This window comes from Actinomadura montaniterrae, from assembly GCF_008923365.1.
GTDB classification, from domain to species: domain Bacteria; phylum Actinomycetota; class Actinomycetes; order Streptosporangiales; family Streptosporangiaceae; genus Spirillospora; species Spirillospora montaniterrae.
Map to the genome: position 1 here is coordinate 1 of NZ_WBMR01000052.1, position 50,018 is coordinate 50,018.

The 50,018-nt window shown below is 73.3% G+C and carries 42 protein-coding genes; 26 read left to right on the top strand and 16 right to left on the bottom strand.

What is annotated here, in order from left to right:
- The first annotated feature begins 114 nt into the window (after nt 1–114).
- Nucleotides 115–810 carry a hypothetical protein gene (locus F9B16_RS19395; RefSeq protein ID WP_151541506.1) on the top strand — a complete coding sequence of 232 codons (696 nt, stop codon included), beginning with the start codon at nt 115–117 and terminating at the stop codon, nt 808–810.
- A gap of 12 nt (nt 811–822) precedes the next feature.
- On the opposite strand, the gene F9B16_RS19400 is transcribed toward F9B16_RS19395, so the two are convergent.
- A complete protein-coding gene (locus tag F9B16_RS19400) occupies nt 823–2,727 on the bottom strand; it encodes a TNT domain-containing protein (RefSeq protein WP_225991768.1) in 1,905 nt (634 codons plus the stop codon).
- Nucleotides 2,728–2,880: 153 nt separating this feature from the next.
- Between F9B16_RS19400 and F9B16_RS19405 the strand changes: the two genes are divergently transcribed.
- Nucleotides 2,881–4,059, top strand: coding sequence for an alpha/beta hydrolase family protein (locus tag F9B16_RS19405; protein ID WP_151541507.1), 1,179 nt, complete (start codon nt 2,881–2,883; stop codon nt 4,057–4,059).
- Here the strand turns inward: F9B16_RS19405 and F9B16_RS19410 are convergent.
- A complete protein-coding gene (locus tag F9B16_RS19410) occupies nt 4,046–4,999 on the bottom strand; it encodes a zinc-binding dehydrogenase (RefSeq protein WP_151541508.1) in 954 nt (317 codons plus the stop codon). The genes F9B16_RS19405 and F9B16_RS19410 overlap by 14 nt on opposite strands.
- A gap of 454 nt (nt 5,000–5,453) precedes the next feature.
- Between F9B16_RS19410 and F9B16_RS19415 the strand changes: the two genes are divergently transcribed.
- The 5 genes from F9B16_RS19415 (at nt 5,454) to F9B16_RS19435 (ending at nt 11,837) form a co-directional block, all read left to right on the top strand.
- Nucleotides 5,454–5,744 (top strand): hypothetical protein, encoded by a 291-nt coding sequence (locus F9B16_RS19415; RefSeq protein WP_151541509.1) that lies wholly within the window; start codon nt 5,454–5,456, stop codon nt 5,742–5,744.
- A gap of 23 nt (nt 5,745–5,767) precedes the next feature.
- Nucleotides 5,768–6,535, top strand: coding sequence for a hypothetical protein (locus F9B16_RS19420; RefSeq protein WP_151541510.1), 768 nt, complete (start codon nt 5,768–5,770; stop codon nt 6,533–6,535).
- Nucleotides 6,532–8,301 (top strand): serine/threonine-protein kinase, encoded by a 1,770-nt coding sequence (locus F9B16_RS52750; protein ID WP_225991769.1) that lies wholly within the window; start codon nt 6,532–6,534, stop codon nt 8,299–8,301. Before F9B16_RS19420 ends, F9B16_RS52750 begins: the two co-directional genes overlap by 4 nt.
- Nucleotides 8,302–8,464: 163 nt before the next feature.
- The gene (locus F9B16_RS53635; RefSeq protein WP_151541511.1) at nt 8,465–9,892 is read left to right on the top strand and encodes a hypothetical protein; all 1,428 of its coding nucleotides are present in this window, start codon (nt 8,465–8,467) and stop codon (nt 9,890–9,892) included.
- 85 nt (nt 9,893–9,977) lie between these two features.
- Complete coding sequence (locus F9B16_RS19435; protein ID WP_151541512.1) at nt 9,978–11,837, top strand: endonuclease/exonuclease/phosphatase family protein; 1,860 nt, start codon at nt 9,978–9,980, stop codon at nt 11,835–11,837.
- A 14-nt stretch (nt 11,838–11,851) separates the two neighbouring features.
- Here F9B16_RS19435 and F9B16_RS19440 read toward each other — a convergent pair whose 3' ends face one another.
- Complete coding sequence (locus tag F9B16_RS19440) at nt 11,852–12,397, bottom strand: PadR family transcriptional regulator (RefSeq protein ID WP_192808870.1); 546 nt, start codon at nt 12,395–12,397, stop codon at nt 11,852–11,854.
- Nucleotides 12,398–12,482: 85 nt separating this feature from the next.
- Here F9B16_RS19440 and F9B16_RS19445 point away from each other — a divergent pair, with 85 nt between their 5' ends.
- On the top strand, nt 12,483–13,442 hold the full coding sequence (locus F9B16_RS19445; RefSeq protein ID WP_151541514.1) for an alpha/beta hydrolase: 960 nt from the start codon (nt 12,483–12,485) through the stop codon (nt 13,440–13,442).
- Here the strand turns inward: F9B16_RS19445 and F9B16_RS19450 are convergent.
- On the bottom strand, nt 13,437–13,778 hold the full coding sequence (locus tag F9B16_RS19450; RefSeq protein WP_151541515.1) for an MmcQ/YjbR family DNA-binding protein: 342 nt from the start codon (nt 13,776–13,778) through the stop codon (nt 13,437–13,439). The genes F9B16_RS19445 and F9B16_RS19450 overlap by 6 nt on opposite strands.
- A 113-nt stretch (nt 13,779–13,891) precedes the next feature.
- On the opposite strand from F9B16_RS19450, the gene F9B16_RS19455 reads away from it, so the two are divergent.
- The 6 genes from F9B16_RS19455 (at nt 13,892) to F9B16_RS19480 (ending at nt 22,691) form a co-directional block, all read left to right on the top strand.
- On the top strand, nt 13,892–14,227 hold the full coding sequence (locus F9B16_RS19455; RefSeq protein ID WP_225991770.1) for a CU044_2847 family protein: 336 nt from the start codon (nt 13,892–13,894) through the stop codon (nt 14,225–14,227).
- Nucleotides 14,228–15,922 carry a VMAP-C domain-containing protein gene (locus F9B16_RS19460; RefSeq protein WP_151541516.1) on the top strand — a complete coding sequence of 565 codons (1,695 nt, stop codon included), beginning with the start codon at nt 14,228–14,230 and terminating at the stop codon, nt 15,920–15,922.
- Nucleotides 15,922–16,899 (top strand): AAA family ATPase, encoded by a 978-nt coding sequence (locus tag F9B16_RS19465; protein WP_151541517.1) that lies wholly within the window; start codon nt 15,922–15,924, stop codon nt 16,897–16,899. Before F9B16_RS19460 ends, F9B16_RS19465 begins: the two co-directional genes overlap by 1 nt.
- Entirely contained in the window at nt 16,892–20,818 is a 3,927-nt protein-coding gene (locus tag F9B16_RS19470; RefSeq protein WP_151541518.1) for an SAV_2336 N-terminal domain-related protein, read from the top strand. The genes F9B16_RS19465 and F9B16_RS19470 overlap by 8 nt, the downstream gene beginning before the upstream one ends.
- A 43-nt stretch (nt 20,819–20,861) precedes the next feature.
- On the top strand, nt 20,862–21,437 hold the full coding sequence (locus tag F9B16_RS19475) for a TetR/AcrR family transcriptional regulator (RefSeq protein WP_151541519.1): 576 nt from the start codon (nt 20,862–20,864) through the stop codon (nt 21,435–21,437).
- A 72-nt stretch (nt 21,438–21,509) separates the two neighbouring features.
- Nucleotides 21,510–22,691, top strand: a complete 1,182-nt coding sequence (locus F9B16_RS19480; RefSeq protein WP_151541520.1) for a Cmx/CmrA family chloramphenicol efflux MFS transporter — start codon at nt 21,510–21,512, stop codon at nt 22,689–22,691.
- A 51-nt stretch (nt 22,692–22,742) separates the two neighbouring features.
- Here the strand turns inward: F9B16_RS19480 and F9B16_RS19485 are convergent, their stop codons facing one another.
- From F9B16_RS19485 to F9B16_RS19500, 4 genes are all read right to left on the bottom strand, one after another.
- Nucleotides 22,743–23,990, bottom strand: coding sequence for a hypothetical protein (locus F9B16_RS19485; RefSeq protein WP_192808871.1), 1,248 nt, complete (start codon nt 23,988–23,990; stop codon nt 22,743–22,745).
- Between the two features lie 130 nt (nt 23,991–24,120).
- Nucleotides 24,121–26,187: a M6 family metalloprotease domain-containing protein gene (locus F9B16_RS19490; RefSeq protein WP_151541522.1), complete on the bottom strand. Its 2,067-nt coding sequence runs from the start codon at nt 26,185–26,187 to the stop codon at nt 24,121–24,123.
- Nucleotides 26,188–26,341: 154 nt separating this feature from the next.
- Nucleotides 26,342–26,821 (bottom strand): ribonuclease E activity regulator RraA, encoded by a 480-nt coding sequence (rraA, locus tag F9B16_RS19495; RefSeq protein ID WP_151541523.1) that lies wholly within the window; start codon nt 26,819–26,821, stop codon nt 26,342–26,344.
- A gap of 10 nt (nt 26,822–26,831) precedes the next feature.
- A complete protein-coding gene (locus F9B16_RS19500; protein WP_151541524.1) occupies nt 26,832–27,311 on the bottom strand; it encodes an Lrp/AsnC family transcriptional regulator in 480 nt (159 codons plus the stop codon).
- Nucleotides 27,312–27,520: 209 nt separating this feature from the next.
- On the opposite strand from F9B16_RS19500, the gene rocD reads away from it, so the two are divergent.
- The 4 genes from rocD to F9B16_RS19520 all read left to right on the top strand — a co-directional run bounded on the left by rocD (nt 27,521) and on the right by F9B16_RS19520 (nt 32,149).
- Nucleotides 27,521–28,687, top strand: a complete 1,167-nt coding sequence (gene rocD / locus F9B16_RS19505) for an ornithine--oxo-acid transaminase (protein WP_404800506.1) — start codon at nt 27,521–27,523, stop codon at nt 28,685–28,687.
- Nucleotides 28,688–28,763: 76 nt separating this feature from the next.
- Complete coding sequence (locus F9B16_RS19510; RefSeq protein ID WP_151541526.1) at nt 28,764–29,774, top strand: LCP family protein; 1,011 nt, start codon at nt 28,764–28,766, stop codon at nt 29,772–29,774.
- Nucleotides 29,775–29,885: 111 nt separating this feature from the next.
- The gene (locus tag F9B16_RS19515; protein ID WP_151541527.1) at nt 29,886–30,536 is read left to right on the top strand and encodes a PadR family transcriptional regulator; all 651 of its coding nucleotides are present in this window, start codon (nt 29,886–29,888) and stop codon (nt 30,534–30,536) included.
- On the top strand, nt 30,533–32,149 hold the full coding sequence (locus F9B16_RS19520) for a DHA2 family efflux MFS transporter permease subunit (protein ID WP_151541528.1): 1,617 nt from the start codon (nt 30,533–30,535) through the stop codon (nt 32,147–32,149). The genes F9B16_RS19515 and F9B16_RS19520 overlap by 4 nt, the downstream gene beginning before the upstream one ends.
- Before the next feature lie 68 nt (nt 32,150–32,217).
- On the opposite strand, the gene F9B16_RS19525 is transcribed toward F9B16_RS19520, so the two are convergent.
- The 4 genes from F9B16_RS19525 to F9B16_RS19540 all read right to left on the bottom strand — a co-directional run bounded on the left by F9B16_RS19525 (nt 32,218) and on the right by F9B16_RS19540 (nt 35,709).
- Nucleotides 32,218–32,730, bottom strand: coding sequence for a flavin reductase family protein (locus F9B16_RS19525; RefSeq protein ID WP_225991771.1), 513 nt, complete (start codon nt 32,728–32,730; stop codon nt 32,218–32,220).
- 24 nt (nt 32,731–32,754) lie between these two features.
- On the bottom strand, nt 32,755–33,261 hold the full coding sequence (locus tag F9B16_RS19530) for a DUF6113 family protein (RefSeq protein ID WP_151541529.1): 507 nt from the start codon (nt 33,259–33,261) through the stop codon (nt 32,755–32,757).
- A gap of 21 nt (nt 33,262–33,282) precedes the next feature.
- A complete protein-coding gene (gene mshB, locus F9B16_RS19535; RefSeq protein ID WP_151541530.1) occupies nt 33,283–34,182 on the bottom strand; it encodes an N-acetyl-1-D-myo-inositol-2-amino-2-deoxy-alpha-D-glucopyranoside deacetylase in 900 nt (299 codons plus the stop codon).
- Between the two features lie 81 nt (nt 34,183–34,263).
- Nucleotides 34,264–35,709, bottom strand: a complete 1,446-nt coding sequence (locus tag F9B16_RS19540; protein WP_151541531.1) for a serine/threonine-protein kinase — start codon at nt 35,707–35,709, stop codon at nt 34,264–34,266.
- A 175-nt stretch (nt 35,710–35,884) separates the two neighbouring features.
- On the opposite strand from F9B16_RS19540, the gene F9B16_RS19545 reads away from it, so the two are divergent.
- Complete coding sequence (locus F9B16_RS19545) at nt 35,885–37,966, top strand: S9 family peptidase (RefSeq protein WP_151541532.1); 2,082 nt, start codon at nt 35,885–35,887, stop codon at nt 37,964–37,966.
- 271 nt (nt 37,967–38,237) lie between these two features.
- Here F9B16_RS19545 and F9B16_RS19550 read toward each other — a convergent pair whose 3' ends face one another.
- Both F9B16_RS19550 and F9B16_RS19555 read right to left on the bottom strand, forming a co-directional pair.
- Nucleotides 38,238–39,962, bottom strand: coding sequence for an ABC transporter ATP-binding protein (locus tag F9B16_RS19550; protein ID WP_151541533.1), 1,725 nt, complete (start codon nt 39,960–39,962; stop codon nt 38,238–38,240).
- A 57-nt stretch (nt 39,963–40,019) separates the two neighbouring features.
- Entirely contained in the window at nt 40,020–41,711 is a 1,692-nt protein-coding gene (locus F9B16_RS19555) for an ABC transporter transmembrane domain-containing protein (protein WP_151541534.1), read from the bottom strand.
- Nucleotides 41,712–42,050: 339 nt separating this feature from the next.
- Between F9B16_RS19555 and F9B16_RS19560 the strand changes: the two genes are divergently transcribed.
- From F9B16_RS19560 to F9B16_RS19585, 6 genes are all read left to right on the top strand, one after another.
- Nucleotides 42,051–43,271, top strand: a complete 1,221-nt coding sequence (locus tag F9B16_RS19560) for a PP2C family protein-serine/threonine phosphatase (protein ID WP_151541535.1) — start codon at nt 42,051–42,053, stop codon at nt 43,269–43,271.
- 224 nt (nt 43,272–43,495) lie between these two features.
- Nucleotides 43,496–44,185 carry a succinate dehydrogenase cytochrome b subunit gene (locus F9B16_RS19565; RefSeq protein WP_151541536.1) on the top strand — a complete coding sequence of 230 codons (690 nt, stop codon included), beginning with the start codon at nt 43,496–43,498 and terminating at the stop codon, nt 44,183–44,185.
- 1 nt (nt 44,186) lies between these two features.
- Nucleotides 44,187–46,124, top strand: a complete 1,938-nt coding sequence (locus F9B16_RS19570; RefSeq protein ID WP_151541537.1) for a fumarate reductase/succinate dehydrogenase flavoprotein subunit — start codon at nt 44,187–44,189, stop codon at nt 46,122–46,124.
- 2 nt (nt 46,125–46,126) lie between these two features.
- Nucleotides 46,127–46,879 carry a succinate dehydrogenase/fumarate reductase iron-sulfur subunit gene (locus F9B16_RS19575; protein WP_151541538.1) on the top strand — a complete coding sequence of 251 codons (753 nt, stop codon included), beginning with the start codon at nt 46,127–46,129 and terminating at the stop codon, nt 46,877–46,879.
- A gap of 64 nt (nt 46,880–46,943) precedes the next feature.
- Nucleotides 46,944–47,690: an arginase family protein gene (locus F9B16_RS19580; RefSeq protein ID WP_151541539.1), complete on the top strand. Its 747-nt coding sequence runs from the start codon at nt 46,944–46,946 to the stop codon at nt 47,688–47,690.
- A gap of 143 nt (nt 47,691–47,833) precedes the next feature.
- On the top strand, nt 47,834–48,364 hold the full coding sequence (locus F9B16_RS19585; RefSeq protein ID WP_151541540.1) for a nuclear transport factor 2 family protein: 531 nt from the start codon (nt 47,834–47,836) through the stop codon (nt 48,362–48,364).
- A gap of 5 nt (nt 48,365–48,369) precedes the next feature.
- On the opposite strand, the gene F9B16_RS19590 is transcribed toward F9B16_RS19585, so the two are convergent.
- Entirely contained in the window at nt 48,370–48,849 is a 480-nt protein-coding gene (locus tag F9B16_RS19590; protein WP_192808872.1) for an STAS domain-containing protein, read from the bottom strand.
- Nucleotides 48,850–48,913: 64 nt separating this feature from the next.
- On the opposite strand from F9B16_RS19590, the gene F9B16_RS19595 reads away from it, so the two are divergent.
- Complete coding sequence (locus F9B16_RS19595; RefSeq protein ID WP_151541542.1) at nt 48,914–49,159, top strand: DUF2630 family protein; 246 nt, start codon at nt 48,914–48,916, stop codon at nt 49,157–49,159.
- 6 nt (nt 49,160–49,165) lie between these two features.
- Here F9B16_RS19595 and F9B16_RS19600 read toward each other — a convergent pair.
- Nucleotides 49,166–50,018: L-lactate permease (locus F9B16_RS19600; RefSeq protein WP_192808873.1), on the bottom strand; the 853-nt coding region annotated here is incomplete at its 5' end.

A 50,018-nucleotide genomic window follows, 5' to 3' on the forward strand; every position in this document is an offset into this window, starting at 1 on the left:
CGGGCCCCGCACCCGCTCAGGCGGGGGCGCCCGACGGGTCGGTCCGCTGACGCGACGCGGCCGAGCGGGGGCCGGAAGGCGGGCGGTTCGCGCGGGTTGCTTAGGGTTGGGGGCATGCGGCTCTACGACCATCGCACCGGGCAGGCCGAAGAGGTCCCGCCGGGGCGGGTCCTGCGCGTCCAGGTCCTCGAGGGGGCCGGGCACCGCGCGCTCGTGGTCGCCGACCTGCTGCGGCGGGTCGGCGAGCGCGCCGGGCGCGAGGTCCCGGTGGCCTGCTCGCCGGACCTGTCGGTCCACGACCGCGACTGGACGGACTACAACATCGCGCCGTTCGAGCTCCTCGACTGGGACGCGCCGCCGCCGGACGCCGACCTCTACATCGCCTCGTCGACGAACGTCGACGCCGACGCGCCCTGGATGCTCGTCCCGCACGAGAGCGGCGACTGGTACTCCGTCATGGCGAACGCGAGCATGGACGCGCTCGCGGCGCGGCTGGCGATGCTGGAGGTGCCGTACCGGGACCCGCTCGAGCTGACGGCGTCCCGGTTCATGACCGCCGCCGCGCGGCTGGAGGCGTGGCGGAGCCTGGTCGCCGGATGGGCCCGCAGCCCGGGCCGTCCGATGGACCGCGACTACGCCCGCAAGGCGGAGGCGGCGCTCGGCGACGACCTGGACAGCCCGGCCGCGCTGGCCGTCCTGGACGAGATCGCCGCGGACCCGGACGTCCCGCCGGGCGCGAAGCTGGAGACGTTCATCCACCTCGACCTGACCCTGGCCCTGGGTCTCGTCGCCGCCATCGGCGCCGCCTAGATCCCTCTGAGGTCAGTCGTGGACCTCTAGGAGGGTGCCGTCGGCCAGGAGGTAGGCGATCGAGCGTTCGAACACGTACGCCGTGCCGCCGCCGGGCTGCTCGAACCACGGGACCGCGGTACCGGTAAGGGCCTGCAAGGGGCGCAGTAGCCGGTACACGTGGTATTCGCGTTCCTGCCAGTCGTCGGGCAGCGAACGTTGGGGGAACGGTGTGCGCGCGGCGTAGGCGGTGTTCCCGCCGTGTCCTCCGTAGCGGTCCACCTCGGTTCCTGCGGGAAGCTCGGTGATCTGACGGTCGCGCAGGAGAGAGAGCGGGGGCTCCCCCTTAAGCGGCTGGATCTTCGGTATCTCGACGGTCTGCTGCTGCGGCACCACCATGAGCAGGCTGCCGAGAAGGTACGCGGCGGCCTGTTCCCCGTCCTCGAAGGCGGCCTGCCGGGTCCGTTCACCGCCGTCGAGGTGGAAGACCGTCCAGCCCGCCTTCTCCTGAACGAGGCACCACGCCCCCTCCTCCTCGCCGCGAAGCCGGTAGCGGGCACGGTCGACCTGGAGGGCGTCCAGGTGGTTCTGCAGGAGCGCGAGCCACTGCTCCGGCTCCGGTTCCGTGCGGACGCCGCGCGGCGCGGTGCGTCCCATCGCGGCGGCGCTCGCGGCGTCCATCGCGTCATCGCCGACGGCCGGGACCGCGAACCGGTGCGCGCGGATGTGCGCGACGAGGTCGGGCTCCGGCGGGACGCCGTGCTCGCGCAGGTAGTAGCCGACCGCGCCCGACCACACCCACGCGCCGTCGGTGTGGAACGTCAGCGGGACGCGCTCGCCGCGCGACGGGTCGAGCAGGTCGGGGGCGCTGGAGCGGGCCGCCATGACGGCCGGCGCGTCCTCCAGATACCGGACGACCCGCTCGGTCTCGTCCGGCGGGACGGGCGGGCGCGACACCTCGGGCGGACCGCCGTCCGTCCCGGCCCGGTCGAACACGCGGGCCTTGCGGACAGGGCTCTCGAAGCGCGTCGGCGGGGGCGGCGCGACGGGCGCCGGGCCGAGGCGCCGCGCCATCCACTCCGGGACGTCGCGGCGCGGGAGCCGCTCCAGCTCGCGCCGGACGTCGTCCGCGGACGGCTCGGACTCCCAGGGAGGCTCCTCGTCATGGGTGAAGCTCGCGCGGCACCGGACGGCGCCGTCCCCGTACACGACCTCGACGTCGATCCGGGACCAGGTGGAGCCCTGGAACGCGTGCGTCCCGGCGCGCAGCCGGTCGAGCAGCCCGGCCGCGGCGGCGGGCGGCGTCCAGGACGCGGTGGACCCGTCCGCCTTCCGCAGCGTCATCGGCGGGAACTCCACATGCCCGCCGACCGCCTGGTAATGGCCGGTGATCCGCTCCCAGAACGGCGGCGCGTGGTCGGCGACCAGCACCGTGAACGGCCCGGTCAGCAGCTCCATCTGCTCGACCGGGTCCAGCGGGGACGGCACGGGCCGCTCCGCGGGTTCGGACGGCTCCCGGCCGTCCATCCGGTCGCGCAGCCAGCCCGGCACGTTCGCGCCGTCCCGCGGCATCACGATCTGGTCGCGGCGCCACGCCTCCACCGGCGCGGGCGGATCCCACTCCGGATCGAACTCGTCGTTGTACAGGAACAGCGCCGCGGCGGGCTCGACGATCGCCAGCATCGAGAACCAGGTCCCCTGCTCCGACAGGTAGTGCGCGCGCCGCAGCTCCATCAGCAGCGCGGACAGCTCGTCCGGGACGACCTCGGCGGGGACCACCGCGTTCTCGCCGGTCAGCATCGTCAGCGTCACGTCGCTCGCCACCACGGTCGCCGCGCACCGCAGGTCGATGCGGCGCCAGCGCGGCGGCGCGGTCTGCCGCGAAAACCGGACGATCCGCTCCTCGATCTCCGCGATCCGCTCGCTCTGCCCCGTCACCCGCGCGTCCCCTCATGTGATCCCGATGGAACCTGAGCGGCAGGTTAACCGCACGGATCGGTCCATTGCGGCGGGACCCGGCGTCACGGACGCTCGGGGGCATGGCCGTCGAGGCGCCCGGAGCCCACCCGGACGTGGGCTAACGTCCATGTCGTGTCCACCGATGCCCCCGAATCAGCGGTCCCCGCGCCGCCCGGCCGGCCGGCCGGCGCGCGGCGCCGCCGCCGTGCCCGCACCTTGATGGCGACGATCGCCGCGGTCGCCGTGCTGCTCTGCGCGGCGGTCGGAGGCATCGGCTGGTACTTCGCCGGCGTCGCCACCGAGGTCGACCACACCGCCGAGTACCCGTTCACCATCGAGGACGCGTCGGACGGCACCGTCACCCTCCCCCGCGAACCCGAGACGGAGCGCCCCGGCACCTGGGCACTGGTCTGGAAGCACGGCGGACGCGCCCTGCTCGGCCCCGTCGTCGGCGGCGGCGAGGACCACGTCGTCCGGAAGGTCGTGTCGGTCTCCCACGGGACGCTCGTCAAGGGCGCCGCGGCCGGCATCGACCACTGGGTGTACTCCGGCGACCCGCACTCGGCGCTCGGGCTCGACTTCAAGGACGTCACCTATCCGTCCAAGCTCGGCGCCATGCCCGCGTGGCTGCTGCCCGGCTCGTCGCCCAAGAACACCTGGGTCATCGCCGTGCACGGACGCAACGCCGACAAGGCCGAGACGTTCCGCGCCATGCGGACCGTCCACGGCCTCGGCCTGCCCATGCTGTCGATCGCGTACCGCAACGACGTCGGCGCGCCCAAGTCCCGCGACCACAAGAACCACCTCGGCGACACCGAATGGAACGACGTCGCGTCCGCCGTCTCGTACGCGCGCGCGAACGGCGCCACCGGCGTCGTCCTGTACGGATGGTCGATGGGCGGCGCGATGGTGATGACGACACTGCGGCACGACCCGTCGTTCGTCCGCGGCGTCGTCCTCGACTCCCCCGTCATGGACTGGAACGCCACCCTCGACAAGCAGGGCGACGCCCGCCACCTGCCGCCGTTCGTCACCAGCCTCGCCAAGACCGTCCTCGAACGGCGCATCGGCATCGACCTGAAGGACTACGACCAGCGCCGCTACGCCCCCAAGCTGCGGACCCCGACCCTGCTGTTCACCACCGCCGACGACGCCACCGTCGCCAACGGCCCCGCCTTCACCTTCGCCCGGACCGCCCCGCCCGGCATGGTCACCCACATCACCGCGCAGGGCGACCACACCGAGGCGTGGAACGTCGACCCGTCCGCCTACGAGACCGCCCTGCGCGCCTTCCTCGCTAAAGTCCGCTGACCTCCAGCAGCGTCTTCCCCGTCGTCGCCCGCGACTGGATCGCGGCATGCGCGTCCGCGGCGTTCCGCAACGGGAACCGCTGCCCGATCACCGGACGCAGCCGTCCGTCCGCCGCCTCCCGCAGCGCGCTCCGCGTCGCGTCCCGCATCTCCTCCTTGGACGGCTTCGGCCGGATCAACGCGACCCCGCGCGCCTCCGCCGCCTCCTCCGGCACGTCGGCCCACTCGCCGCTCGCCAGCCCGAAACTGACCATCCGGCCACCTGGCCTGAGCAGCGTGAACGCCTCCCGCGCCACGTCCCCGCCGACGCCGTCGAACACCACGTCCACCGGGCCGGTCCGCTCGCTCCACCCCGGCTCCCGGTAGTCGACCGCCTCGTCCGCGCCCAGCCGCAGCGCCGTCTCCGCCTTGTGCGGCCCGCCCGCCGCCGCGACCACCACCGCGCCCGCCGCCTTCGCGAGCTGGACGAGCAGCGTCCCGACCCCGCCCGCCGCCGCCTCCACCAGCACCCGCTCCCCCTTCACCGGACGCGCCGCCCGCACCATCAGCGTCGCCGTCCGCCCGTCGGCCAGCAGCGCGACCGCATCGTCCAACTTCAACCCGTCCGGCACCTCGAACAGGCCCCCCGCGTCCACCACCGCCAGCTCCGCGTACCCGCCGCTGCCGTTCATCGAGCTCACGACCCGGCGCCCGGCCAGCCCCGGATCGGCCCCCGGCCCCACCGCCGCCACCGTCCCGCCGACCCCGTTCCCCGGGATCATCGGAAGCCGCGGCGCGAACGGCTGCGGCCCGTTCCCGGCCCGCATCTGCGTCTCCACGAAGGTGACATTCGCGTACTCCACCGCGATCAGCACCTGCCCGTCCCCCGGCACCGGATCCGGCGCCTCCCCCGGAACCAGCACCTCCGGACCACCGAACTCCCTCAGCCACACCGCACGCACAGCACCCTCCGTTCACGGTTCGTCCCACCAGCCTGCAACCTCAACCAAGATCGAGGTCAACCGTCCGCAACGAATCCCTTTTCTCGTCACACCCATCTCTGTAAGCTTTCGCGCGTATTCCGCCCCGTTGTCGGCTGCCGCTCAGGGATGGCGATGCGCGCCCGGTTGGTTCGTTCCTCCCCGCCACGGCTCCGCCGCGCCGCGATCCCCCTCGCCGCCGTCCCCCTCGCCCTCCTCACGGGCTGCGGCTCGTCCCACCCGTCGTCCGGCGCCCTCAAACCCGAAGGCACCTTCGACACCACCGGCGCCGCCCCCGCCGCCACCGCGCCCGCCCCGTCCGCCGTGCCGACCGCGCAGCTCTACAAGACGGTCCTCGACCGCTACCGCGCCTACCAGGCCGCCTACAAACAGGCCTACGCCACCAACGACCCCACCCCCCCTCCCCGCCGTCGCGATGGACCCCCTCCTCGCCCAACTGACCAAGGACATCGAGTCCACCAAGGCCAAAGGCGAGATCTGGCGGTTCACGAACACCCTCAACCCGCGTGTCTACGCCCAGTCGAAAGACGGCACCAAGGTCTACGTCATCGACTGCGTGAACACCCTCGCCGGCTACCGCTACTCGGCCAAGACGGGCAAACGGACGGGCGGAGGGCCAGGCGGCGCCTACATCTACCGGACGACCGTCCAGTACGACTCGGGTACCTGGAAGGTCGCCGCCACCACCCGGGACCGCACATGCTGACCTCCCGCAGCAAAGGACACACGATGTCCGTCCAGAAACCCGCCGGACGCAAAGTCGCCTCTGGCGCCATCGTCGCGATGTCACTGCTGGCACCGCTCCTCACCGCCGTTCCAGCTGATGCCGCCCCTTGCGGAGGGAAACCGGGTTCTTTCGGCTGCAATCCGAAGAACGTCAAGACCATTCCGTCCGACGGCGGAGGTGGAAGCGGCGGCGGATCGGGCGGAGGCTCGGGCCCGGTGGCACCACCACCGCCGGACGGACTGAACCCCAACCAGGGTGTGGGGGTAGCGCCGGTTCCCGGCGGCAACGCCCCGCTCGCGCCGGCGCCCGCCAACACGCTGCAACTCGTGGAAGAGGCTCTGACCACGAGGCTGCTTCCGGTACCGACCGCCCACACCGCCCCCAAGGGAACGACGTACGTGCGAGTGAAAACGGCACTGTGGGTGGACGGCTTCCATGTCGTGAAGACGGATCCCGTCAAGGCGGGAGATCAGATCGTCCAGGCGACGGCGACTCCCGTCGCAGTGCTGTGGAATCTCGGCGAGGCCACGAAAACCTGCAACAACGCCGGAAGCGAGGACGGCAAGGCCTGCAATTACACCTATCAGCGGTCCTCGGCGCGAGAAACCGGCGGCGCCTACCAGATCACAGCGACCATCAAGTGGGACATCACGTGGACCTGTGAAGGCGGTGACTGCCAGGGCAACAACGGCACGTTGCCGCAGCAGCCCACGACGTCGCCGCTCACGCCCCTCACCGTCGGCGAGATCCAGACCACCACGAACCAGTGACGGACCGACCGCACGGCTGGGAGGTACCCGGCTACACCCGGGTCGAGGAGCTGGGTTCCGGGGCGCAGGGGGCGGTCGTCCTCGCCCGCCACCAGACGGGCGGCCCCGCGGTGGCGATCAAGTACCTGGCCCCGGACCTGCTCGGCAACACCGCCGCCCGGGACACGTTCCGCAGGGAGGCCGAACTTCTTCGACGGGTCACCGATCCGCATGTGGCACGGCTGTTCTACTACGTGGAGTCGCCGCAGGGAGCCGCGATCATCCTCGAAGCGGTTCCCGGACGGTCCCTGCGGCGCGTGCTGGACGACCATGGTGAGCCGCTCGCGCCGGAAGCCGCGCTGACGATGCTGAAGGGTTCGCTCCTGGGGCTGGCGGCGGCGCACGCGGTCGGCGTCGTCCATCGCGACTACAAACCGGCGAACGTGCTCGTCCAGGACGACGGGCAGAGCAAGCTGATCGACTTCGGCATCGCCGTCCTGACCGGGCAGGGAGGCCACGCCGGAACGCCCGCCTACATGGCGCCTGAGCAGTGGGAGGGGCGGCCCGCCACTCCGGCGACGGACCTCTACGCGGCGACCTGCGTGTTCGTAGAATGCGTCACCGGCGAGAAGCCCTTCCAGGGGACGACCATGGAAGCGCTCCGAGCGCAGCACACCACTGCGCCCGTGCCTCTGGACCAGGTACCTGAGGCGTTGCGCCCGCTCGTCGAGCACGGTCTGGCGAAGAGTCCCGCAGAGCGCGCTTGGAACGCGCATGAGTTCGTCAGCGAACTCGAGGCGCTCGCCGTCCGCGAATACGGGCCCGACTGGGAGCGGCGAGGGATCATCGCGCTCGGCGCGGTGGCAGCGGCGGTGGGGGCCGCCGTCCCGCTCGCCGTGCTCGGCAGCGCACTCTTCGCCCACGGCGCTTCGTCCGCGGGCGTGGGCACGGCGGCCTCGGGGGCGGTCGGACACGCCGCTGCAGGCTATGTACAAGGCGCCGCATCGGCGGACATCGCCACGAAGGCCGGCGCCTCGACGTCCAAGGGCGTGCTCACCAAGGTCGGCGGCACGAAGGGCGCCGCGGGCATCGCCGCCGTCGGAGCCGGCGCCGTGGCGGCCGCCTGGTACTTCTGGCCTGGACCCGGCGTCGGCGGAGAGAGCCACGGCGCCGTCCACGCCGCCTTCACCCGGCCCGGCGTCCTCCTCGGGGTGGAGAACATGCCCGCCGCCGACACGCCCTACATCGACCTGAAGATCTCCGTCCGGCCCGCGAAGGCCAAGCCGGGAACCAAAATTCACGTTCACGTCAGTTTCCAGGGTCGCACGGTAGGAGCCGTTTCCTACCCTCCGGGGCGGCCGAGGCAGTGCTCCGGACCCGAAGGAGAACTGCCCAAGAACCATGCCTACAACTTCGCCATAGGCGAGGACACCGACCAACTCGGGGTCAAGGCTCGTTACTACATCGGCTTCTACCAGATGCCTCCCACAAAGCGAAAAGAGCTTCCCCAGCGAGCGAACGGCATCTTCTTGGACGCCGATCTCAAGAAGACCGGAGAGGCCCAGCCGTTCGTCCAGTCGGAATGCGCCTACATGAGCCGGTGGCAGGAGGACCGAACGCTCGTCATCCCCGAGAGGAACATGCTGGAGCCCGGGAAGTACCTGGTGGCGCCGTACGCACCGGTGAAGCTCACCGACCTGAGTCAGGACGGGAAGCCGCTCTCTCCTGAGGAGACCGGGGCCTTCACCCAAGGGCGACTACCCATGATCGAGGTACTGGACGGCTGACCAGAGACCCAGGCGAGCTCTAACGAAGACGTCTGCGCTGGTCTGGGGGCGGTGGTGATCGTTGTGGGTGGGGGGTGGGGTAGGCGCTATCGTGGCGCCGTTGTCGACAGTTAGGGGCCCGGTGTTGCTCTCCGCTTTTTTCGGCCGCCTGAGGTTCGGGCCGGTGCGTGCCGCGGTGGCGGGCAACCGGCTGTTCTCGGCGCTGCTGGCGGCGGGGATCGCGCTGCGGGTCCTGGTGGTGCTGGGGTTTCCGCCGGCGCTGTACTTCAACGACAGCTTCGACTTTCTGCGGATCGCGGACGATCCGTTCCCGCACCCGCTGCGGCCGTCCGGTTACGGGCTGTTCCTTTGGGTGTTGAAACCGTTCCACAGCCTGGGGCTGGTGACGGCGATCCAGCATGCGGCGATCGTGGGGATCGCGGTCGTGGGGTACGTGGCGCTGGTCCGGAACTTCGGGGTGCGGCGGTGGGTGGCGGCGCTGGCCGTCGCGCCGCTGCTGCTGGACGCCTACCAGGCGGAGCTGGAGCATCTGGTCCTGTCGGACACGGTGTTCACGGTGCTGATCCTGGAGGCGTTGCTGCTGCTGGCGCGGCCGGGGGCGAGCGGGTGGCGGCGGGCCGGGCTGGTGGGGGCGCTGCTGGGCGTCGCGTCGGTCACCCGGACGGTGGGGGTGCCGCTGTTCGTGATCGCGCTGCTGTACCTGCTGCTGCGGCGGGCGCGGTGGACGTCGTTCGCGGCGCTGGCGGCGGCGTTCGTGCTGCCGCTGGGCGGGTACGCGGTGTGGTTCCACTCCGACTACGGACGGTTCGGGATGTCCGGGGTGGACGGGATCTTCCTGTGGGGGCGGACGTCGACGTTCGCGGACTGCGACAGGCACACGCCGCCGGCGGAGCTGGCGCATCTGTGCCCGTACGGGTCGCCGGACGGCCGTCCCGCGGCGTCGCACCAGATCTGGGTGGAGAACTCGCCGACGGGGTGGACGAACGGGAAGCCGTTCGACGAGAAGACCAACGAGCAGGCGCAGGAATTCGCGCTGTGGGCGATCCGGACGCAGCCGCTCGATTACGTGAGGACCGTTTCCTACGATTTCTTCGTCCGGACGTTCTCGTGGAAGCGGCACCGTTATCCGACCGTCGGGACGGAGGCGCGGTATCACTTCCCGACGCGGCCGTGGGCGCAGGGGGAGAAACCGCTTCCGCTGGTCGGGGGCGGGAACCGGGTCTCGGTGGTCCGGGATTACGAGCACGGGTCGGGGAGGACGCATATCGTCGATCCGTTCGCGGGCTGGCTGCGGGCGTATCAGAAGCACGTTTTCGTGCGGGGGACGATGCTCGCCGCGGTCCTGCTGGCGGGGCTCGCGGGATTGTTCCGGCGGCGCGGGCGCAAGGAGATCGCGCTGCTGTGGGCGGCGGCGGTGACGCTGCTGGCGGTGCCGCCGGTCACGGTGGACTTCGACTACCGGTACATGCTGCCCGCGGTGCCGTTCGCGTGCTTCGCGGCGGCGCTGGCCTGGGGGCGCGGAAGGATCGAAGAGGCGGAGGCGGCGCCCGCGGAGCCGGAGGACGCGGAGGTCCAGCCGGCCGGGGCGTGACCGGCCGGACGAAGATCGTCGCGGGTATTGCGCCCGGACCGGGCTATACGTGAGACTCCTTCACATTCTGGCTGAGGGAGGCCCCGTGCCGCGCATCCGGCTCGACGTGCTGTTCGGCGTCCTGGTCCTGACCGACGTGCTGCGCGTCTTCCTGCCGTCGCTGATCACGCTGGTCGGCAGCGCGGGCGAGACGCCGGCGGAGGTGATGGGCGCGTACGCGCTGTCGTGGTTCGTCGCCGCGTTCCTCACGGTGCCGCTGGCGCGGCTGGTCCCGGCGCGGCGGCTGGCGCTCGGCGGCGGCGCGGCGCTGATCGTCGCGCGGATCGTGCTGCAGGCCACCGACGGCGGCGACCCGCAGCTCTACACCGCGAGCGTCGGGCTGCTCGCCGGGCTGGTCTGGCTGGTCGCGACCGCGATGACCGCGCGGGACACGGCGCCCGCGATGACCGGTTTCGCGGCGGGGCTGGCCGTGGCGACGGCGTTGCAGGCGGCGGTCGAGGGCATCGACCTGGTGTGGCGGGCGGGCGTCGTGCCGTGGATCCCGCTGCTGGTCTATCTCGCGCTGTTCGCCGTCACGCTGGCGCGGCACAGGGACGCGGACGGGGAGCCGGCGGCGCCCCGGGCTTGGCTGGCTGCCGGGCTGTCGGTGCTGCTCTGGGGTGTCTACACCGGCAACCCCGGGCACGCGCAGGCGAGCGCGGGCTGGTCCGGCGGGGTCGCGGCGGCGCTGATCGCGGCGGTGGCGGTGCTGTCGGTGGCGGTGGCGGCGCGTCCCCGGTTCTGGACGCGGCATCCGCTGGTCCCGGCAGCCGGGCTCGTGCTGTCGGCGCTCGGGTTCGCGGCGGGACGCGCGACGGTCGACGGCGTGCACGGCGTCGCGCCGGGCTGGACGGTCGGCGCGCAGGTCCTCGGGCAGCTCGCGCTGGCGGGCTGCCTCGGCTGGGCGGCCCGCACCCCGGGGCCGGACCGTCCGGGCAGGCGCGGGACGGCGATGGCGGGCGGCTGGCTGCTGTTCGTCGTGCTGATGTTCGCCTACTACTCCGCCTATGACCTGGGCACGCCGAACCGCTGGGTCCCGGTCGTGACCGCGCTCGGCACGGCGGCGCTGGCCGTCCGGGCGGCGCGTACGGCGGAACCGCGCGGGGCCGGCGTGTGGGCGGCGGGCGCGGCGGTCGTCGCCGTCGTCGCAGTCGCGGTCGTGCCGCTGTGGCGGGACACCGGCCCGAAGTGGCGGCCGGTGGACGACGGCGGCCTGCGGCTCGCCGCGTACAACCTGCGGATGGGCTACGGCCTGGACGGGACGATGACCGTCACCGACCAGGCGGACGCGCTCCGGCGGCTGCGCCCGCACGTCGTGGTGCTCAGCGAGGTGGACCGGGGGTGGATGCTGAACGGCGGCCGCGACTCGCTGCGGCTGATCTCCGAGCGGCTCGGCCTGCGCGCGATCTGGGCGCCCGCCGGGGACGAGGTGTGGGGCGACGCGGTGCTCACCGACCTGCCGGTCACGTCCGTCCGGAGCACGCCGCTGGTGAAGGGCGGCCCGACCGGCGCGGAGGCGCTGCGGGTGGGGCTGCGGTGGAAGGGCCGCGACCTCACGGTGATCGCGACGCACACGCAGCCGCCGGACGGCTGGAAGGACCTCGGGCAGGCCGAGCAGCTCGCCCGGCTGGCCCGGGAGGCCGGGCGCGACGGCCGGCAGGTCGTGATGGCGGGCGACATGAACCTGGAACCGGGCAGCGCGCCGTGGAAGGTCCTGCTGGGCGCCGGGCTGACCGACGCGCTCGCCGCCGCGCGGCCCTTCGCGACGTTCCCCGCCGCGCCGCGTCCTGACCAGGAGATCGACCAGGTGCTCGTCACGCCGGGCCTGGCCGGGCGCGACCAGGAGAACGAGCCGGTGGCCTACTCCGACCACCGCCCGATCGCGGTCACCCTCGACGCGAGATGAGGCGCGGCGGCGCGCTAGAGGTCGAGGTCGTCGGGGTGCTCGGCGAGGTGCTCCCAGAACTCGGCGTACGCCTGCTCGTGCATGATGCCGAGCTTGAGGATGCGGGCCCGTGAGGTCAGCCTGACCTCGTCGGACGGGTCGAGGGCGGCGCGGCGCGCGCGGTAGTCCGCGAGCCAGCGGCGGTGCAGCGCGGCCTGCTCGCGGGCGAGCGCGACGACGTCGCCGGGGTCGCCGAGGTCGGCGAAGAACAGCTTCAGCTGGGCGGGGTCGCGGGTCTCGATCTGAGGGCCGCCGGGGTCGGCGAGCCAGCGGCGCAGCGCGGCGCGGCCGGCGGCGGTGAGGTGGAAGACGCGGCGGCGGCGCCCGCCCTCCTCGGTCTCCTCGCGGAGCAGGCCGTCCTCGGCGAGGCGGGCGGGGATCCGGTAGAGCTGCGCGTGCGGGATCGGCCAGAACGGCTCGACGCTCTCCTCCACGCGGGCCTTCAGCTCGTACGGCGTCATCGGCCCGTGCCGGGCGATCAGCCCGAGCACCGCGCAGGCCTGCACGCCGGGTTCCTCCATGTGCCCTCCCCCGGGTCCGACGGCGGTTGACACCGTCTCACTGAGACCATATCGTTCATACCGTTGAGACGGTATCAATGAGACCATGGGAGCGCGCATGAACGTCCACCCCGAACTCGCCGGGATCCTCGCCGGGATGGCCCCGAGGCCGGACGACCCGCTCGCCGACATCGAGGCGACGCGCGCCGGATTCAGGGCGCTGATGGCGCCGCTGATGCGCGCCGACGACGGCACCGTCCTCATCGAGGAGACGACCGTCCCCGGCCCGGACGGCAACGACGTGCCCGTGCAGATCCTGCGCCCCGCGGGCGCGGCGCCCGGCCCGCTGCCCGCCGTCCTCTACATCCACGGCGGCGGGTTCAGCTACGGCGAGCTGGACGGTCCCAGCCCGATGGCCCGCAGCGTCTGCACCGAGACGGGGGCGCTCGTCGTGAACGTCCACTACCGGCTCGTGCCGGAGCACCCGTTCCCCGCCGGCTTCGAGGACTGCTACGCCGTGCTGTGCTGGCTCGCCGCGAACGCCGCCGCCCTCGGCGCCGACCCTGCGCGGATCGCGGTGGCGGGAGCGTCGGCGGGCGGCTGCCTGTCCGCCGCGCTGTGCCTCGCCGCGCGCGACCGGGGCGGCCCGGCCCTCGCGTTCCAGACGCTGCTGATCCCGTGCCTGGACGACCGGCTCGACACCCCGTCCTCGCACCGCGTCACCGACCCGCGCCTCACCAACCGCGCCAAGATGCGCGCCATGTGGGACGGCTACCTCCCGCGCGGCGGCGACGTCTCCCCCTACGCGGCCCCGGCACGGGCGGACGACCTGTCCGGCCTGCCGCCCGCCTACGTCCTGACCTGCGGGCTCGACCCGCTGCGCGACGAGGGCCTGGACTACGCGCGGCGGCTGATGGAGGCCGGCGTCCCGGTGGAGGTGAAGGACGTGCCGGGCGCGTGGCACCTGTTCGAGGCGTCCGCGCCCGGCACCGAGCTGGCCCGGCGGACGACGCGGCACTGGCTCGCCGCGCTCCGCACCGCGCTCAGCCCGGCGCCCACCTCATGAGCCGAGGCGGGCGGCGGCGACCTTCTTCGGGACGACCATCCGCCACGCGTCCATGACCAGCTCGCGCATCTCGGGCTCGTCGAGCGCCGCCGTCCACGCCTCGACCCAGTTGAACCGCAGGTCCGACTCCCCCGGCAGCCGGAACCTGCCCGGCTCCGACGCGACCAGCGCCGCCCGCTCCTCCTTCGGGAACGCGAACCCCATCACCGTCTCGTCCCGCGAGAACGCCACGTAGACGATCGAGCCGACGCGGAACTTCACGCGGTCCCTGATGAGGTGCTCCGACGTGCGGGGCAGCGTCAGCGCCAGCGCCCGCACCTGATCGACCGTGATCACGTTGTCCTCCCGTGGCCATCGCCGGGAAAGTATCACCGTCGCCCGGCCCGCGCTTGATGATCTTGTTACATTGGCGGGGCGGCGCGACGCCGGACGTCGAGGGGCGGGGACACGTGAACGAACTGGTGCGCTGGCAGACCGAGCACGGCAGCATCGTCGTCGAGACCGACGACGACGAGCCCGGCATGGCGGAGGTCTCCCGCGGCGGTGACCTGATCGGCAAGGCCGCCGCCAAGTTCGAGGACTCGTTCCAGCAGGTCCGGGACGCGGCGGAGGCGGCGCTCGCCGCGCTGCGCGGCGGCGACCTCAAGCCCGACGCGGTCGAGCTGGAGTTCGGGGTGAAGCTGAACGCCGCCGCCGGCGCCGTCATCGCGAGGACCGCCCTGGAGGGCCACCTGAAGGTCAAGATGACCTGGGGCGAGCCGAAGGCCGCCGCCCGGGAGGAGTAGGTGGGCGACTGGCAGTGGCGCGCCTGGGTCGGCACCCCCGCCGGCGGGAAGCTCGGCACGGCCGCCGGCGGTAAGCTCGGCGCCGCCTTCCTCGTCACCCCGACCCGGCTGCTGACCTGCGCGCACACCGTCGCCGGCCAGGACGATCCGCGCGTCGGCTTCCCCGGCCTCGCCGAGGACCTGCCCGCCCGGGTCGTCGCGTCCGGCGGCTGGCGCGGCGCGGGCGGCCTCGGCGACGTGGCGGTGCTGGAGCTCGCCGAACCCGTCCCCTACGAGCCGGCGGCCCTGGCCGACCCCGCCGACGTGGACGCGCTCGCCGCCGGCGGCCGGGAGTTCGGCGTGTACGGGTTCCCCTCCCGCAAGGACGGCAACGAGCGGCACGCCACCGTCACGACCGGCCCGCACCTGCTGACCCGCAACGAATGGTGGGAGATACGGACCGTCCAGGGCGTCCCGCTGGAGAAGGGGTTCAGCGGGTCGGCCGTGTACGACATCGCGACCGGCGGGGTCATCGGCATGGTGACCAACGCCGAGCTGCGCGACGGCCGGGCCGGCCTCGGCTGGATGCTCCCGCTGTCCCGGATCCGCGCCTACTGGGAGGACCTCGACGACGTCCTGCCGCTGCGCTGGCTGACCGCCGACGCCCGGCGCGAGCTGCGGCGGCTGCTCGACGGCGTCCCGTTCGGCGACCCGCTCGCCGCCGACCTCGAACGGGTCGTCGGCCGCCGGCCCCGCGAACGGTTCGGCTCCGCGTGGGCGTCCGTCCGCCACGTCGCCGAGGGCTTCCCGGAGGACCGGCTCGCCCGCTACCTCGGCGCGCTCGGCGGGCGCCTGCCCGAGCCGCGGCGGCAGGGCTTCGCCGCCTGGCTGCGGCGGCACCTCCCCGCCGCCGAGCCCGCGCCGGACGCGCCCGCGCCGGCGTCGGTCATCGTCCGGCTGGAGCACGCCACCTTCCCCAAGGAGTACGACCTCACCGTCCACACCTGGTTCAGCGAGACCGACCAGACGTCGCAGGCCACCGTCCGCGTCCCCGAGGGCAGGGTGCGCGGCGCCGTCCAGGACGCGGTGGCCCGCGCGAGCCGCGCCCTCGTCGGCGGCCGGTGGATGATCGAGTTCGCGGTGCCGGAGGGCTGGCTCGGCAAGCCGTTCGAGCGCTGGTACATCGACGTCGAGGACCGGACGCCGATGCGGCGGTACCCGCTGGTCGTGCGGGACGTGAAGCGGCTGCGGCCCGGCTCGATCCGGCGCGACCAGGCCCACCGGCGGTGGCGGCTGCTCGCGGAGCGCGGCCGCACCGACCCGCGGCTGATCGAGTGCGACGACGGCCGCACCGCCGCCGCCTTCCAGGACTGGCTGGAGGCCAACCCCGACCACTGCGCCCTCGTCTACAAGACCGCGCCGTCCAAGGCGCGGCTCGCCGCGGCGCTCGGCAACGGCGTCCCCGTGATGCTGTGGTCGCGGACCACCTGCAACGAACCCGCCCACGGCGACTGCCACGGGCACCGCCTCGGCGAGGCGCTGGCCGCCGCCGTCCGCGACGCCCGCCCCGAGGAGCTCCCGCACATCGCGCTCGGCCTGCGCCGGGACGCCCTGCTCGCCCCGAAGGACACCCCGCACTGCGGCCGCGACCTCACCCTGCTGTGGGACGACCCGTCCCGGCTGCCCGCCGACCCCCGGCTCGCCATGGAGGAATGATGCCCGACTGGCTGCTCTACACCGGTAGCCGAAGCCGGCACGACGGCATCGACCGGCTGCCGCCGCCCCCGCCGTGGCGCGCGTTCGACGGCGGGCCGGTGCTGCCGCCGCCGTCCGGCGGGTCCGGCAACGCGCACCAGGCCACCACGTACCGGCCGTCGGACGACGCCGTCCAGCAGGTCAACGCCGCCCTGTACCTGCGGCGGCCGCTGCTGGTGACCGGGCCGCCCGGCACCGGCAAGTCGACGCTCGCCTACGCGGTCGCGCACGAGCTCGGCCTCGGGCCCGTCCTGCACTGGCCCATCACCAGCCGCACCACGCTCCGCGACGGCCTGTACCAGTACGACCCGCTGACCCGCCTCTACGCGGCACGCGACGGCGGCGCGCCCGCGTCCGACGAGGACATCGGCCGCTACATCCGGCTCGGCCCGCTCGGCACCGCGCTGCTCCCCTACGCGCGGCCCCGCGTCCTGCTCGTCGACGAGATCGACAAGAGCGACATCGACCTGCCCAACGACCTGCTCACCATCTTCGAGAAGGGCGAGTACGAGATCCCGGAGCTGGCGCGGCGCGCCGACCCGGCCGCCGACGTCATGACCGCCGACGGCCCGGGCGGCGGCCGGGTGACCGTCACCGCCGGGACCGTCCGCTGCAACGCGTTCCCGCTCGTGGTGATGACCAGCAACGGCGAGCGCGAGTTCCCGCCCGCGTTCCTGCGCCGCTGCGTCACCGTCGAGCTCCGCCGGCCCGCCGACGAGGCCGAGCTGTCCGCGATCGTCCGCGAGCACCTCGGCGACCTCGCCGACCGGAGCGACGACCTCGTCCGCCGGTTCTTCGAGCGGTCCGCGTCCGGCACCCTCGCCACCGACCAGCTCCTCAACGCCGTCTACCTGTGCCGGCACGCCGGCGCCGAGGACCGCCACGCCCTCGCCGACCGCCTCATGAGGCGGCTCGCGGGCCCGATCGACGATGAGTGACGGGCGCCGGGATCCCGGCGCCGGCGGCCGGCGGCCCTCGGGCGAGCCGCCGCGGCGAGCGCGCGACATTCCCCGGAGGGCCGGGCAGGCGCCCCCTCGGCCGGGGCTCGACCGGCTGAGGGACGTTCTCGCCGCCGTCTCGCCGCACGACGCGCCGGACGCGCGCGAGCTGAGCGAGATGCTGTGGCTCGCCTGCCACATCACTCCGGCGCAGGACGAGCCGGCGACCGGTGTCCCGGCCCCGCCTCAGGCGGAGGAAGACGCCGCGCCCCAAGCCGAACCCGACGACGGCGAGAGCGCGCCGCCGCCGCCCGAGCCCGCGGCCCCGGAGCCCCGCTCAGCGCTGCACCCCCGTCCCGCCGCCGGCACCGCACCATCCGCCGGCGCGGCCTCGGAGGTCCTCGTCCCGACGGCGCCGATGCTGTCCGACCCGCTCGGCGTGCAGCGCGCGCTCCGGCCCGTCAAACGGCGCGTCCCGTCCCGGCACCGCCGCGAACTCGACGAGGCCGCCACCGCCGACCGCATCGCCGACACCCGCCTGTGGACGCCCGTCCTCGTCCCCGAGTCCGAACGCTGGCTGACGCTCACCCTCGTCGTCGACACCGGCCCCACCATGCGGCTGTGGCGCCCCCTCGCCCGCGAGCTGACCGAGGTGCTGCTGCGGCAGGGCGCATTCCAGAACGTCGGCGTCGCCTACCTCGACGCCACCGGCGGAATCTCACCCGCCCCCGGCGCACCCCCGCGCGCCCCCGGCACCATCCAGGACGCCTCCGGACGGCACGCCGTCCTCCTCCTCAGCGACTGCTCCGGACCGCACTGGTGGAACGGACGCGCCGCGCCCGCCGTCCGCCGCTGGGCCGAGACCGGCCCCACCGCGATCCTCCAGCCTCTCGCCGAGAACCTCTGGCGCCGCACCGCCGCCCCCACCACGCCCGGCCGCGCCGTCCTGCCCCGGCCGGGCGGCCCGAACACCGCCCTCCGCTTCACCCCGCTCGACGGTGCCGCGCCGCCCGGCGTCCCCGTCCCCGTCTTGGAGGTCGCGCCGCGCTGGTTCGGCGCCTGGGCGCGGCTCGTGTCCGGCGCGGGCCCGCAGCCCGCCGCGATCGCGTCGCTGCCGTCCGGCCCGTCCGCTCCGGCCCCCGCGCCCCGCGACGTCCCCGTCGCCGAACGCGTCCGCCGCTTCCTGCGCACCGCCTCGCCCGACGCCGCCGAACTCGCCGCCCACGTCGCCGTCTCCGTCCCGTCCCTGCCGGTGATGCGGCTCATCCAGCACGGCGTCCTCGGCGGCTCCGACCCGGGCCGGCTCGCCGAGGTCCTGCTCAGCGGCCTGCTGCGGCCGCTGGACGACGTCCGCTACGAGTTCGTCCCGGGCGCCCGCGAGGCCCTCCTCGACACCCTCCCGCGCCCGGAGGCGCTGCACACCCGCCGCGTCCTCGAAGCCGTCTCCGCCGAGATCGAGCGCCGCGCCGGCCGCACCGCCGAGACCTTCCGCGCCCTCCTCGCCGCCACGGACGGCCCCCTGACCCTGACCGCCGACACCGACCACTTCGCCCTCATCCCCCACGAGACCCGCACCAGCCTCGTCCCGTCGCCGCCGGACGTGCCGGGCTTCCCGGCGGCCCTGCGCGACGACTACGAACCGGTCCGCCTGCTGCTCGCCGGCTCGTGGGTGACCTCGTACCTCGTCCGGCCGCGCCGCCGGGACGTGGGCGCGGATTTCGCGGTCGTCAAGGTCCTCGAAGAACCCTGGAGCGACGAGGACAGGGCGATGCTGCGCTCCCTGGCCGGGCCCGCGCGGCAGCTCGCCCGGATCTACGAGCACGGCGACATCACCGTGGACGGCGCCACGGTCGGCTGGTACGCGCAGGAGTACTGCGCGCACGGCTCGCTGGACAAGCTGATCCACGAGGACTCGCCGCCGGCCGATGACCGGGAACGGCGCCGGATCATCGCCTCCCTGGCCGAGTGCCTGCACCACTGGCAGGACGCCCTCGGCCTCACCCACACCGACCTGCAGCCGGCGAGCGTCCTGATCCGCTCGCGCGACCCGTACGAGCTGGTGATCGGCGACGTGCGCGGCGCGGCCCCCATCGCGCGCGGGACGAGGGACGCGTCGCCGCTCACCGCGCGCTACGCGGCCCCCGAGCTGCTGAACGGCGAGCTGGGCGAGCCCGGGGCGTGGTGGGCGCTGGGGGTCATCGCCCACGAGCTGCTCCTGTGCCGGACGCCTTTCGACGACCTCACCACCCTGCGGCTGATGGAGAGCCTGGGTTCCGGCGGCCGGCCACCGCCGATCGACGACGTCAGCGACCCGGAATGGCGGCGCCTGATCGCGGGCCTGCTGACCCTCGATCCGGACGAACGCTGGGGCTACGACGAGGTCAAGAAGTGGGCCCGGGGCGCCGGTGCCCCTGCTCCGCCTCGCGCCGTCGCCGTGGACGACGTCCTGGAGCTGAACGGGGCCGGGCAGGGGGCCGCGTTCTCCAACGCATGGAGACTGCCGATCTCGACGCCCAGGACGCCGTGCATCGGGCATGGCCCCGACGGCGACGCCTTCACCGCGCCTTGCCTCGACCTCATGGCCGGCACCTCGGGTCTGGTCGTGGGCGACGCCGACGCCCGGCGGCACGTCCTGCAAGTGATGGCCCTCGCGCTCGCCGCCAAGTACTCGCCCTCCCACATGGTGCTCGCCTTCGTCGGCCTGGGAGAACATCCGCTGGGCGAGCAATACTCCGCCCTTCCGCATGTCGTCGGCTCCGACGAGGAACTGCTGGGCAGGCCGCGCGCGCTTCAAGATTTCCTCGACTTCCTCTCGGTCGCGTTGAACACGCGCAGGGACCACGCGTCGCCCGAGGACCTGCCGCACCTGGTCGTGATGGCGGACGTCTCGCTCACGTTCCCGTCCAGCAAGCGCGAGGTGGGCGAAACGCTCCTCCAGCTCGCACAGCGCGGCGCGGCGCTCGGCGTACACGTGATCCTCGCGTCGTCCACCGTCGAGAGCAGCACGATGTGGGACCGGTTCCTGCCGCTCCTCGACTGGCGGATCGTCGCGAACCGCCTGCCGCCCGCCGTGCTCCGGAGCGTCCTCGGCCGAGCGAGCCTTCCCTTCTCCGGCCCCGGCACGGCCTACCTCTCCACCGGACGCGGTGATCCCCGCCCGTTCACCCCAGCCCCTCTGCCGTCCGAGGCCGACCTGTCCCGTTTCATCAGCGACGCGCCGGACCGGCGGACGGACGACCGGCCCGACGCCGAGCCGCCGGGGAGCGGCGGGCTGCCGGAGCGCATCCGACGGGACGAGCTCGGGATGGCCTCAGGTGGGCACATCCCGATCGGGGTGCAGGGCGAAGCGCGGGAGACGGTCGCGCTGGACTTCGGGATCCGCCCGCACCTGGCCGTCTACGGGAACGCGGGCACCGGGAAGACGAACGTGCTGCGCCTCGTGGTCCAAGCGCTCCGCCGGGACGAGGACACGCCGCTCTACGTGATCGACCCGGGCGGCGGGCTGCGCGAGTCGGTGCTGTTCGGGCCCGGCGCGCAGCTGGCCTGGACGGAGACGTACGCGACCACGTCCGCGCAGGCCAGGGACCTGGTGTACGGGTTGGCGCGGCGGCTGGACGACGAGGAGCGGCAGCGGCGGGACGTGTTCCTGGTCGTCGACGACCAGGACATGCTGGACACGGAGACGTTCCTCCCGATCCACGAGCATCTCGGCCCGGCGGAGCCGCGGCTGCACCTCGTGATCGCCCGCACGGACGTGCGCGCCGGGGACGAGCCCGACCCGCTGCTCGTGCTCGGGCAGCCGGGCTTCGCGAACCTGCGCATGGGCGTGGCCGGCGCCGACGGGCGCGCGATCCCGGGGCGGGGCGCGCTCGGGCAGGGCGCCGACCACGTCATCGTCCAGGTCGCGGAGGCCCTCTGAGCAATATTGGATCGAGCTGTCCATAACGTGTTAGGGTCGCGGCATGGCGAGGCCGAGGCAGTTCGAGGAGGAGCGGGCGGTGGAGGCCGCCATGCGGGCCTTCTGGGAGAGCGGGTACGAGGCGACCTCGACGCAGGAGCTGTGCGCGGCGACGGGGCTCGGGCGCAGCAGCATCTACAACACCTTCAGCAGCAAGCACGACCTGTTCACGCGCGCGCTGACGCTGTACATGGAGATCAGGACGGCGAACATCCTGGAGGCGCTGGAGGACGCTGCGCGCCCCGTCCGGGACCGGCTGCGGACGGTGCTGGGGTGGGCCGTGACGGCGCCGGCGGACGATCCGGTCGGGTGCCTGGTGGTGAACTCGATGATCGAGCTGGCGCCGCGCGACGAGGACGTCGCCGGGCTGCTGCGCAAGGACCTGGAGACGCGGCTGGCGGCGCTGCGGGCGGCGATCGAGTCCGGGCAGCGGTCCGGGGAGATCGACGCGGGCAAGGACGCGGGCGCGCTGGCGCACTTCGTGGTGGCGGCGATCAGCGGGATGCGGGTCGCGGCGCGCGGCGGCGCGGACGAGCGGACGCTGCGGGCGATCGCCGACACGGCCATGACGGCGGTCTGAGGCGGGCCGGCGGCCGGCCCGCCTTTTTCACGGCCAAATTTTGAACTATTCGATCCAATATGGAGGTGACCGATGCCGCTGGCCGTCTACGTCCTGGGCCTGGCGATCTTCGCCCAGGGCACGTCGGAGATGATGCTGGCCGGGCTGCTGCCGCAGATGTCGGCGGACCTCGGCGTGTCCGTGCCGGACGCGGGGCTGCTGATCTCGGCGTTCGCCGTCGGAATGCTGGTGGGCGCGCCCGTGCTGGCCGTCCTCACGCTGCGGTGGCCGCACCGCCGGTCGCTGCTGGCGTTCCTGGCACTGTTCGCGCTCATGCACGCGGCGGGCGCGCTGACGCCCGGGTACGGGGTGCTGTTCGCGACCCGGGTGGCCGCGGCGTTCGTGTACGCGGGGTTCTGGGCGGTCGCGGCGGCGGCCGCGATCGGGCTGGTGCCGGCGAACGCGCGGGGCCGCGCGATGGGGATCGTCGCGGGCGGCCTCACCCTCGCCACCGTCCTCGGGCTGCCCGCCGGGACCGTCCTCGGGCAGCATTTCGGCTGGCGGTCGGTGTTCTGGGCGGTCGCGGCGATGTCGCTCGCGGCGATGGCCGGGGTCGCGGCGACGGTCAGGGGCGGGCGCCCCGACGAGGCCGCGCCGCGGCTGCGGGACGAGCTGCGGGCGATGGCCAGGCGGCGGCTGTGGCTGTCCTACGCGACGACGTCGCTGGCCACCGGCGCACTACTGGTGATCTTCGGCTATCTCGGCGCGATGCTGGAGGACACGACGGGCATCCCGGAGCGGTGGGTCCCGGCCGTGCTCGCGCTGTACGGGGCGGGTTCGCTGGTCGGGATCGCGTTCGGCGGCCGGATCGCCGACACCCGGCCCATGGGGACGCTCTACGGCGGGATCGCCGGGCTGGTGGCGGTGTGCGTCGCGCTGGCGCTGACGCTGGGCTCGGCCGTCCCCGCCACGATCCTGGTGTTCCTGCTGGGCCTGTTCGGGTTCGCGATCAATCCGGCGCTCAACTCGCGGGTGTTCGCGCTGTCGGACGCGTCCCGGACGCTGGTCGCGGCGACGAGCACCTCGGCGTTCAACGTGGGCATCACCGCCGGGCCCTGGCTCGGCGGGCTGGCGCTGGACGCGGGCGCCGGGTACTCCTCCACCGCGTGGATCGGCGCCGGGCTGGGCGTCGCCGCCCTCGCCGTCGTGGCCCTGGGACGGGAGCGCCGCCCGGTCCGCCGGGAGAGCGAGGCACGGGCGACCGTCGACGCGTGAGCGGGACGGGCCGGCGCGGAGCGTCCGCGCCGGCCCGTCGCGTGGCGTCGTCTACCAGCGGCACTGCGGTGCGGGCAGCCCCCAGAGAGCGCGCTTGCCCGGGTACTCGGCGAGCGTCCAGACGCGGTGCTGGGCGCGGTAGCAGCTCAGGTCCTCGGGACCGTAGGAGATCGTCCGCACGGACCGGTTCCGCCAGCCGTGCCCGCGCTGGTCGGCCTGGAGCATCGTGCCGCGCTTGGAGCCGTGGCTCTGCGTGAACCACCAGTGGCCGTGGGCCCGGACGCCGCCCTGCACGCGGTCGCCGGGAAGGCTCGCGACCCAGTTCGGGTACGCGACGCCGCCGGCCCCGGCGACCAGGCCGGTGCCGTTGCGCAGCGGCCACGTCGCGACGCGCCCCTGCGGCTCCTTCTCCTTGCAGTACTCGCCCGCGATGAGCGACGGGCCGCGGGTCGTGCGGTCGACCGACATCCACGACACGCGCGGCGCGCCGTGGCCCGCGCACCTGGCGCCGGCCCAGCCGTGCGCGTACTGCCAGCTGCCCGTCTGCGGCATGACGTACCGGTAGCCGTGCCCGTAGTACTTGTCTCCGTGCAGGCCGACCCACTCCGCGTGCCCGGTCGACCCGTTCCGGCTGCGGCCGAGGTCGAAGATCTGCCGCATGTCGAACTCGCGCAGGCCCGCGCGGGTGTCGGCGACGTACAGCTTGTCGCCGAACCAGGCGATGCCGCCGGCGTGCAGGTCGATGTCGCCGTAGGAGACCGTCCCGTGCCGCAGCGCCGGGTAGACGAGCAGGACGTGCCGGTAGGTGTGCCGGTCCGGGTTCACGAACGTGAGCCGGACGGCGCCGTCGTTGTGCCAGGACACGACGATCGGGCGGCCGGCGCCCCACCGGCCGTCCACCGCCGCGTCCGAGACGGTCGTGACGCCCTGCGGGTACCACTTGCGGGTCGCCGAGTCCGCCTTGTCGAAGCAGTAGGTGCGCGACCCGGCGGGCACCTTGGCCGCCGCGGCGCAGCCGCCGGTGAGATGGCGCTGCCCCGAACCGTTGATGAGCGCCTGGACGCCGCTCCTGGCCAGCTCCTCCCCGAGCGCGCGCAGCGGACGGTCGAGGCTCGCGCCGCGGCGCAGGCCGAAGTCCGCCTTGCGCGGCGCCGCGTCCCGCGCCGAGGTCGAGGCCGCCGCGGGCCCGGGCTGGACGACGGCGGGGACGGACGCCACCAGCGCGGCCAGCGGGACGCCGGCCGCGAGCGCGGTGACGGCCGGCCGCCGCCCGCTCACTCTCCGTTTCTTGATCATCACGACGGCCGTCCTTTCCGGCGCCGTCTCGCGGAAAACCCCGCGCGCCGTCGACGGAAAGGCAAATGACCATTACATCGGCCGTGTGAACCCGCGCGCCCGCCCGGGCGTCCGCCCGGGCGGGGCGACGGGGTTACGGGAGGCGGCAGGTGCCGCTGTCGGACTTCGAGGGGTCGCTCTCGGACGTGCCGGTCAGGGTCAGCTTCGCCTTGCGCTGGGCGCCCGGCCCGGCCTTCGCCCACACGACGACGTCCGTGCTCTGCCCGTTCTTCGCGGTGGCCAGCTCGTTCGGCAGCCAGGTCGTCCAGCCGCCGCCGGCCACCGTCGCCTTCAGCCGGAAGACGTCGGAGCCGTAGACGCCGGTGCCGCCCTTGCCGTGGTTGCCGACGCGCATCGTGCACTTCGCCCAGCCGGGCCCGGCCGGCTCGGCGTTACCGGAGTCGACCTTGACGGCGCGGCGCTGCGTACCGGCGCCGTCCAGCGACCGGATCGCGACCGTGTACGAGAGGACGCCGTTCTCGTCGCGCCTGAGGTTCAGCACGTAGAAGTGGAGCCGGTTCGCCTGGTCGGCGTACTCGAACTCGCTGCCCGAGTCCGTCCCGGCGTGGAACAGCGCGTCCGACAGCTGGCGGTAGTCGCCGATCGTCATCTTCTGCGGCGTGCCGTCCGGCAGGACGAAGTCGGTCTTGTCGATGTCCTGCGGGTTCGCGTCCTGGATCCAGATGAACGGCGCCCGGTCCTGGTCCTTGGTCTTCGCCAGCAGGACGCCGGAGTCGGGCGTGAACGAGTCCATGCCCATCCGGTCGACGACCTCGAGGGTGTAGTTGTCGAACTTGCCGCCGTCGCACAGCGGGTCGGTGTCGGTGTCGCAGGCCGGCTCCTTGTCGCCGCCCGTGCCGAGCTTCAGGTTGACGCCCGCGAGGCCGCCCTCGCTCGGCTCGGCGGACCGCGCCGTGATGGTCGCGACGACCGTGCCGTCCTGCGGGAGCGTGTCCCGGTTCAGCTGCAGCACCTTGCCCGCGTCGACGATGCCGAGCTTCAGCTTGTTGCGGAGCATGTGCTCCGCGCCCATGGACGCGCCGCTCACCGCCGGGATCGTCCACCGGCTGTGCGGGCCGCCGGGGCCGTTGAAGCTGCCGCGGCTCAGCATGTCCCACGGCCCGCTGTACGAGCGGCGCGGCGGCACCCCGTACGGGTTGTTGTAGTTGTCGCCGATGCCGAGGATGTGGCTGAACTCGTGCGCGAACACGCCCATCCCGGAGCTCTCCGCCTGCGTGGAGCTGCCGGTGACCGCGTTCGGCCAGATCGTCGCGCCGGCCTGCCAGGACGTCCAGTCCACGTACCGGGTCTTCACCCAGTTCGGCAGGGCCGGGTCGCCAGAGCCCCACTCGGCCGGGACGTCCTCCTTGGTCTGGAACTTCATCTGCCCGAACTCCTGCCAGGTGGACGACTCGTCCTGCCCGGCGCTGAGGAAGAAGACGAAGTCGAACTTCTTCGCGGTCTCCTCGCCGACGTCGGCGATCCACGCGGCGCGCGCGTCCTTGCGCAGGTCGCGGTTGCAGGTGTCGCCGGCGGGGCAGCCGGTGCCGCCCTGCATCTGCGCGTCCACGCCGTACTCGTGGTCCTTGGCGGGCATCCGGTAGGCGCCGAACGCGGTGAGGTCCACGCCGTAGCGGCCGCCGGAGTCCTCCATCCAGTACTCGTGCAGCGTGTGGCCGTGGTTGAGCGCCTCGGGCTTGTTGAGGAAGTCCTGGTAGAACCTGGCGACCTGGTCGCGCGGGACGTCGCCGACCGCGTTCGGGTTGCCGAAGATGGTGGAGTTCTTCGGCTGCGTGACCACGAACGGCTGGTTCGGGTAGTCGACCAGGACGACCGCGCCCTTGAAGTTCTTGATCGAGCCCTGGTGGGACGGGTCGGCCCACGAGGTGCCGGGGATCGAGGCGTAGTCGTCCCAGGTCATCGTGTCGGGGAGCTCGTAGTTCTGCGGGTCGATGGGGCGCGGGCCGCCGGCCGCGTAGGTGCGGGCGGACGGCTGGCTCCGCTGCCACGGCTGCGTCTGCGGCCAGTGCCGCATCTGCCAGGGGTTGGCGGTGGGCTTCGGGATCGGAGGCTTGGTCTGCGCGGCGGCCGGCACGGCCGCGAGTCCCGCGAGCAGCACCGTCGCCGTCACGGGCACCAGCAGCGTCTTCTTGGCGCGCATGTCTCCCCTGTCTCAGGTGGTCACTGAGAACGTAAGGAGCACCGTTCCGCCGCGCTACGGCCTACTTATACGATCTTGCGGCGTTCGCCCTGGCATGTCACGCCGTGGCCGGTTCCGCGCCACGCGCTACAGGTTCGTCCAGCGATGATGGTACTTACAGCAGCGAGCGCGTCGCGACGACGATGCCGTCCTCGTCGCTGTAGAGCCAGTCGCCCGCACCGAACTCCACTCCGCCGAACGTCACCGGCGCGTCCACCTCGCCGGCGCCGTCCTTCGCGCTCTTGCGCGGGTTGGAGCCGAGCGCCTTCACGCCGAGGTCGAGCCCGCGCAGCGCTTGCACGTCGCGGACGGCCCCGTTGATCACCACGCCGGCCCAGCCGTTCGCCACCGCGGACGCCGCGATCATGTCGCCCATCAGCGCGGACGCCAGCGACCCCGCGCCGTCCACGACCAGCACCCGGCCCTCGCCCGGGGTGTTCAGCAGCCGCTTGACGAGCCCGTTGTCGCGGTGGCAGCGCACCGTCGACACCGGTCCCGCGAACGCCGCGCGGCCCCCGTACTGCCGGAACTGCGTCTCGCAGCTGCGCAGCTCGTCCCCGAAGTCGTCGATGAGGTCAGCGGTCGCGAAGTCCATGCCCGGCAGCCTACTGCCCGGTAACCGGGGCGGGCCCGCCGGACGGGGCGTCGATCGGGCGGCCGATCAGCCGCGACAGCACGATCGCGGTCTTCGTCGCCGTGATGTTGTCCTCGCGGCGCAGCCGTTCGAGGGCCTGCTCCAGATGCTGGATGTCGCGCGCCCGCACGTGCACCAGCGCGCTCGCGTCCCCGCTGATCGTGTACGCCGCCACCACCTCCGGATGGCCGCGCACGCTGGAGTAGATCTCCTCCGGGGACGTCGCGCCGGTGCAGAAGATCTCGATGAACGCCTCGGTCGTCCAGCCGAGCGCGGCCGGGTCGACCACCGCGGCGAACCCGTTGATCACGCCGTCCGCGCGGAGCCGGTCGACGCGCCGCTTCACCGCGGGCGCCGACAGCCCCACCTTGTCGCCGATCTGCGCGTACGAGGCGCGGCCGTCCTCCAGGAGCCGCGCAACGATTCGACGGTCCAGCTCGTCAAGACGCAACAAACAGCACCCCCAAAGTCGGTTTTCGTCATTGGTCGCCGGTAACCCCCGAACATACGCTGGATATGGACCGAGCGGCCACCCGCCGCGTCCGGCCCCCTCCCACTCGGCACCGGGTCGCCGCCCGGTGTCCCGGCGATGCCCGGCCCGACCGGCCGGACCCGAACGCGTAAAGGAGCGTCGTGACGGCGACCGAACAGCTGCGGGCGATGTCCGAGGAGCACAGCGCGCACAACTACCACCCCCTCCCGATCGTCGTCGCCGGCGCCGAGGGCGCCTGGCTCACCGACGTCGAGGGCCGCCGCTACCTGGACATGCTGGCGGCCTACTCCGCGGTCAACTTCGGGCACCGCAACCCGCGCCTCGTCGCGGCCGCGCAGCGGCAGCTCGAGCGGGTCACGCTGGTCAGCCGCGCGTTCGACCACGACCAGTTCGGGCCGTTCGCGACCGAGCTCGCCGAGCTGTGCGGCAAGGACATGGTCCTGCCGATGAACAGCGGCGCCGAGGCCGTCGAGACGGCCCTGAAGACCGCCCGCAAGTGGGGCTACGAGGTCAAGGGCGTCCCCGCCGGGGAGGCGAACATCATCACGTTCGAGGGGAACTTCCACGGCCGCACGACCACGATCGTCAGCTTCTCCACCGACCCCGACGCGAAGGACTCCTACGGCCCCTACACGCCGGGGTTCCGGACCGTCCCGTACGGGGACGTCGACGCACTGAAGGCGGCCATGGACGCCTCGACCGTCGGCGTGCTGATCGAGCCGATCCAGGGCGAGGCCGGCGTGAACGTCCCGCCGAGCGGGTTCCTGCGCGCGGTGCGGGAGCTGTGCAGCGCCAACGGCACGCTGATGATCGCCGACGAGATCCAGTCGGGCCTCGGCCGCACCGGCACCACGTTCGCGGTCGAGCACGAGGACGTCGTGCCGGACGTCTACATCCTCGGCAAGGCGCTCGGCGGCGGCATCATGCCGGTGTCGGCCGTCGTCGCCGACCGGGACGTGCTCGGCGTGTTCAAGCCGGGCCAGCACGGCTCCACGTTCGGCGGCAACCCGCTGGCCTGCGCGATCGGCCGCGAGGTGATCGCGATGCTGCGGACCGGCGAGTACCAGGAGCGGTCCCGGACGCTCGGCGCGCACATGCACGACCGGCTCGGCCGGCTGCCCGGCGACCTCGTCCGCGAGGTGCGCGGCCGCGGCCTGTGGGCGGGCGTCGAGCTGCACGGCCGGGCCCGTCCGGTCAGCGAGCGGCTGATGGAGCTCGGCGTGCTCGCCAAGGAGACGCACGAGACGACGCTCCGCCTCGCTCCGCCGCTGGTCGTCGGGAAGGACGACCTCGACTGGGCGCTCGACCAGCTGGAGGTGGCCCTCAAGGGCTGAGCCCCGCGCGGTAAAGAGTTACCCGCGATCCGCCTGTCCGCGCCGGGCGCGCCGCCTCCGGGGGGAGGGTGTGCGCATGCACCAGAAGCCGCCCGCCCAGGACGCCACCGAGCAGGAGAAGCGGCCCGGCCGCCGACGGCGGCGGGTGCTGATCGGCTGCGGCGTGCTGGCGACCGCCGCGCTGGTGCTGCTCGGCGGCGGCGCCTACCTGCTGGAGAACGCCTACGACGACGGCGTGAAGCGGATCAAGGGCGCGATGCCGGAGCGCAGCGGCCGCCCGGTGTCGACGGGCCGCGGCGAGAACTGGCTGCTGATCGGGTCGGACCGGCGCTCGGACATGCCGTCGATGGGCGCCCGGTCCGACACGGTGATGCTGGTGCACCTGTCCGGGCGGGACGGCCGGGTGTCGGTGATCGCGCTGCCGCGGGACAGCTGGGTGCCGATCCCCGGGCACGGCAGCGGGAAGATCAACGCGGCGTTCTCCTACGGCGGCCCGAAGCTGCTGATCCGGACGGTCGAGCAGCTCACGAGCGTGCGCGTCGACCACTACGCGGCGCTGGACTTCGGCGGGTTCGTGAAGATGACCGACGCGCTCGGCGGCGTGGACGTGACGGTCGAGAAGCGCACCTACGACCCGATGCACAACCGGCTCTGGCCCGCCGGGCACCAGCACCTGAACGGCGTGCAGGCGCTCGACTTCGTCCGGCAGCGCTGGAACCTGCCCGGCGGCGACCTCGACCGGATCAAGCGGCAGCAGGCGTTCCTGCACGCGCTGGCCGACAGGGCGCTCGACACCCGCAACCCGCTGAAGATCGACCGGTTCATCCGGGCGGCGACGCACTCGGTGACCGTGGACGACTCGGTGACGGCGGGCACGCTGCGCGGGCTGGCCGCGCGGCTGCTGAAGGCGCCGCTGATGGAGTACCTGACGGCGCCGGTCGACCGGTTCGCGACGCGCGGCGGGCAGAGCGTGGTGCTGCTGGACAAGGCCGCGGGCGCCGAGCTGTTCGCCGACGTCCGCAGCGACCGGGTCGGCGACTTCGTGGCCCGCAACGGCGCCGCGAACTCTGTCGGTACCGTCCGCTAGAAACCTGTTGTGACCTGTACGGATAAGTCGGGCATCAAAACAATGTGACGACAGAGGTCTGGATGGATTAGTCTAAGTGGACTAATCGATTTCGACCAAGAAGGTCGCACCTTGTCCCGACCCCTCACACCGCTCGCGCTGACCGTGCTGCGCATGCTGTGCGGCGGGCCCATGCACCCGTACGAGATGCAGCAGCGGATCCGCGACCACGCCTACGACCAGGCCGTCAAGGTCACGCACGGCTCGCTCTACCACTCGGTGGAGCGGCTCGCGTCGGCCGGCCTGATCGAACCGCTGGAGACGGCCCGCGAGGGCCGCCGCCCGGAGCGGACCGTCTACGCGGTCACCAGCGCCGGGCGCGACGCCGCGCACATCCGCCTCGCCGAGCTGCTCGCCAAGCCCGTCGAGGAGTTCCCGCTGTTCGGCACGGGACTGGCGTTCATCAACCTGCTGCCCGAGGCCGAGGTCGCCCGGCAGCTGCGCACCCGCGCCATCGCGCTGGAGGCGATGCTCGTCGGCCACCGGACGATCAACGACTCGCTGCGCAAGCGCGGCCTGGAACGCTACAAGCTCCTCGACCAGGAATGGGCGATCGACCGGTTCCGCGGCGAGCTGGAGTTCGTCCAGAACCTGGCCGACGACCTGGAGTCCGGGCGGCTCACCTGGGCCGACGACACCGGGGTGACCTCCTGCCACCCGCCCGACCAGCACGGGCACCTCACCGACCACCACGCACGCCACAACGACAAGGGGGCACCATGAGCAAGTGGCGCGGGAACCCATGGGCGATCCTGCTGACGCTCTCCCTGGGCTTCTTCATGACGCTGCTCGACCTGACGATCGTGAACATCGCGATCCCGAGCATGATCGACAAGCTGGACGCCTCGCTGGACGAGGTCCTCTGGGTGGTCAACGCCTACATCCTGGTGCTGGCCGTCCTGCTCATCACCGCCGGCCGCCTCGGCGACCTGTGGGGCAAGAAGAACCTGTTCATCGCCGGCGTGGCCCTGTTCACCCTGTCCAGCCTGGCGTGCGGCATCTCGCAGGACCCGGCCCAGCTGATCGCGGCCCGCGCCGTGCAGGGCCTCGGCGCCGCGCTGCTGATGCCGCAGACCATGTCGATGATCATCAGCGTGTTCCCGGCGGAGCGGCGCGGCACCGCGCTCGGCGTCTGGGGCGCCGTCGCGGGCGTGTCCACCATCGCCGGGCCGACCATCGGCGGCCTGCTGGTCACCAGCCTCGACTGGCGGTGGATCTTCTTCGTGAACCTGCCGATCGGCGTCCTCGTGCTGGCGATGGCCGTGCCGATCCTGCCCGCCCACATCCCCACCGTGAAGCACCGCTTCGACATCGCCGGCGTCGCGCTCGCCTCCGCCGGGCTGTTCTGCCTGACGTTCGCGCTGACCGAGGGCCAGAAGTACAACTGGAACGAGGGGATCTGGGGGCTCATCGCCGCCGGCCTCGGCCTCTTCGTGATCTTCTACGTCTACCAGCGGACGCAGCAGGACCGCGAGCCGCTGGTGCCGTTCTCGCTGTTCCGCGACCGCAACTTCACGATCCTCAACTTCGTCGGCGCCGCCGTCTCCATCGGCATGATCGGCATGTTCCTGCCGATGACGATCTACATGCAGTCCGTGCTCGGCTTCAGCGCCCTCAAGGCCGGCCTCGTCATGGCGCCGTCCTCGGTGGTGTCGATGTTCCTCGCGCCCGTCGCCGGGAAGCTGTCGGACCGCATCGGCGGCAAGTTCATCCTGATGGGCGGCCTCACCCTCTACGCGATCGGCATGCTGTGGCTGGTGCTCGTCGCCGAGGTCGGGACGGGCTGGACCGCGTTCATCCCCGCGCTCGTCGTCGCCGGGTTCGGCATCGGCGGCGTGTTCGCGCCGATGGCCACCGAGGCGACCCGCAACGTGCCGCCCCGGCTCGCCGGCGCCGCGTCCGGCGTGAACAACACCGTCCGGCAGATCGGCTCGGTCCTCGGCAGCGCCGCGGTCGGCGCCGTCCTGCAGAACCAGCTCGCCTCGTCGCTCAAGGACGAGGCCGCGACCCGCGCGGCGGCCCTCCCGCCGGACGTGCGGCCCGGCTTCGTCAAGGGCTTCGCCGGCGCCGCCAAGGGCGGCCTGGAGGTCGGCGCGGGCCAGACCGGCACCCAGCAGAAGCTGCCGCCGGGCGTCCCGCAGAGCGTGGTACACCAGGTCCAGCAGGTCGCCGGGCAGGTGTTCTCGCACGGCTTCGTGCACGCGATGAAGCCGACGATGATCCTCCCGATCGCCGTCGTCCTGGCCAGCGCCGCCGCCTGCTTCGGCGTGAAGGGCTACCGCTCCACGCCCGCCACGGGCGCCGCGGACCCCGCCCCCGCCACCGTGAAGGGCTGACCGGACCGCGTTTTCACGTGCGGCGAGCCGCCGTCATGGCAGGGGCCATGACGGCGGCTCGCCGCATCTCAACGGTCGAGGCGGTGGTACTCGCCGCCGTAGAAGATCAGGGGCTTCGTGTCCGGGGACGGGACGTGCAGGCTCAGGACCTCGCCGACGACGATGCTGTGGTCGCCCGCGTCGTGGACGGCGTGCGTGCGGCACTCCAGGGCCGCGACGGCGTTCTTGAAGATCGCGGCGCCGGTGACCGGGCCGCGGACGTGGTCCCAGCCCTGCAGCTGGCCGTCGAGCATCCGGCCGCGGGTCGCGAACCACTGCGAGGCGTCCCGCATCTCCTCGCCCAGCACCGACACCGCCCACTCGCCCGCGTCCAGCGCCAGGTCGTGGAAGCGCGCGATCTTCTCCGGGCAGAACATCACCAGCAGCGGGTCCAGCGACACCGACGCGAACGCGTTCACCGTCATCGCGTGGTCGGCGCCGTCCACCACGCTCGTCACGATCGCGACGCCCGTCGCGAACCTGCCCGCCACCCGCCGGAAGAGCCCCGGATCCACGCTCGGGTCCACACGATCGCCGCTCACGAAGCGCACACCCTAGCGATCCCCCTACCCGCGGGTGCGCGCCGCCCTCCCGGTGAGCCACTGCCCCGCCGGGCCGGGCGACGGGACCCGCGCCACCGCGATTCCGGCGGCCACCATGCCGCCGACGATGTACACATACCCCGCGAGCGTTCCCGGAACGACCAGGTCCCCCTCCGGCCGCTGCATCGACATCACGATCACCGCGACGCCCCACACCACCGCCGGCACCGCCGCGCCGATCTTGCCGCCCATCCCCCAGCCGGCCAGCCGCGTCATCGCGTACACCAGCGGCACCAGCACGATCGAGGTGACCGGCACGTCCCCGGCCGTCCACTCCTGGGCGTACGAGCCGACCAGGCCGAACACCCCGCCGAGCAGCCCGAGCGCCGCGTACGCCGCGCCCGTCACCAGCGCGTCCAGCGGGCTCTCGGCGCGGCCGCCCGCGCCGCCCGCCGCGGACGCGCCGCCCGCCGCGCCGGGCGGGAGATCGTCCTTGGCCAGGCTCACCCGTGCCTCGTCGTCCTCGTCCACGGCCTCAGCGTATCCAGCCGGTCAGGCTTCCGCGTCGTCCAGACCGGCGAACAGGTCGGTCTCGCGGCGGCCGGGGCCGACCGGGCCGAGCTCGCCCGCCTGGAGGATGAAGTACTCGGTGCCGAACGCCTGCTGCCCGAGGTTGTTCGACAGCGCGAAGAACGGCCCGGCCGCCTCCGGCGCCACCGTGATCTGGGTGCGGTGCGCGCGCAGCGCCGCCAGCTTGGCGGGCAGGTGCGCGCGGGCGTCCACGACCGTGGTGACCTGCCCGTCCGGCACGCCGGAGCCGAGCTCGTCCAGCCCGGCGACCCGCGCGAACGGCAGCTTCGCCTCGCGCATCACCGCGATCGCCCGCGCCAGCACGGTGCGCGGGGTGGCGTAGGCGTAGAACTTCTTGGCCCGCCACGGCTCCTGCCCGTCCTCGAAGGACGGGTCGGCGGCCAGCTCGAACGCCCGCCAGGCGACGCGGTGCGCCTGGATGTGGTCGGGGTGGCCGTAGTTGCCGCGCTCGTCGTAGGTGACGATGACGTGCGGCCGGACGTCCCGGATGATCTTCGCGAGCTCCGCGCCGGCCTCGTCGACGTCGGCCTGCCAGAAGCTGCGCGGGTCGTCGTTGGTGGCGGTGCCCATCATGCCCGAGTCGCGCCACCGGCCGGGACCGCCGAGGTAGCGGTGGTCGCGCACGCCGAGCGCCGCGGCCGCCTCCGCCATCTCCCCGATCCGGTACTCGCCGAGGCGGTCCTCCTTGTCGGAGGCCAGATGGCGCAGCTCATCGGGGATGACCTCGCCCTCCTCGCCCAGCGTGCAGGTGACGAGACAGACGTGGGCGCCCTCGGCGGCGTACTTGGCCATGGTCGCCCCGGTCCCGATGGACTCGTCGTCCGGATGGGCATGGACGAACAGGATCCGCGGCTCCTTCATGGTCACGAGCCTACTCAGGCGTCGCGGGCACGGCGATGACCGCCCTGCCCGGGCGGCCCCGGCCGTGCGGGCGGGCGCTCGTCAGTTCGTGCCCCCTCCGCCGGTGCCGCCGCCCCCGCCGGTGCCGCCACCTCCGGTGCCGCCACCGGAGGTGTGCGTCGGGTTGGTGGTCGGCGTGTGCGACGTCGGGGGCTCGCTCGTCGGAGGCTCGCTCGTCGGAGGCTCGCTGGTCGGGGCCTCAGTGGTCGGGATGCGGGTGGGCGCCGTGTGCGTGGGACGCGGCGGGCGGGTGTACGTGGGCCGCTCCGTCGTCGGCTCCTCGCTGGTCGGGCTGTCGGAGGCCGACGCGGAGTCCGAGACGGTCGGGGACGTCCCCGGGTTCGGGGACTCGTTGTTACCCCGGTTCGCCATGAACAGGCCCACGACCAGCGCCAGCACGGCGATCGCCGCGATCCCCGCGAAGATCGGCCACTTGGACCGGCGCTCCGGCTCGAAGTCGTCGTAGCCGGTGTGCCGGCCGCCGCCCCGGTACGGCGGCTGCTGGACGGGCGGCAGCGTGCCGGTGTAGTTCGCCGGCGACACCCGCTGCGTCTGCCCGCCGTGCGGCCCGGCCTGCGCGGCCCCGAAGGCGGCGGCGGCGCCCGCGCCGGCGGCGAGCGTGGAGCCCTCCGCCAGCATCGTGGTGGCCTGCGCGGGGTCGTCCATCCGGGTCTGGCCGGCGCCGCCCGGCCCGCTGCCGATCAGCGCCATCATCAGCTGCTGCGCGGTGGGCCGCCGCTGCGGCTCCTTCACCAGGCACGCCGCGACGAGCCGGCGCAGGTCGGCGGGCACGCCCTCCAGGTACGGCGGCTCGTTCATCACCCGGTTGATCACCGCGACGACGGTGTCGTCGCCGAACGGCGGGTGCCCGGTCGCGGCGAACACCATCGTGGTCGCCCACGCCCACACGTCCACGGCCTCGGTGAGGGTGGCGCCCGCCACCTGCTCGGGGGCCATGTAGGACGGGGTGCCGATCGCCTTGGTCGCGTTGGTCTGGCCGGTGTCCAGCGCCCGCGCGATGCCGAAGTCGATCACCCGGGGGCCGTCCGGCGCCATGATCACGTTGTGCGGCTTGAAGTCGCGGTGCACGATCCCGGCCTGGTGGATCGCGACCAGCGCGGTCGCGGTGCCGATCGCGAGCCGGTCCAGCGCCGCGCCGGTGATCGGCCCGGTCTCGGTGACCTGCTTGTACAGCGACGGGCCCGGCACGTACTCGCTGGCGATGTAGGGCTGGTCGCCCGCGACGTCGGCCTCCAGCACCTGCGCGGTGCAGAACCGGGCGACCTGCTTGGCGGCCTGCGCCTCGCGGACGAACCGGTTGCGCGCGCCGGCGTCGGCGGACAGGTCGGCGCGCAGCAGCTTGATGGCGGCCCTGTTACCCGAGGCGTCGACGCCCGCGTAGACGACCCCCTGGCCGCCCTCGCCGAGCCGTTCGACGATCTCGTACGAGCCCAGCCGCCGGGGATCGCCCGGCTGCAGCTCCGGCATGGACCACTCCTTCAACGCCCGCGAGACAAAAGCTTGGGGAGGTCTTGAGCTTACGCGAGCGGGGCCATGCCCAAGGGCCGTTCCCCGGCCGCGATGACCGCCCGGAATCATAGGGGCAGGCACGGGCGCCGCGCCGCCGTTCGGGGAGGCTCGCGGGCTGGCAGACTCGGATGTCATGAGCATCAGCTATCCGCGGCAGAGCGCCCGCACCCGCCGTTTCACCCTCGGCGTCCCGCGCGCCTTCCAGATCGCGCCGGACGGGACGCGCGTGATCTTCCTGCGCACGAGGGCGGGCGACGATCCGGTGACCTGCCTGTGGACGCTGGACACCGGCACCGGCGAGGAGCGCCTCGTCGCCGACCCGGCCGCGCTGGACGTGCCGGGCGAGGAGAACCTGCCCGCCGAGGAGCGGGCCCGCCGCGAGCGCGCGCGCGAGCAGGCCGGCGGCATCGTCGGCTACGCCACCGACCGCGAGATGCGGCAGGCCGTGTTCACCCTGGGCGGGCGGCTCCACGTCGCCGACCTCGGAAGCGGGCAGGTCCGCGAGCTGCCCGCGCAGGCGCCGGTGTTCGACCCGCGCCCCGACCCGGCGGGCCGCCGCGTCGCCTACGTGTCCGGGCGGACGCTGCGGGTGATCGAGATCGACGGCTCGGAAGACCGGGCCGTCGTGCAGCCGGAGTCGGAGCAGATCTCCTACGGGCTCGCCGAGTTCGTCGCGGCCGAGGAGATGGGCCGGATGCGCGGCCACTGGTGGTCGCCGGACGGCGGGACCCTGCTCGTCGCCCGGGTCGACGAGACGCCGGTGCAGCGCTGGCACATCGCCGACCCCGCCAACCCGGACCGGACGCCCGCCGAGATCGCCTACCCGGCGGCGGGCACGCCGAACGCGATCGTGTCGCTGGTCCTGCTGAAGGTGGACGGCGGCCGGACCGGCGTCGCGTGGGACCGCGGCATGTTCCCCTACGTCGTCACCGCGTCGTGGGACCGGCACGGCCTGCTGATCGTCGTGCAGCCGCGCGACCAGCGGTCCCAGCGGGTGCTGCGGGTCGACCCGTCCAATGGGGAGACGTCGCTGGTGCACAACGAGCACGACCCGGTGTGGACCGACATCGTGCCCGGGCTGCCCGCGCACACGGGGACGGGCGACCTGGTGTGGGTCACCGAGGACCGCGAGACCGACACGCGCCGCATCACGATCGGCGGCAAGCCCGTCACGCCGGGCGGCCTGCAGGTCCGCTCGATCCTCGGCGTGGAGGGCGAGTCGATCCTGTTCACCGCCTCGGAGGAGCCCACGGAGGTGCACCTCTACTCCTACGACGCGGAGGAGATCGTCCGGCTGACCGACGGGCAGGGCGTGTTCGGCGGGGTCCGGGCCGCCGGTGTGACGGTCGTCACGGGATCGCGGCTGGACCGTCCGGGCACCGAGGTCGAGGTGCGCGAGCCGTCCGGCATCCACCCGGTCGCGTCGCTCGCCGAGACGCCGGTGATCACGCCGCGGGTCGAGCTGCTGCGCGCCGGGGACCGCGAGATCCGCACCGCCGTGGTGCTGCCGGCCGGCTGGAAGCCGGGCGACGGGCGGCTGCCCGTCCTGATGGACCCCTACGGCGGCCCGCACGCGCAGCGGGTGCTGGCCGTCCAGCGGGCGTACTGCGAGGCGCAGTGGCTCGCCGACCAGGGCTTCGCCGTGGTGATCGCGGACGGCCGCGGCACGCCGGGCCGCGGCCCGGTCTGGGACCGCGCGGTCCGCGGCGACTTCGTCGAGCCGGTGCTGGAGGACCAGATCACCGCGCTGATCGAGGCGGCGCGGCTGCATCCGGCGGCGCTCGACCTGGACCGGGTCGGCATCCGCGGCTGGTCGTTCGGCGGCTGGCTGGCGGCCCTGGCGGTGCTGCGCCGCCCGGACGTGTTCCATGCGGGCATCGCGGGCGCGCCCGTCACCGACTGGCGGCTGTACGACACCCACTACACCGAGCGGTACCTCGGCCACCCCGACGAGGAGCCGGAGTCCTACGCCGCGAACTCGCTGATCGAGATGGCCGGCGACCTGAAGCGCCCGCTGATGATCATCCACGGGCTCGCCGACGACAACGTGGTCGCCGCGCACACGCTGCGGCTGTCGTCGGCGCTGCTGGCCGCCGGCCGCCCGCACACCGTCCTGCCGCTGTCCGGCGTCACCCACATGACCCCGCAGGAGGTCGTGGCGGAGAACCTCCTCCTGATCCAGGTCGAGTACCTCAAGACCGCCCTGGCCCGATGAGCGCCCGCGTGGCCGGGGAAGCCGTTCTTCCCCGGCCACGCAACGACCCGGACCGTCGCGATCGCGAGCGAAGCCAAGTTCGAGCCTGCGAGAACTTGATCGCGCAGCGAGCCCCTGGGCGAGCCGGAGCGATGCAGCGATCGCACGCATCGCCCGTTGAAGGAAGGCGCCCCAGCGCCTGACGCCGAGGGTGGTGCCATCAACACAGCGATCGCACGCATTGCCCGCCGAAGGAAGGCCCTCTAGGGCCTGACGCCAAGGGCAATGCCAACTAACTCTGCCAGGACGTCCAGAGGGCGGCGTAGGAGCCGTTCTGGGCCAGGAGCTCGTCGTGGGTGCCGAGCTCGGTGATGCGGCCGTCCTCGACGACCGCGACGCGGTCGGCGTCGTGCGCGGTGTGCAGCCGGTGCGCGATCGCGACGACGGTCCGGCCGTCCAGGACGGCGGCGAGGGTGCTCTCCAGCCGGCGGGCGGCGCGCGGGTCGAGCAGCGACGTCGCCTCGTCCAGCACCAGCGTGTGCGGGTCGGCGAGGACGAGCCGGGCCAGCGCGAGCTGCTGCGCCTGCGCGGGCGACAGCGTCGCGCCGCCCTCGCCGACCTCGGCGTCCAGGCCGGGGCCGTCCCAGTCGACGGTCGCGAGGACGTCGCGCATCCGGGCGTCGGACGCGTCCGGGCGGGCCATCGCCAGGTTCTCGCGGAGCGTGCCGCGGAACACGTGGTGCTCCTGCGTGACGAGCGCGACGTGGCCGCGCAGGTCGTCGAGGGGCAGCTCGACCAGCGGGACGGGGGCGTCCGAGCCGACCGTGACCGCGCCGGAGCGCGGGCCGTCGATCCCGGCGAGCAGGCGGCCCAGCGTGGACTTCCCGGCGCCGCTCGGCCCGACCATCGCCAGCCGCTCGCCCGGCCGCAGGTCGAGGTCGACGCCGTGCAGGACGTCGCGGCCCGTCCGGTAGGAGTAGCGGACGTCCCGCGCGGTGAGCCGCTCGCCGTCCGGGCGCCGCTCGCCCGGCTCCCGGTCCGCCGGGACGTTCCCGACGCCGAGCAGCCGGGCCAGGGACGCGCCGCCGAGCTGCAGCTCGTCCAGCTTGGACAGCAGCATGTCGACCGGTTCGATCAGCTGCTGGACGTACAGGGTCGCGGCGGTCACCTGCGCGAGCGAGGCCATCCCGTGCGCGTAGAACAGGCCGCCGAACAGCAGGGTCGTCGCGACCGGCAGCACGAACCCGAACTCGGCGACGGGGAACAGCACCGTCCGCAGCCTCAGTGTGTACCGCTCGGCGGCGTAGCTGCGGGCGATGTCGGCGTCGCCGCGGGCCCGCCGACGGCCGGCGAGGCCGAACGCCTCGACGGTCCGGGCGCCGTGCACGGTCTCGGCGAGGCCGTCGGCGATCAGCGCCCAGGAGGCGTTCTCGCGCAGGTAGCCGTCCCGGCAGCGCGGCAGGTACCAGCGCATGACGCCCCACAGGATCGGGACGGACACCAGGCACGGCAGCGCGACCAGCGGGCCGTTGACCAGCAACGCGCCGAAGGTGAACGCGCCGACGACGATCGCGACGAGGGTCTCCGGGACCGCCTCGCGCAGCGACGAGCCGAGCGTGTCGACGTCCCGGGACGCGCGGGTGACGAGGTCGCCGGTGCCGGCCCGCTCGACCGCCGACAGCGGCAGCCCGAGCAGCCGGTCGACGAACTCCTCGCGCAGTTCGGCGAGGACGCGCTGGCCGAGCCGCGCGGAGGTGAAGTAGGCGTACCGGGTCAGCACGCCCTGGACGATGACGAATCCGGCGATGGCGAGCGCGGTGGTGTCGATGTGGGCGGTCCCGTCGCGGACGCCCTCGACCAGCTCGCCGAGCAGCCGGGGCGCGACGAGGCCGGCGACCGCGGCGAGCCCGTGCAGCGCCAGCGTGCCGGCGAGGGCGCGGGGATGGCGCAGGGCGACGCGCCGCGCGTACGCCCGTACCTGCGCGGGCTCCGCGACCGGCAGGATCTCGGTGCTCACGTCGTGCCCTTCCGTACTGCGGTTCCGATGGTTTTGTGGTGCGGTGGCGCGGCCGGGTCAGCGGCGCGCGGGCGCCTCGCCGCGGGTGACGGCCGCGGCGTAGCGCGGCTCGGCCCGCAGCAGGTCGCGGTGGGTGCCCTCCGCGACGACCCGGCCGTCCTCGACGAACGCGACGTGGTCGGCGCGGTCCAGCATCAGCGGGCTGGTCGTGCACACGACCGTGGTGCGGCCGGCGCGGGCCTCGCCGAGCCGGTCGGCGATGCGCGCCTCGGTGTGCGCGTCGACGGCGCTGGTCGGCTCCACGAGGACCAGCACCTCGGGGTCGGCGGCGAGCGCCCGGGCGAGCCGGAGCCGCTGCCGCTGCCCGCCGGAGAACTCCCGTCCGGCCTCGGCGACGTGCCGGTCCAGGCCGGACGCGGCGGCGATGTCCTCGGCGGACGCCGCGCGCAGCGCCGCGTCCAGGACGGCCGGCGGCGTGCCGGGCGGCGCGAGGGCCTCGGCGAGGGTGCCGGAGAACAGCCGGTCCTCGTTGACCGCGACCAGCACGCGGCGGCGCAGCCCGGCGACCTCGCGCAGCGGCACGCCGGCGAAGTCGACGTCGCCGGGCGCGTACCGGCCGAGCCGGTCGGCGATGGCCTGCGCGTCGCGCGGCTGCGCGGCGGCGACCGCGGTGACCCGCCCGGGCCGCACCACCAGGCCGGACGCGATGTCGACGAGCTCGGCGGGCCCGGCCGGGCGGGCGGTACCGGCGTCCGGGTCCGGGGCGAGGTCGAGCAGCCGGACGACCCGCCGCGCCGCCACCAGCCCCTTGGTGATCTTGCCGGCGGCCTCGCCGATCGTGCGCAGCGGGACGATCAGGAACACCGCGTAGCCGTAGCAGGCCACGAGGTCGCCGACGCCGATCTCGCCGCGCGCGACGTAGTGCGCGCCGGCCCAGGTCACGGCGGCGATCAGCAGGCCGGGCAGGAGCACCTCGGCGCCGGAGATCCGGGACTCGGCGCGGGCCGCGGCGACGCCCGCGTCGCGGACCCGGCCGGACAGGGCCCGGTACCGGCCGGAGAACAGCGGCTCCCCGCCGATGCCGCGCAGGATCCGCAGCCCCTCCACGAGGTCGGTGGCGCGGCCGTTCAGCTCGCCGACGAGCTCGCGGTGCGCCTCCTCGCGCTCGCGGAACGGGCGCAGCAGCGGCGCGGCGAGCAGCAGCACGAGCGGCACGCCGACCAGCACGATCAGCCCGAGCTTCGGCGCGGTGGCGAGCAGCACGACCGCCACGACGACGATCGCGACGACGGCGCCGGAGCCGCGGCACACGATGTCGACGACGTCGCCGAGGTGCGCGACGTCGGACAGGCCGATGCTGACGACCTCGCCCGCGCCGAGCCGCCTCGGCAGCGTCGCGCCCAGCCGGGTCGCGTGCCGGGTGACGATCTGGACGGTCCGGTAGGCCGACGACAGCCAGAGGAACACCGCCCGCCGGTGCCTGAGGATCCCGGTCGCGGCCTGCACGCCGCCGAGGGCGAGCAGCGCGCCCGTCCAGACGAGCAGCGCCCGGTCGTCGCGCCCGGCGACGCCGTCGCCGATGGCGCGGCCGATCGCGGCGGGCATCAGCGCCTGGCTGAGCATCCAGCCGACGCCGAACAGCGCGCCGACCAGCACGCCCCGCCATTCGGCGCGCAGCAGCCACAGCAGGTACCGGGCGGGGGATCTGTGGTCGGGGCTGCCTGGATCTTTCTCCGGCAACGGGTTCACCGGACGAAGATATGCGGCGGGCCCCGCCGCGATCGAACGATTTTTCCGGGGCGCGCGGTCCGCCGCGGGGACGCCGGCCGGCGCGCCGGAGGGGGTTTCCGGACCGTCCGGGACCCGCCCTGCGGACGATCACAGGGGTGCGCGGGGAGGTGAGGACACGCTAAGGTCGGAGGGCACGGAGCGAGGTCCCTCCCGCTCCTCGAGCCGGGACTCCGGCGGCTAAGCAGAAGCCGCTCCCCCGGTGCGGCCCGGCCCTGGCGTCCTGCCCCGCGCAGGAATAACCGGAACGGTCCGGCCGTTGCCAGTGCCGTCGCCAGCCCCGACTTTTCCGGAAGCTTAGTGAGCACTATCAGTCACCAGACGCATCCCTTCACGCCAGGGGCCGAGGACAGGGTCGACCTGCTCCTCATCGACGACGACCCCTCCGACGTGCTGATGGTCGAGAAGATGCTCGGCGACAGCGGCCTGGACGCGCTGATCACCGTCGCGGCGGACCTGCCGACCGCGCGGCGCCGGCTGACCCGCCGCACGCAGTGCATCATCGTGGACCTGTCGGCGCCGGGGATCGACCGGCTGGACGGGCTGCGCCAGGTGCTGGACATGTCCGGGACGGCCGCCGTGGTGGTGCTGACCGGGCTGGACGACGCGGGCCTCGGCGTCCGCGCGGTCGCCGCCGGCGCCGAGGACTACCTGGTCAAGCAGGAGGTCGACGGCCCGCTGCTGGCCCGCGCGGTGCGCTACGCCATCGAGCGCAAGCGGTCGGAGGAGACCGAGCGGCGGCTCGTCGAGGCGCGCATCCTGGGCCGCGAGAACGCGCGGCTGGAGCGCGGGCTGCTGCCCGTCCCGCTGATCGACGACCCGTCGCTGCGGCACCACACCCGCTACCGGCCGGGCCGGCGGCGGGCGCTGCTCGGCGGCGACTTCTACGACACGGTGCAGACCGAGGGCGGCGCCGTCCACCTGATGATCGGCGACGTGTGCGGGCACGGCCCGGACGAGGCGGCGCTCGGCGTGCAGCTGCGGATGGCGTGGCGGACGCTGGTGCTGGCCGGGCACACCGGCGAGCAGCTGCTCGGCACCCTCGACACGGTGCTCGGGCACGAGCGGCGCAGCGAGGAGATCTTCACCACGCTGTGCATGATCACGATCGCGCCGTCGCGGCGGACCGCGCGGATGCACCTGGCCGGCCATCCGGCGCCGCTGCTGTTCCGCGACGGGCCGGACGGCGGCTTCGAGGTCGCGGCGCTGCCGGAGTACGCGCACGGGCCGGCGCTCGGCCTGGTGCCGGGCGCGGAGTGGCCGACGACGGAGATCGACCTCGGCGAGTCGTGGGGGCTGATGCTCTACACCGACGGGCTGATCGAGGGGCGGGTCGGCGCGGGTTCGGCCCGGCTCGGCACCGACGGGCTCGTCGAGCTGGCGCGCCGGGCGCGCGGCAAGGGCGTCACCGGGCGGTCGCTGATCGACGAGCTGGTGACCGAGGTGGAGAACCTCAACGGGGACGCCCTGACCGACGACCTGGCGGTGCTGCTGCTGTCGCGGCAGGCCACGGCGGTGTGACGGCGGCCACAGCGGCGTCCTGACCGCACACCGGCGGCGACGGGTCAATGTCGCCTGCGTCACTGATCGGGCGGGTTCCCGAACCCGCTGTGAAGTCACTCACGATCATGAACGGCCGAGGAGGCGGGGAGGCCCGTCCCGGCTCGGTTCATAGCCTGCGGCTATCGGATTGAGTGCGCTGATGACTTGGCGCTCTTGTCCAAATTGGACATACCGTTCGCGACGTGGCTATAGCGATACCTGCGATCTACCGATCGACCGTCGGCAAGAAGGCCGTCATGGCCGTGACCGGCGCAATCCTGGTGCTGTTCCTGATCGCGCACATGATCGGGAACCTGAAGATCTTCCTCGGCGCGGGGGACTTCGACCACTACGCGCACTGGCTGCGCACGATGGGCGAGCCCGCCGTCCCGCACCGGACGCTGCTGACGATCCTGGAGATCGTGCTCGTCGTGTCGGTCGTCCTGCACATGTGGTCGGCCATCTCGCTCGGCAAGCGCGCCGCGCACGCCCGCCCGGTGAAGTACCAGTCGAAGAAGAAGTCGCACGCGCAGGGCTACGCCACCTACACGATGCGGTACGGCGGCATCGTCGTCGCGCTGTTCATCATCTGGCACCTGCTGGACCTCACCTTCTTCGCGGTGAACCCGCTGGGGTCCGACGCCACCCCCTACGACCGGGTCATCGCCGACTTCGACGGCTCCCGCTGGTACATCACCGTCTGGTACGTCCTGGCGGTCCTGCTGGTCGGCCTGCACCTCAACCACGGCATCTGGAGCGCGTTCCAGACCCTCGGCCTGCGCAGCCCCCGCAGCAACGGCGCGCTGCGCGTGCTCGCCGGCGGCGTCGCCGGGGTCGTGACCCTCGGCTTCATCGCCGTCCCGATCTCCGTCACCTTCGGATGGGTGAGCTGACATGAGCGACAGCTTCTACAAGTCCGGCGAGCCGATCGCCGACGCCAAGGCGCCCAAGGGCCCGATCGAGGACCGCTGGACGACGCGCAAGTTCGAGGCCAAGCTGGTCAACCCGGCCAACCGCCGGAAGAAGAAGATCATCATCATCGGCACCGGCCTGGCGGGCGGCTCGGCGGGCGCCACCCTCGGCGAGGCCGGCTACCACGTCATCCAGTTCTGCTTCCAGGACAGCCCGCGCCGCGCCCACTCGATCGCCGCGCAGGGCGGTATCAACGCCGCGAAGAACTACCGCAACGACGGCGACAGCGTGCACCGGCTGTTCTACGACACGGTCAAGGGCGGCGACTTCCGCTCCCGCGAGTCGAACGTGCACCGCCTCGCCGAGATCTCCACGCAGATCATCGACCAGTGCGTCGCGCAGGGCGTCCCGTTCGCCCGCGAGTACGGCGGCCTGCTCGACAACCGCTCGTTCGGCGGCACGCAGGTGTCCCGCACCTTCTACGCCCGCGGCCAGACGGGCCAGCAGCTGCTCCTCGGCGCCTACCAGGCGCTGATGCGGCAGGTCGACGCCGGGAACGTGGAGCTGCACCCGCGGCACGAGATGCTCGACCTGATCATGGAGGACGGGCGGGCGCGCGGCGTCGTCGTCCGCAACCTGATCAACGGCGAGATCAAGCACTACACCGCCGACGCGGTCGTGCTGGCGTCCGGCGGCTACGGCAACGTGTACTTCCTGTCCACCAACGCGATGGGCTCGAACGTCACCGCGTCGTGGCGCGCGCACCGGCACGGCGCCCTGTTCGCCAACCCGTGCTACACCCAGATCCACCCGACCTGCATCCCGGTCAGCGGCGACCACCAGTCGAAGCTGACGCTGATGTCGGAGTCGCTGCGCAACGACGGCCGCGTCTGGGTGCCGGAGAAGGCCGGCGACACCCGCCGGCCGTCCGACATCCCCGAGGACGAGCGCGACTACTACCTGGAGCGCATCTACCCGTCCTTCGGCAACCTGGTGCCCCGCGACATCGCGTCCCGCGCCGCGAAGAACGTCTGCGACGAGGGACGCGGCGTCGGCCCCGGCGGCCTCGGCGTCTACCTCGACTTCGCCGACGCGATCGAGCGGCTCGGCCGCGACACGGTCGAGGCCAAGTACGGCAACCTCTTCGAGATGTACGAGCGCATCACCGGCGAGAACCCGTACGAGACGCCGATGCGCATCTACCCCGCCGTGCACTACACGATGGGCGGCCTGTGGGTCGACTACGACCTGGAGTCGACCATCCCCGGCCTGTTCGTGATCGGCGAGGCGAACTTCTCCGACCACGGCGCGAACCGGCTCGGCGCGTCCGCGCTGATGCAGGGCCTCGCCGACGGCTACTTCGTGCTGCCGAACACCATCAACGACTACATCGCCCGCAACGCCCTCCCGCCCGTCCACGAGAAGGCGATCGCCGAGGCCGAGGAGCGGGTCACCTCCCGGATCGAGAAGTTCCTGTCGATCGACGGGGACCGCTCCGTCGACTCCTTCCACCGCGAGCTCGGCCACATCATGTGGGAGTACTGCGGCATGGAGCGCACCGAGGAGGGCCTGCGCAAGGCCCTGGAGCTCATCCCGGCGCTGCGGGACGAGTTCTGGACGCGCGTCAAGGTCACCGGCAAGGGCGAGGAGCTGAACCAGCAGCTGGAGAAGGCCGGCCGCGTCGCCGACTTCTTCGAGCTCGCCGAGCTGATGGTGATCGACGCCCTGCACCGCACCGAGTCCTGCGGCGGCCACTTCCGCGCCGAGAGCCAGGACGAGGACGGCGAGGCCAAGCGCGACGACGCCAACTTCGGTTACGTCGCCGCCTGGGAGTGGGCCGGCGAGGGCGAGCAGCCCGTCCTCCACAAGGAGGACCTGAACTTCGAATACGTCCACCCGACGCAGAGGTCGTACAAGTAATCATGAAGCTCACACTGCGCGTCTGGCGCCAGAGCGGCCCCCAGGACAAGGGGAGGATGGTCGAGTACAAGCTCGACGACGTCTCCCCGGACGCCTCGTTCCTGGAGATGCTGGACGTCCTCAACGAGAAGCTCATCGCGGGCGGCGAGGAGCCGGTGGCGTTCGACCACGACTGCCGCGAGGGCATCTGCGGCATGTGCTCGCTGGTCATCAACGGGACCCCGCACGGCCCCGAGGAGCGCACCACCACCTGCCAGCTGCACATGCGCAAGTTCAAGGACGGCGAGGTCATCGACGTCGAGCCGTGGCGCGCCAGGGCGTTCCCGGTCGTCAAGGACCTCGTGGTGGACCGGTCCGCGTTCGACCGGATCATCCAGGCGGGCGGCTACATCACCGCGCCGACCGGCACCGCGCCGGAGGCGCACTCCACGCCCGTCCCGAAGCCGGACGCGGACCGCGCGTTCGAGGCCGCCGAGTGCATCGGCTGCGGCGCCTGCGTCGCGGCCTGCCCGAACGGGTCGGCGTCGCTGTTCCTCGGCGCGAAGGTCACCCACCTCGGCCTGATGCCGCAGGGCCAGCCGGAGCGCTGGGACCGCGTCGTGTCGATGCTGGACACCCACGACGACGAGGGCTTCGGCGGCTGCACGAACACCGGCGAGTGCACGGTCGCGTGCCCGAAGGGCATCCCGCTCGACGTGATCGGGAACCTGAACCGCGACTACCTGAAGGCGACCGCCGGCGGCAAGAAGCGCTGATCGTCGTCTTCGCGGGCCACGGCCCCGTCCGGAGTACCGGGCGGGGCCGCTCTACTCTTGGCGCATGACGATCACGCTGGTCCCCTATCACCAGGACGAACACCTCCCCGAAACGACGTTCCCGCTCCCCGAGGCCGCGGCGGTCACCGTCACCCGCGAGTTCCCCGACGGCGACGTCTGGACGCGGATCGCCGCGCTGTACGAGCCGGTCGCCGCCGAGGTCGCCGCGCAGGCCGCGGCCGGAGCGGTCCCGTCGGTGGTGTCCGGCGACTGCCTGGTCTCCGAGGCCGTCCTCGCGGGCGTGCAGCGCGCCGGGGTGGACGCCTCGATCGTGTGGTTCGACGCGCACGGCGACGTCCACACGCCGGAGACCAGCACCTCCGGGTACATCGGCGGGATGCCGCTGCGGCAGATCCTCGGCGACCACCCCGAATTGCTGTCGTCGCGGCTGGGGCTGCGGCCGCTGCCGGAGGAGCGGGCCGTCCTCGTGGACGCCCGCGACCTCGACCCGGCCGAGGCGGAGTTCCTCGCGTCGTCGCGGGTGCGGCGCTGCCCCGTGGACGACCTCGACCTGCCGGACGGCCCGCTCGTCCTGCACGTCGACGTGGACGTGGTCGACAAGGCCGACCTGCCGGGCCTGAAGTTCCCCGTGGGCGGCGGACCGTCCTTCGACGCGGTCGTCGCGGCCGTCCAGCGGGTGAAGGCCACCGGACGCGTCGCCGCGCTCGACATCGCCTGCCCCTGGCACCCGCCGCGGCCGGGCGACGACCCCGTCCGCGCCCGCCTCCTCGCCGCCCTCCTGGCGTCCTGACCCGTCCCGAAAGTCTGCACGTCCCGGCGCGGGAACGGGCCCGGCTCGACCCCGGCGACCCCGGCGGACCGGTCGGGTGACGGATGCCCTGCCGGTCGGGGCGTTCCTAGCGTTGATCGTGTTCCCGGACGGAGGAGAAGACGATGAACGACAAGGAATTGGCGGGCCGGGTGGCGGAGCTGACCGACCGGGCGGAGATCACCGAGCTGGTCGCGCGGTTCTTCGGCTCGATCGACGACCGCCAGCGCGCCCCGGAGGAGCATCCCTTCGACGCGGCGTGGGCACGGGCGTTCTTCACCGAGGACGTCGAGTTCCGCTACCCCGTCGGCGCCTACACCGGGCACGCCGCCGAGCTGATGGACCTGACCATGGACAACTTCGGGCGCACCCAGCACCTGGCCGGCATCCCGGAGATCGCACTGGACGGCGACCGGGCGGCGGTGCGGTGGAGCGCCGTCCACCACCATGTACACCCGGCGTCCACGCAGGAGGCGCGCGGCGACCGCCTCGGGGAGACGTTCGTGTCGGGCGGGCACTACGACGCGGAGGCCGTCCGCACACCGGACGGCTGGCGGTTCCGCGCGGTCTCGCTGTCCGTCGCGTGGACGACCGGCAAGCCGCCGCTCGTGCCACCGGAGCGCCGCGCGGCCATGGCCCGCCTCGCCGCGTCCTGAGCAGGTCAGGGGCGCAGGCGGCAGTGGAGTTCGAGGCCCGGAACGGCGTCCCAGCCGATCAGCCGGACGAGCTTGTCGATGTGCGCGGTGACCGAGTGCAGGACGAGCAGGCCGTCGCGGCCGGCGAGGTCGCGGGCCGCGAGGGTGAGGGTGCGCAGGCCCGCGACGTCGATGAAGTCGACGCCGGCGAGGTCGAGGTGCAGGTCGCCGTCGATCCGGCCGCGGGCGGCGCGCAGGGCGCGGGTGAGGTCGGCCGCGTTGGACACGTCCACCTCGCCGGCCATGCGCAGCCAGGGGGCGTCCGCGGCGCCCTCGATGCGCAGCAGCGGGGTGTCGAGTTCGACGACGTCGTAGCGGGGAGCGGTGCGCTCCGGGCGCGGTCCGCCCGGACCGCCCTCCCCGCCGGTGATCCGCCAGACCGTCATCCGCTCCTCGCCCTTCGGGACCGGGGCGCCGCCTACCGCGGGCACGCCCGTATATGCCACGATCTCACCTGTTGACACCTTGTGGACCCCACCACGCGGGAAAACCGTCATCGGGAGGCTTTTCATGGACGAGAAGGCGATCCTGGAGCGGATCAACGAGTTCATCGACGAGGAGCACGCGCTCCGGCAGGCGCATGAACGCTCCGAGACCACCGGTGAGGACACGAGACGGCGGTTGCGGGAGCTGGAGGTGGCCCTCGACCAGTGCTGGGATCTGCTGCGCCAGCGGCGCGCCAGGATCGACGCGGGGCAGAACCCGGAGGACGCGCACGTGCGCCCGGCCGGCGAGGTCGAGGGCTACCGCCAGTAGCGCCCGCTACGGCACCATCCACGACAGGACGTCCGTGGACTGCAGGCCCGACAGCACGCACATGCCGGCCAGGAACAGCAGGCTCCACAGGACGACGCGGCGGAAGATGTCGCCCTCGCGGCCGTCCAGGCCGACGGCGGCCGCGGCGATCGCGAGGTTCTGCGGGGACACCATCTTCCCGAGGACGCCGCCGGAGCTGTTGGTGGCGGCCATCAGCACGGGCGATAGGTCGGCCTTGTTCGCGGCGGTGATCTGCAGGGCGCCGAACAGGGAGTTCGACGAGGTGTCCGAGCCGGTCACGGCGGTGCCGAGCCAGCCGAGGACCGGGGACAGCACGGCGAAGGCGCCGCCGGCGCCGGCCATCCAGGTGCCGAGCGTGACGGTCTGGCCGGAGGCGTTCATCACGAACGCGAGCGCCAGCACGGCCATCACGGTGACGATCGCCCAGCGGAGCTGGACGAGCGTGGTGCCGTAGGCACGCAGCGCCCGGCCCGCGCCGACACGCAGCGCGATCATGGTGAGGAGGCCCGCGACGAGCATCTGGGTGCCGGGCGTGGTGAAGTAGTTGAAGGTGAAGGTGGGCAGCGTCGACGGTTTGCCGGACGCGGCCGTGATGTGCAGGCCGGGCCAGCCGACCGTCTGGGTGGCGCCGTTCAGCCAGTCCTTGACCTGGTCGATCTGGCAGACGACGAACACCGCGATGATGATCGCGTAGGGGGCGTAGGCGCGGACGACGTCGGCGCGCGAGTCGGCCGGGGCCTCGCCGGCGCCGCCGCCGCGCCCGGCGCGGGCGGCGAACTCGGGGGCGGGCTCGTCGGCGGCGCCGCCGGCGATCACCGGGCGGGCCGGGGCGTGCGGG

Bases quoted from the DNA above. Each gene is read 5' to 3' on its own strand.
- F9B16_RS19395 (WP_151541506.1), top strand. From the start codon at position 115: ATGCGGCTCTACGACCATCGCACCGGGCAGGCCGAAGAGGTCCCGCCG.
- F9B16_RS19415 (WP_151541509.1), top strand. From the start codon at position 5,454: ATGGACCCCCTCCTCGCCCAACTGACCAAGGACATCGAGTCCACCAAG.
- F9B16_RS19420 (WP_151541510.1), top strand. From the start codon at position 5,768: ATGTCCGTCCAGAAACCCGCCGGACGCAAAGTCGCCTCTGGCGCCATC.
- F9B16_RS19440 (WP_192808870.1), bottom strand. From the start codon at position 12,397: ATGGAGGAACCCGGCGTGCAGGCCTGCGCGGTGCTCGGGCTGATCGCC.
- F9B16_RS19445 (WP_151541514.1), top strand. From the start codon at position 12,483: ATGGGAGCGCGCATGAACGTCCACCCCGAACTCGCCGGGATCCTCGCC.
- F9B16_RS19465 (WP_151541517.1), top strand. From the start codon at position 15,922: ATGCCCGACTGGCTGCTCTACACCGGTAGCCGAAGCCGGCACGACGGC.
- F9B16_RS19470 (WP_151541518.1), top strand. From the start codon at position 16,892: ATGAGTGACGGGCGCCGGGATCCCGGCGCCGGCGGCCGGCGGCCCTCG.
- F9B16_RS19475 (WP_151541519.1), top strand. From the start codon at position 20,862: ATGGCGAGGCCGAGGCAGTTCGAGGAGGAGCGGGCGGTGGAGGCCGCC.
- F9B16_RS19480 (WP_151541520.1), top strand. From the start codon at position 21,510: ATGCCGCTGGCCGTCTACGTCCTGGGCCTGGCGATCTTCGCCCAGGGC.
- F9B16_RS19490 (WP_151541522.1), bottom strand. From the start codon at position 26,187: ATGCGCGCCAAGAAGACGCTGCTGGTGCCCGTGACGGCGACGGTGCTG.
- rraA (WP_151541523.1), bottom strand. From the start codon at position 26,821: ATGGACTTCGCGACCGCTGACCTCATCGACGACTTCGGGGACGAGCTG.
- rocD (WP_404800506.1), top strand. From the start codon at position 27,521: ATGTCCGAGGAGCACAGCGCGCACAACTACCACCCCCTCCCGATCGTC.
- F9B16_RS19510 (WP_151541526.1), top strand. From the start codon at position 28,764: ATGCACCAGAAGCCGCCCGCCCAGGACGCCACCGAGCAGGAGAAGCGG.
- F9B16_RS19520 (WP_151541528.1), top strand. From the start codon at position 30,533: ATGAGCAAGTGGCGCGGGAACCCATGGGCGATCCTGCTGACGCTCTCC.
- mshB (WP_151541530.1), bottom strand. From the start codon at position 34,182: ATGAAGGAGCCGCGGATCCTGTTCGTCCATGCCCATCCGGACGACGAG.
- F9B16_RS19540 (WP_151541531.1), bottom strand. From the start codon at position 35,709: ATGCCGGAGCTGCAGCCGGGCGATCCCCGGCGGCTGGGCTCGTACGAG.
- F9B16_RS19545 (WP_151541532.1), top strand. From the start codon at position 35,885: ATGAGCATCAGCTATCCGCGGCAGAGCGCCCGCACCCGCCGTTTCACC.
- F9B16_RS19570 (WP_151541537.1), top strand. From the start codon at position 44,187: ATGAGCGACAGCTTCTACAAGTCCGGCGAGCCGATCGCCGACGCCAAG.
- F9B16_RS19575 (WP_151541538.1), top strand. From the start codon at position 46,127: ATGAAGCTCACACTGCGCGTCTGGCGCCAGAGCGGCCCCCAGGACAAG.
- F9B16_RS19580 (WP_151541539.1), top strand. From the start codon at position 46,944: ATGACGATCACGCTGGTCCCCTATCACCAGGACGAACACCTCCCCGAA.
- F9B16_RS19585 (WP_151541540.1), top strand. From the start codon at position 47,834: ATGAACGACAAGGAATTGGCGGGCCGGGTGGCGGAGCTGACCGACCGG.
- F9B16_RS19595 (WP_151541542.1), top strand. From the start codon at position 48,914: ATGGACGAGAAGGCGATCCTGGAGCGGATCAACGAGTTCATCGACGAG.